This window comes from Alsobacter ponti, assembly GCF_024294805.1.
Taxonomy (GTDB): Bacteria; Pseudomonadota; Alphaproteobacteria; order Rhizobiales; family Beijerinckiaceae; genus Alsobacter; species Alsobacter ponti.
Map to the genome: position 1 here is coordinate 113,677 of NZ_JANCLU010000011.1, position 47,217 is coordinate 160,893.

40 protein-coding genes are annotated in these 47,217 nt (G+C 67.1%); 14 read left to right on the forward strand and 26 right to left on the reverse strand.

The window, feature by feature from the left end:
* Positions 1-300: 300 nt before the first annotated feature.
* The 10 genes from NK718_RS12835 to NK718_RS12880 form a co-directional block, all read right to left on the reverse strand.
* Positions 301-837: a hypothetical protein gene (locus NK718_RS12835; RefSeq protein ID WP_254742801.1), complete on the reverse strand. Its 537-nt coding sequence runs from the start codon at positions 835-837 to the stop codon at positions 301-303.
* Between the two features lie 46 nt (positions 838-883).
* Positions 884-1,825, reverse strand: coding sequence for a glycyl-radical enzyme activating protein (locus NK718_RS12840; protein WP_254742804.1), 942 nt, complete (start codon positions 1,823-1,825; stop codon positions 884-886).
* Positions 1,815-3,005 carry a 6-phosphofructokinase gene (locus NK718_RS12845; protein ID WP_256515600.1) on the reverse strand — a complete coding sequence of 397 codons (1,191 nt, stop codon included), beginning with the start codon at positions 3,003-3,005 and terminating at the stop codon, positions 1,815-1,817. The genes NK718_RS12840 and NK718_RS12845 overlap by 11 nt, the downstream gene beginning before the upstream one ends.
* A gap of 20 nt (positions 3,006-3,025) precedes the next feature.
* On the reverse strand, positions 3,026-3,865 hold the full coding sequence (locus tag NK718_RS12850) for an SDR family NAD(P)-dependent oxidoreductase (RefSeq protein WP_254742810.1): 840 nt from the start codon (positions 3,863-3,865) through the stop codon (positions 3,026-3,028).
* A gap of 20 nt (positions 3,866-3,885) precedes the next feature.
* A complete protein-coding gene (locus tag NK718_RS12855; protein ID WP_254742813.1) occupies positions 3,886-6,381 on the reverse strand; it encodes a glycyl radical protein in 2,496 nt (831 codons plus the stop codon).
* Between the two features lie 20 nt (positions 6,382-6,401).
* Positions 6,402-7,163, reverse strand: coding sequence for a carboxymuconolactone decarboxylase family protein (locus NK718_RS12860; RefSeq protein ID WP_254742816.1), 762 nt, complete (start codon positions 7,161-7,163; stop codon positions 6,402-6,404).
* Positions 7,164-7,261: 98 nt separating this feature from the next.
* Positions 7,262-8,041, reverse strand: a complete 780-nt coding sequence (locus NK718_RS12865; protein ID WP_254742819.1) for a 3-hydroxybutyrate dehydrogenase — start codon at positions 8,039-8,041, stop codon at positions 7,262-7,264.
* Between the two features lie 32 nt (positions 8,042-8,073).
* The gene (locus tag NK718_RS12870) at positions 8,074-8,811 is read right to left on the reverse strand and encodes an acetoacetate decarboxylase (protein WP_254742822.1); all 738 of its coding nucleotides are present in this window, start codon (positions 8,809-8,811) and stop codon (positions 8,074-8,076) included.
* 40 nt (positions 8,812-8,851) lie between these two features.
* Complete coding sequence (locus NK718_RS12875) at positions 8,852-10,012, reverse strand: patatin-like phospholipase family protein (RefSeq protein WP_254742826.1); 1,161 nt, start codon at positions 10,010-10,012, stop codon at positions 8,852-8,854.
* Positions 10,013-10,199: 187 nt separating this feature from the next.
* Entirely contained in the window at positions 10,200-11,231 is a 1,032-nt protein-coding gene (locus NK718_RS12880; RefSeq protein WP_254742830.1) for an AraC family transcriptional regulator, read from the reverse strand.
* Between the two features lie 274 nt (positions 11,232-11,505).
* On the opposite strand from NK718_RS12880, the gene NK718_RS12885 reads away from it, so the two are divergent.
* Together NK718_RS12885 and NK718_RS12890 are read left to right on the forward strand one after the other, a co-directional pair.
* Positions 11,506-11,772, forward strand: a complete 267-nt coding sequence (locus NK718_RS12885; protein WP_254742834.1) for a hypothetical protein — start codon at positions 11,506-11,508, stop codon at positions 11,770-11,772.
* A 49-nt stretch (positions 11,773-11,821) separates the two neighbouring features.
* Positions 11,822-12,202, forward strand: a complete 381-nt coding sequence (locus tag NK718_RS12890; RefSeq protein ID WP_254742837.1) for a GFA family protein — start codon at positions 11,822-11,824, stop codon at positions 12,200-12,202.
* A gap of 25 nt (positions 12,203-12,227) precedes the next feature.
* On the opposite strand, the gene NK718_RS12895 is transcribed toward NK718_RS12890, so the two are convergent.
* On the reverse strand, positions 12,228-12,947 hold the full coding sequence (locus NK718_RS12895) for a BA14K family protein (protein WP_254742840.1): 720 nt from the start codon (positions 12,945-12,947) through the stop codon (positions 12,228-12,230).
* Positions 12,948-13,175: 228 nt separating this feature from the next.
* On the opposite strand from NK718_RS12895, the gene katG reads away from it, so the two are divergent.
* A complete protein-coding gene (gene katG, locus NK718_RS12900) occupies positions 13,176-15,362 on the forward strand; it encodes a catalase/peroxidase HPI (protein WP_254742843.1) in 2,187 nt (728 codons plus the stop codon).
* 52 nt (positions 15,363-15,414) lie between these two features.
* Here the strand turns inward: katG and NK718_RS12905 are convergent, their stop codons facing one another.
* The 7 genes from NK718_RS12905 to NK718_RS12935 form a co-directional block, all read right to left on the reverse strand.
* Positions 15,415-15,738, reverse strand: coding sequence for a hypothetical protein (locus NK718_RS12905; RefSeq protein ID WP_254742846.1), 324 nt, complete (start codon positions 15,736-15,738; stop codon positions 15,415-15,417).
* Positions 15,739-15,909: 171 nt separating this feature from the next.
* Complete coding sequence (locus NK718_RS12910) at positions 15,910-17,421, reverse strand: carboxypeptidase M32 (RefSeq protein ID WP_254742849.1); 1,512 nt, start codon at positions 17,419-17,421, stop codon at positions 15,910-15,912.
* A gap of 14 nt (positions 17,422-17,435) precedes the next feature.
* Positions 17,436-18,443 carry an ABC transporter ATP-binding protein gene (locus tag NK718_RS12915; protein WP_254742852.1) on the reverse strand — a complete coding sequence of 336 codons (1,008 nt, stop codon included), beginning with the start codon at positions 18,441-18,443 and terminating at the stop codon, positions 17,436-17,438.
* Positions 18,440-19,441 carry an ABC transporter ATP-binding protein gene (locus NK718_RS12920; RefSeq protein WP_254742855.1) on the reverse strand — a complete coding sequence of 334 codons (1,002 nt, stop codon included), beginning with the start codon at positions 19,439-19,441 and terminating at the stop codon, positions 18,440-18,442. Before NK718_RS12920 ends, NK718_RS12915 begins: the two co-directional genes overlap by 4 nt.
* Entirely contained in the window at positions 19,438-20,313 is an 876-nt protein-coding gene (locus tag NK718_RS12925; RefSeq protein ID WP_254742858.1) for an ABC transporter permease, read from the reverse strand. Before NK718_RS12925 ends, NK718_RS12920 begins: the two co-directional genes overlap by 4 nt.
* On the reverse strand, positions 20,310-21,248 hold the full coding sequence (locus NK718_RS12930; protein ID WP_254742861.1) for an ABC transporter permease: 939 nt from the start codon (positions 21,246-21,248) through the stop codon (positions 20,310-20,312). The genes NK718_RS12925 and NK718_RS12930 overlap by 4 nt, the downstream gene beginning before the upstream one ends.
* A gap of 106 nt (positions 21,249-21,354) precedes the next feature.
* Complete coding sequence (locus NK718_RS12935) at positions 21,355-22,947, reverse strand: ABC transporter substrate-binding protein (protein WP_254742864.1); 1,593 nt, start codon at positions 22,945-22,947, stop codon at positions 21,355-21,357.
* A gap of 161 nt (positions 22,948-23,108) precedes the next feature.
* Here NK718_RS12935 and NK718_RS12940 point away from each other — a divergent pair, with 161 nt between their 5' ends.
* The 3 genes from NK718_RS12940 to NK718_RS12950 are packed head-to-tail and all read left to right on the forward strand — an operon-like array spanning position 23,109 to position 26,267.
* Positions 23,109-24,077 (forward strand): GntR family transcriptional regulator, encoded by a 969-nt coding sequence (locus NK718_RS12940; protein WP_254742867.1) that lies wholly within the window; start codon positions 23,109-23,111, stop codon positions 24,075-24,077.
* 35 nt (positions 24,078-24,112) lie between these two features.
* The gene (locus tag NK718_RS12945; RefSeq protein WP_254742870.1) at positions 24,113-24,859 is read left to right on the forward strand and encodes an SDR family NAD(P)-dependent oxidoreductase; all 747 of its coding nucleotides are present in this window, start codon (positions 24,113-24,115) and stop codon (positions 24,857-24,859) included.
* 1 nt (position 24,860) lies between these two features.
* Positions 24,861-26,267: a dipeptidase gene (locus tag NK718_RS12950; protein WP_254742873.1), complete on the forward strand. Its 1,407-nt coding sequence runs from the start codon at positions 24,861-24,863 to the stop codon at positions 26,265-26,267.
* Here NK718_RS12950 and NK718_RS12955 read toward each other — a convergent pair.
* The 3 genes from NK718_RS12955 to NK718_RS12965 form a co-directional block, all read right to left on the reverse strand.
* On the reverse strand, positions 26,264-27,325 hold the full coding sequence (locus NK718_RS12955; RefSeq protein ID WP_254742876.1) for a ketopantoate reductase family protein: 1,062 nt from the start codon (positions 27,323-27,325) through the stop codon (positions 26,264-26,266). The genes NK718_RS12950 and NK718_RS12955 overlap by 4 nt on opposite strands.
* Positions 27,310-28,017, reverse strand: coding sequence for a creatininase family protein (locus tag NK718_RS12960; RefSeq protein ID WP_254742879.1), 708 nt, complete (start codon positions 28,015-28,017; stop codon positions 27,310-27,312). The genes NK718_RS12955 and NK718_RS12960 overlap by 16 nt, the downstream gene beginning before the upstream one ends.
* 174 nt (positions 28,018-28,191) lie before the next feature.
* A complete protein-coding gene (locus tag NK718_RS12965; RefSeq protein WP_254742882.1) occupies positions 28,192-28,782 on the reverse strand; it encodes a LuxR C-terminal-related transcriptional regulator in 591 nt (196 codons plus the stop codon).
* 223 nt (positions 28,783-29,005) lie between these two features.
* Between NK718_RS12965 and NK718_RS12970 the strand changes: the two genes are divergently transcribed.
* The gene (locus NK718_RS12970; protein WP_254742885.1) at positions 29,006-29,392 is read left to right on the forward strand and encodes a DUF2177 family protein; all 387 of its coding nucleotides are present in this window, start codon (positions 29,006-29,008) and stop codon (positions 29,390-29,392) included.
* Here the strand turns inward: NK718_RS12970 and NK718_RS12975 are convergent.
* Complete coding sequence (locus tag NK718_RS12975) at positions 29,379-30,209, reverse strand: DUF1295 domain-containing protein (RefSeq protein ID WP_254742888.1); 831 nt, start codon at positions 30,207-30,209, stop codon at positions 29,379-29,381. The two genes, NK718_RS12970 and NK718_RS12975, sit on opposite strands and share 14 nt — an antisense overlap.
* A gap of 113 nt (positions 30,210-30,322) precedes the next feature.
* Here NK718_RS12975 and NK718_RS12980 point away from each other — a divergent pair, with 113 nt between their 5' ends.
* Positions 30,323-31,642, forward strand: a complete 1,320-nt coding sequence (locus NK718_RS12980) for an NAD(P)/FAD-dependent oxidoreductase (RefSeq protein WP_254742891.1) — start codon at positions 30,323-30,325, stop codon at positions 31,640-31,642.
* On the forward strand, positions 31,639-32,433 hold the full coding sequence (locus tag NK718_RS12985) for a DUF1365 domain-containing protein (protein WP_254742895.1): 795 nt from the start codon (positions 31,639-31,641) through the stop codon (positions 32,431-32,433). The genes NK718_RS12980 and NK718_RS12985 overlap by 4 nt, the downstream gene beginning before the upstream one ends.
* 9 nt (positions 32,434-32,442) lie before the next feature.
* Here the strand turns inward: NK718_RS12985 and NK718_RS12990 are convergent, their stop codons facing one another.
* The gene (locus tag NK718_RS12990) at positions 32,443-33,498 is read right to left on the reverse strand and encodes a DmpA family aminopeptidase (protein ID WP_254742899.1); all 1,056 of its coding nucleotides are present in this window, start codon (positions 33,496-33,498) and stop codon (positions 32,443-32,445) included.
* 157 nt (positions 33,499-33,655) lie between these two features.
* On the opposite strand from NK718_RS12990, the gene NK718_RS12995 reads away from it, so the two are divergent.
* The 4 genes from NK718_RS12995 to NK718_RS13010 all read left to right on the forward strand — a co-directional run bounded on the left by NK718_RS12995 (position 33,656) and on the right by NK718_RS13010 (position 38,814).
* On the forward strand, positions 33,656-34,165 hold the full coding sequence (locus tag NK718_RS12995; RefSeq protein ID WP_254742902.1) for a c-type cytochrome: 510 nt from the start codon (positions 33,656-33,658) through the stop codon (positions 34,163-34,165).
* Positions 34,166-34,411: 246 nt separating this feature from the next.
* A complete protein-coding gene (locus NK718_RS13000) occupies positions 34,412-34,606 on the forward strand; it encodes a hypothetical protein (protein ID WP_254742905.1) in 195 nt (64 codons plus the stop codon).
* Positions 34,607-35,343: 737 nt separating this feature from the next.
* A complete protein-coding gene (locus NK718_RS13005) occupies positions 35,344-37,386 on the forward strand; it encodes an ABC transporter ATP-binding protein/permease (protein WP_254742907.1) in 2,043 nt (680 codons plus the stop codon).
* Between the two features lie 162 nt (positions 37,387-37,548).
* Positions 37,549-38,814, forward strand: coding sequence for a DUF2254 domain-containing protein (locus tag NK718_RS13010; protein WP_254742909.1), 1,266 nt, complete (start codon positions 37,549-37,551; stop codon positions 38,812-38,814).
* Between the two features lie 626 nt (positions 38,815-39,440).
* On the opposite strand, the gene NK718_RS13015 is transcribed toward NK718_RS13010, so the two are convergent.
* The 3 genes from NK718_RS13015 to NK718_RS13025 form a co-directional block, all read right to left on the reverse strand.
* The gene (locus NK718_RS13015; RefSeq protein WP_254742911.1) at positions 39,441-39,965 is read right to left on the reverse strand and encodes a Spy/CpxP family protein refolding chaperone; all 525 of its coding nucleotides are present in this window, start codon (positions 39,963-39,965) and stop codon (positions 39,441-39,443) included.
* 173 nt (positions 39,966-40,138) lie between these two features.
* Entirely contained in the window at positions 40,139-41,500 is a 1,362-nt protein-coding gene (locus NK718_RS22100) for an ATP-binding protein (protein WP_254742914.1), read from the reverse strand.
* 5 nt (positions 41,501-41,505) lie between these two features.
* Entirely contained in the window at positions 41,506-42,159 is a 654-nt protein-coding gene (locus tag NK718_RS13025; protein ID WP_254742935.1) for a response regulator transcription factor, read from the reverse strand.
* A 201-nt stretch (positions 42,160-42,360) separates the two neighbouring features.
* On the opposite strand from NK718_RS13025, the gene NK718_RS13030 reads away from it, so the two are divergent.
* A complete protein-coding gene (locus tag NK718_RS13030) occupies positions 42,361-47,067 on the forward strand; it encodes a VCBS domain-containing protein (protein ID WP_254742917.1) in 4,707 nt (1,568 codons plus the stop codon).
* Positions 47,068-47,217 lie beyond the last annotated feature (150 nt).

Below are 47,217 nucleotides of genomic sequence, written 5' to 3' on the forward strand. Positions count from 1 at the left end.
GGGTATCAGGAGTCGCCGTCTAGGGGTGTCCAAGCTTGTCCGCGACACTTACGGACAATCACGATTCATGACGTTGAATCAGCGTGTTAATTGGACGATTTTTGCCCGGGAATGTCCGGCACTGTCGCGGGCCGGCTTGCAACTTTTAATCAGTAGGTCCTGGGTTCGAGTCCCAGCGCGCTCACCACCTCAAGAACATCCCGAGATCTTTCAATATGTTCCGAGGTGGTGGGACACTGCTTGCACGAGCGGCGGAGGAATTCTTGTCCCCACTCAGCCTAGCCTTTGTGCTTCGTGGAACTAAGGCGAGCCGCGCCTTCGAAGCAGGATCGCCGAGAGCTGCCCCCGCCCAAGCGTGGCCCCGACTTCCTCGAACGCGAAAAACGGGATCAGGCTCACGGCCAGGATAATCCCCACGATGACCCGCGCCAGGATGCCGCCGTTTCCGAATTGCGGGATGCTGCTGGCCAACGTCTTGCCGTGGATGGTCCCCACCAGAACTTTCTCGAGCGTGTCGACGACAATGAACAGGATGGCGAAGGCGATCGACTTGAGAACGATCTGCACGACCAGCGGGTGCGATCTCACGGGGGAATCAAAGCGGATGTTTTCGGCGACCACCATGACCTTGGCCAGAACGAGAGCGTTGACCAGGCCAAGTCCCCAACTCTCGAACGGAATGTCGTAGGTCGAGAGAACGACATACTGGTGGAGCTCGAAGAGAAGGAACATCGCCCAGAGATAGAGGAACAGGATCGTGAAGCGGATGGCTTCATGCCGGGCCCTCTCCTTCAGGTTCCGCGCAGGTGAGTGAGCCTCGGTGGGCTGGGACTGCATCAGCCGGGATCTCCGTCCTCGTACCGCTTCATGGGAAGCTCATACACTACAGCGCGGGAGCCCTGCCGAAAGACTCCGCGATGATGGCGCGCAGCCGTTCCAGCGTTTCCTGGGCCGGGGGACTGAAATCCTGCAACTCGTAGACCTTGCCCAGAAAGCCGTATTTCGACGCGCCGAACCGGTGGTAGGGCAGCAACTGGTAGTCCACCACGTTGGCGTGCGGACGAATGAACGCCAGCACCGCGCGAATGTGCTCCTCGTCGTCATTGACCCCGGGGATGAGCGGCGTCCGCGCGATGAACTTCGTGTCCGGAAACGTCTCGTAGGCCTTCTTGAAGTTCGCGAGGATGCGGGAGTTGTCCGCTCCGGTCCACAGCTTGTGGCGGACGGGGTCGGTCAGCTTGTGGTCGTGCAGCATCACGTCGACATGATGCAGCACCTTCTCCATGAACTCCCACGGGACGTTGCCTGCGGTTTCGATCGCGGTGGAAATGCCCCGATTCCGGGCTTCCCGCAGCAGCGCCGCGCTGAAGTCCGGTTGAAGGAGGCATTCTCCGCCGCTCAGCGTGATGCCGCCGCCGGACTCGCGATAGAACGTGCCGTCCTGCTCCACTTCCTGGAGCACTTCGTCGACGGTCATGCTGCGCCCGAAGAGCGAGATCGCGCCCGCCGGGCACAGCGCGGCCAGCTCTCCCCCGGCCTCGTGGGCGAGATCCCAGTTGACCCGGACCGTGTCTTCTCCCTCGACGACGTAGAACGCCCCTTCCGGAGCGGGCGCCTTCAAACAACGCCCGCAGGCCTTCGCGCCGATGCATTTGCGGCTGTCATAGGCGATCTCGGGCTTTGGTCCGATGCTTTCCGGATTGGAGCACCACTTGCAGTGAAGCGAGCAGAACTTCAGGAAGACGTTGGTGCGAATACCCGGCCCGTCATCGGTGCAGAAATGCTGGATATTGAGGACGAGCCCTCTCACGGCTTCAGCGCTCATGTCCCGCTCCCTTGTCATGGCCGAGGCAGAGCCCGATGGCGGCGGCGGTGCGCACGAGGTCGCCGTCGAGCGGCACCCGGCGCACGCGATTGAGCGCTTCCGCAAGCGGCACGCTGCCGAGATGCGGCGGCTGGAACGCCATCACGCTTCCGGGCCGACCCTGTTCGATGGCGTCCACGGCGCCCGCCCCGTAGGCGAGGCCGAGCTGCCGATCCAGAGCGGACGGCGTCCCGGTCCGCACGAGATGGTCGAGGTTCAGCGGCACGGTTTCGATATCGCACGAGCGCTGCAGCTCCAGCGCAAGCGCCTCCGCGACCGCTCCCGATCGGTCGATCACGCGCCCGCCCTCGCCGAAGCGCAGATCGGAGAGCGGCGACAAGCTCTTGCGCAGGCCCGACACCGGCGCGGCGGCCTCTCCCGGCGCCTCCCGCGACGTCGCGCCCTGGGCGACGACCACGAGCGAGGGGGGATGACCCTCGTCCCTTGCACGCCGCAGCATCCGCGCGACGCTCGGGATGTCGTAGGGGATTTCGGGGATCAGCACGGCGTCCGCCCGGGCGGCGAGTCCGGCCTGAAGGGCGAGCCACCCGGCTTCCGCCCCCGGCACCTCGACGACGGCCAGGCGGCGGACATCGCGCGCGGCGGCCCGGATGCGATCGAGCGCATCCGTCGCATAGCCCAAGGCGCTGTCGTAGCCGAATGCCAGGGACGTGACGGCGATATCGTTCTCGACCGACTTCGGGATGCAGACGATCGGCAACCCCTTTCGGTGCAGCCGGAAGGCGACGCTCATGGCATGCGATCCCGTGATGGCGCTGCCACCGACCACGGCGATTACGGCCTTGACGCCGGCCTCGCTCAATCGCGCCAGCAGCTCATCCGAGCGGTCCACTTCCTTGACGGCGTTGTCGGCCGTCACCGCCCGGATCCGGAACGGATCCCGGCGGGCGCCGGTCCCCAGTGCGCTGCCGGCGATCGGAAGGGCCTCGGCGGCCCGGCGGTCCAAGGACATCACCCCGCCATCGGCGTACTCTTCAGGAAAGAGGACGCCGTCGAAGCCGTCGTGAACTCCGACGACCTCCCAGCTGGCGCGCAAGGCGGCAAGCGTCGCTCCGGCGATGACGGCGTTGAGGCCGGGCACGTATCCCCCGCCGCACGTGATGGCAATTCGCTTGGCCATGCTGGTCCCCCGTGCTCAGGCTATGCGCCGCGCGCAGCCTTCTGGGCGGCCTTCGCCTTCTCCTCCTCCATGCGCTGGCGGATGATCGGACGCAGGTCCTCGCCGAAGCCCGTCATCACGCCGCCGTCCACGTCGATGGCCTGGCCCGTGACGAGAGCGGCGGCATCGCTGGCGAGGAAGATGGCGGCCCCCGCGATATCCTCGGGCATGCACCAGCGGCCGAGCGGAATGAGCCGCTTCGTCACCATCTCCCGATACTCCGGGGTGGTGTGCATCTCCGCGAGCGGCGTCAGGACCGCGCCCGGGCAGATCGCGTTGACGGTGATGCGGCTGTCCGCCAGCTCCCACGCGAGGTGCTGCGTCAGCCCGATGCCGCCATGCTTCGACGCCGTGTAGTCGGCGCTCCCGAAGAACGTCATTCGCCGGCCGGCCAGCGAGTTGATGTTGATGATGCGTCCGCCGCCCTGCTTGGCCATCTGCGGGATGACGGCCTGACAGCACAGGAACACTCCCTTCAGGTTCACCGAGATCACGCGGTCCCATTGCTCCTCGGTGATGTCCTTGAGGAGCGACGGCGTCGACTCGATCCCGGCGTTGTTGACGAGAATGTCGAGAGCGCCAAACCGGGCCACGGTCGCCGCCACCATGGCGTCGAGTTCGGCCCTGGCGGTCACGTTGGCCTTGAAAGGCAGGGCGACGCCGCCTTCCGACTCGATCGTGCGCGCCGCGTCGGCGGCGCTGTCGAGGTTCATGTCGCTGATGACGACGTTCGCCTCCGCCTTGGCGAAGGCCCGGGCGATGCCGAAGCCGATGCCCCGCGCCGAGCCCGTGACGATGGCGGTCTTTCCCTTGAGTTCCATGGTGCCCTCCTCGCGGCCTGTCAGGCCGCCTCCTCGGTGCGTGCGATGATCTCGGCCTGCTGCATCGGAGAGAGATCGACGAAGTAGGCCGAATAGCCGGCGATGCGGACGACGAGGTCCCTGTATTTCTGGGGGTCCTTCTGGGCCGCGAGCAGCGTCGAGCGATTGATGATGTTGAACTGGACGTGCCAGTGCTTCAGTTCGGACCAGGTGCGGATGATCTGCATGAGGCGACGCGTGCCGGCCTCGCCCGCCACGTTCGCGGGGCTGAACTTCATGTTGATGAGGTCGCCGCCCTTCTCCCGGAAGCTGCGGTCGCGAGCCGCCGCGATGGAGGCGAGCGCCACCGTCGGGCCCTTCACGTCCATGCCGTGGGACGCGGAGATTCCCTCCGACAGATACTCTCCCGCCAGGCGGCCGTTCGGGGTCGCCCAGGTCACCTTCCCGAATGGCACGTGGAAGGTGATGGGGATTTGCCGCAGCAGGAACGCCTGGTTGTGCGGCTTGGGATGGGCATTGAGATAGCCGAGCAGGACGCGCTCGATCTCGAAGCCGATCGCGTCGACCCACGCGATCCCGTTGCCGTATTTCGGCGCGCCGAGGCACATCTGGCGGGTGGCCTCATGCCCCTCCCAGTTGGCCTCCAGGGCCGTCAGCAGCTCGTCCCAGCTCAGCGCCTTCGTATCGAAGACGAGATGCTTCACCGCGGCGAGGCTGTCGATGGCCGTCGCCTTGCCGATCGCCTCGAAGGTGGAGTGATCGATGCTCCCCTCGAACCATTCGCCATGGGTGTGCAGATCCCGGCACTCGGCCATGGCGAGGTCGTGCAGCATCGATGTCGCGGGCGCCGCGAAATAGGACGGCTTCAGCTTCATCGCCATGTGCTGCTGCGTCAGCACGTGGGGCGCCAGATGGAGCAGCTGGCCGCGGAAGGCCTCCCACACCTGGTCGAAGCTCGTCCATGCGCGGGGGTCTCCCGCGTCGACGCCGAACTGGATGTCGTGCAGGACCTTCAGCCTGCCGCGGCGGAAGGTCATCTCGGTCACGGAGCCGTAGTTGATCCCCCCGCCCGCGGTGACGTTGGTCTCGCGGTTGGGCAGGCGGTTTTCGCAGCAGCCGGAAATATTCCAGTCCAGGGCCTCCTTCAGCGTGGCCCCGTTGGCGAGATAGAACGGAATGACCATCTCGTCGTTGAGGAGCTTGGGGTACCCCTTGCCGTCCTTGATGCACTCGACCACGTGGTGCAGGAAAGCGTCGGGCGTTCCCGCATGGATGCGCACGCAGGTGTCCGGGGCGGTCAGCTGGAGAGGCCGCATCGACTCCAGGATGAGGTAGGACAGCTCGTTCGTGGCGTCGTGACCGTCCGAATTCTGGCCGCCGACACACACATCCGGGAATTGCGAGAAGCCCTCGGTCCCGGCGGCGGCGACCGGGTTGAGCTTGATCTCCGTGACCTGCGACATGTTGAGCCACAGGCACTGGAACAGCTCCATGGCGCGCGCCTTGTCGATCCGGCCGGCGTCGAGGTCGGCCTTGTAATAGGGCCACAGATACTGATCCATGCGCCCCTGCCCCATCGCGCTGCTGGTCTGCTCGATGCGGTTGAAGAGCTGCCCCCACCATTGCGCCTGCACCGCCTCGTGGAAGCTGCGGGCGGGGTTTTCGGGCACCCAGTCGCAGATTGCGGCGATGTCCAGCAACTCCCGGGCCCGGGCAGGGTCTCGGGCGGCGCCGGCGAGCTCGCGCGCCTTGGCGGCATAGCGCCGCGACCAGGTGGTCATCGCCTCGCAGGTGAGGATGACGGCTTCGAGGAAGGGGCGCTTGCCGATCTGGTCTCGCGGCTCGGAGAGAGAGGCCAGCTTCGCTTCCGCCTCCTCCCGGATCTGCCTGACGCCGCGCGTCAGGATCTTGGTGAAGTCCGGCGTCCAGTTCTGCGAATGCCGCATGGGCGACGTCGCCATCACCACGCAGGTCATCATGATGATGTTGTTCGGGTCCGGCCCGTAGAGCTTGAAGCGTGTCTCCTCGGGAAGGCTTTTGACGAAGTTGCTGGCGTAGTCCCGCCCCTTCCAGAACGGCGTGAGAACCTCGTTGATGATCTTCGCGTCTTCGTCCGTGACGATGACTTCGCCGGTCTTCCCCTTGTTCTTGCGGAACATCTCGACGCCGGCGGGCATCACTTCGCCGTCGAGCTCCGGATAGACCATGCCCCAGCGGCCCAGCCAGTCGTGCGGACGTCCCACGATGAGCTCGTCGTCGAGAATGGTCACGGTCGACTTCTCGGCGTAGGCCTTCAGCGCCTTGGCCCACCGAAGCACCAGCGGATCCCGCTCATTGGCCTTGAACGCCTCGGTGAACAGGACCGGGCGCTCGAGGGCGACACGGGGCGGGCCATAGCCGCGGATGCCTTCGTAGAGCCTGAGGACTCGCTCCGTCACCTCGCCGTTGAGGGACTTCGCGCCGCTGGCGATGGCCTGTTCCTGGCTGGAGAGCGCTGGCGCAAGGGCTTCGGACATGGAGAATCCTCCGTGCGTGGTCAGAGGGAAGCAGCGGCCGCCGGCGAAGGCTCTTCCGCCGCGCGGCGGGCGAGTTCCTCGGCGAGCATCGGCAGCCCGAGATTGAGGGCCTGATAGCCCTGCGAGACGCAGAGCTTCAGGACGGCCATGATTTCAGCGGGGGTCGCGCCGGCCTTGAGCGCGTGGGCGATGTGACGCCGCGTGCCGGGGGCGTACATGTGCGTGAACGAGGCGTCGACCGCGATGCTGAGCAGCTCGATCTCGCGCGCGGTCAGGCTGCTGTCGGTGTACACGCCGATGCCCACGGCCATGAAGGCGTCTGTCCAGGCCGGATCGAGGGCCAGGAAGGGATCCCAGGCGACGTTCCATTGCCCGGCGGCCTTCATCCCGTCGCAGGCCGGCGTCGGTGCGTCGGTCGCATGTTCGATCGCGATGCCCGCGGCCTTGGCCTCCTCCAGCAGCAGTGGGCTCCCCAGCGAGCAGGAATGGACGGCCATCACGGCCGCGCATTTCAGAACGAGGAGGATTTCGCCCCGTGTCGCGCCGGCGTCGAGCGCGGCGCGCATGTGACGTTGCAGGCCCTCCCGGTTCAGATTCGTGCAGGCCGCGTTGAGGCCCACGCCGATCAGCTCGACGAGTTTGCGGGACAGAACCCCGCTGCGCCATGGCTCGAGGCTCTGAACCTCGACGCTGCGCGCCCAGGACGGGTCCCACTCTCGAAGGATGTCGAGAGCGGGGCCCCACAGGCCGTTGTCGGTGGCGGAGACCGAAGGCTTTTCCATGCGCCATCGTCCTGCTTTGAGCGAGCGGCGCCGTTCACCTGCGCGCGGGCGCAGGCGTCAGGCTGGCTCGGGGAAAGCCCGGCAAGCGCCGGGCGCGTTTACTGCATGTACCAGCCGTGGCTAACCACGAGGGACTGCCCGGTCAGCGCGTTGCTGGGCGACGCCGCGAAGTAGAGCACGGCGTCGGCCACGTCCGCCGTCGTCGTGAACTCGCCGTCGACCGTATCCTTCAGCATCACGGTCTTGACGACATCCTGTTCGGAGATGCCGAGTTGCTTGGCCTGTTCGGGGATTTGCTTGTCGACAAGCGGCGTGCGCACGAAGCCGGGGCAGACCACGTTCGCCGTGACATTGTACTCCGCGCCTTCCTTGGCCAGGACGCGCGAGAGCCCCAGCAGGCCGTGCTTGGCCGTCACGTAGGCGGCCTTCAGCTTGGACGCCTCGTGGGAATGCACCGAGCCCATGTAGATCACCCGGCCATACTTGGCCGCGTACATGTGCTTGAGACACGCCTTGGTCGTCAGGAACGCTCCGTCGAGATGGATCGCGATGAGCTTCTTCCAGTCGGCATAGGGGTAGTCGACGAACGGATGGACGATCTGAATCCCGGCATTGCTGACCAGAATGTCGACCTTCCCGTAGCGGGCGACCGTGTCCGCCACGCCCTTCTCGACCTGCTCCTCGTTGGCGACATCCATGGCGATGGCGAACGCATCGGCGCCGGATGTCCTCAGTTCGGCCGCTGTCGCCTCGGCCGCGGCGAGGTTCAGGTCCGCGATGACCGGGATGCCCCCGCGCGCGGCCAGTCGGACGGCGATATCCTTGCCGATCCCGCTCGCGGCGCCGGTGATGATGGCCACCCTGTTCTTGAGGTCCATGGTGAACTCCTTGTCTTTCGATGGCAGTGGGCTCAGGCGAGGTAGTCGTGGACGACCTTGCCGAGGGCGAGGGTGATGTCGGCCTTGATGTGGACCGCCGAGACCACCTCGAGGACCGGCAGCTCCGCCAGGGGCGCCAGCGCGTGCGAAAAGAGTTGCAGCTGCGCGGGCCCGGTCCACGCGCCTTTCAGGTCGATGTCGGTGAGGCGGTATTCGACGATCTCGCAAATGCGCGGCGTGCCGTCGACATGCGGGATGATCTTGAGCAGGAAGTTCGGCGCTTCCAGCGATGCCTTCACGGCGGCGAGGTCGGCCGGCTTGTGCTTGTAGCCCATCGTCCCGACGGCGATGCGCATCTTGCCGAAGTGGAGTTCCCCGACGAGCGTGTCGATCTCCACCTCCAGACGCGGTTCCGCCAGCTTCTTGGGAAAGCCCCAGAGCTCCCGGCCACCGGCAATCGGCGGGTGATCGTTCAGGAACATGCAATGCGTGTAGCCGCCCTTGCGTCCCTGGAAGGTGACGGGAATGACCTGGCCGCTTTCCGAGTAGTCGCCGAAGCCCGTTGAATCGGGCATGCGAATAAACTCGTATTTCACGAGCGGCTGATCGATCTGCAGCGGCTCGGGTACCACCTCGCGCAGCTTTTCCGGATCGGTCCGGTAGGTGATGATCATGTATTCCCGGTCGACGAACCTGTACGGTCCCACGGGATAGGCGGGGTTGGTCAGAGGCATGGCGAAGGCGCGGCTGCGCACGTCATCGGCTTTCATGGGACTCTCCTGGACACGGAATGGAGATCGGCGGCGCGCGCTACTTCGAAAAGTCGAAGACCGCGAAGCCTTCCGGGTTCGTGGGTCGTCGGAAGACCTCGCCGTGCGAGAGGGACTTGGTGGCCGCATCGAAGCCGGCCCGCCAATGTTCCTCCATGGTCCGGCGCGAAAACTCGAAGTCCTTCGCCGTGCCCTCGTAGGAACTCGCGTGGTAGATCAAATGGACGAGGTTATAGACGGCGTCGTTCGCCTGGCTGGCGAGGAAGCGTCCTTCCTCACTCTCCCGAAGATGCTTCGGCAGTTGCTCGTGAATCCGGCGGAAGGCGTGGCGGACGCGCTGGGCGTTGAGAAGACGGCTCGTCACCTCGCGCGTGCGGCTGGAGAACTGGATATCCTTGCGCCTGACCTCGGCCTCGACGAAGTCGCGCGGGAGGTCTCCGCGAGCGCTCCAGAGATCGACCTGGAAGGCCAGCGTGTTGCGCAGCGGAGGCGTGCCGAGCACCCATTCCAGCGGCGTATTCGAGACGACGCCCCCATCCCAGTAGTACTCGCCGTCGATCTCCGTGGCGGGGAAGCCCGGGGGCAGCGACCCGCTGGCGATGACGTGACGGACATCGATGGGCTGCTCCGCTGAATCGAAGCAGACGAAGTTGCCCGTCCGGACATTGACCGCCCCGACGCTGAGACGCGTGGGGCCGGTGTTGATGAGCTCGAAATCGATCAATTTCTGGAGGGTCGCGATGAGCGGCGACACGTCGTAATAGCTGAGTTCGTCGAAGCTTCCGGGAGGGAACAGCGCGGGTGAAGGGAACCGGGGCTGAAAGAAGCCCGGCGCGCCCAACGTCGCGATGCCGAAAGCTCGCGTGCGGTTGATCCACTGATGGAGGGCGTGGCTGGGCACTTCGAGGCCCGCATTGTACGCGACCCCGAACGGGCCGAGCGGCGGCTCGCTGACCGTTTCCCAGAACGAGCGCAGTCGCTCGACGCGCTTCTCGACGGGGTTGCCGGCGATCAGGGCCGAGTTGATGGCCCCGATCGAAATACCCGCGACCCAATTGGGGTGAATGCCGGCCTTGGCGAGCGCCTCGTACACTCCAGCCTGATAGGAACCGAGCGCTCCGCCACCTTGGAGCACGAGAGCGACGACCTCGAAGGCTGCCGCTGCACTGCCCTTCCGGGCCTGTTTGACTGGCGCGTCCATCGCGTTTTCCTTCGCGGGCCCAGGCAAACCGACAGCATCGCGGGCGAACGCCTCGGCTCGCCGCGTCCTGTTCGCGCTTGCGAAGGGTCAGGATCTTCGGAAGGAGTTTTGCCTCTCGGCGTTGCGCAATGTCTTGATCGTTTCTGACAGATTGCATTATTCGGTCCTACGTAGCAGCACGGATGAGCTAAGCCACGTGAGCCGAGGCGACCTCACCCGCGCGAGCCGCGTCACGCCACCCCGCGGCGCTCGTTCCCGCCCATCGCCGGAACGCATGGGCGAAGGCCGCGGCTTCGGAATAGCCGAGCCAGAGGGCGAGCTGCGTGATGGTCACGTCCGTACCCGCGAGCAGTTGCCGCGCGAGGCAGAATTTCTCCTCTTCCACGATCTTCCGGAAGGTCGTCCCTTCCTGCTGAAGCCGACGGTGGAGCGTCCGCGGGTGGACCTCGAGCCGGTCAGCCACGCCCTCGAAATCCGCTCGCCCCGTCAGAATGAGCGGGCGCAGGATTCTCCTGAGCATGTCCGTCGTCGTCGGCTCGCGGAGCGCCCAATATGCCTGGACCAGGCCTTCGAGCATCTTCCGCCGAGCGGGATCGGCATCGGGAACGGGAGCGTCGAGCGCAGGAGTCTCGAAGACGAGAGCTGCCTGCTCCTGTCCGAACCTGACAGGCATCTTCAGGATCCGCTCATAAATCGGAACGCCCGCCGGCGCGGGCCGTGGCAGGCACACCTCGAAGCGTGCCGAGGGCGCAAGTTCCCTGACGAAGCGGGTTCCCGCGGCGATCGCGCCCTCGATGAGCTGGTCGATGTTCCTGAAGTCGGGTTGGTAGATGCCGTAGCCGAACATTGTCGTCTCCCCGTCATCGATCAGGTAGACGACCGCGCCCCGCACGTAGCGGTGCTGGTTTTCGGACATGTCGATCAAGGCCTGCCTGGCGGTCGGGGCATGACGCATCAACTCGCCGATCAGACCCAGGTAGGCCAGGGACGAATTTTGGCCGACGAGCAGCCCCAGATGAGAGCATCCGGTGAGGCGGACGGCGGCATCGAAGAGACGGTCGAGGGCATCGAACGAGAGGGACGCCTCGGGATCGGCGATGCACGCCCGGGAGAGCCCCGCCTTCTGGAACACGTCGTTGGGATCGACGCCCAGCTCCCAGAGAACCTGCGGAAGTGTGCTGATCACGCCAATGCGCTGAAAACCGCTTGCGGAGGACATCTAATTTTCCGAACTCGACGCTTAATCTTAAGCTAGGTTTCCCCGCCTTTTTATGACCTCCATCAAGCCGGCGTCTATCCTCTCGCAATCTTGATCGAGTGCGTGAGAACCCATAATCCTGTCGACTTTTCAATGACCTGATGAATTCGGGATGGACCGCGCGGCGCATTCTGCCCCCGGCGCGCCCGGCGACGACGGCCAAAAAAACGTCATTTCAGCGATCGCTCCGCCGCGCCTATTCTGCCTGCGTCAAATTGCGCAACGGAGGTCGGCCATGCGTTCCCTGATTGTGATCGCCCTCGTCATGCTTCCCACCACGACTTTCGCCGATCAGAAGCAAGCCGCGACCTGCGCGGCCGGCCTGCCCAAGGACGCCAGGCTGATCTACGACGCCAGCGCGCCCGAGGTCGCCTCGAAGGATTTGCGCGCGGTGGTCGAGGACAAGACGCGTGCGCTGGCCGTCGCCGGCACGATCGGCAAGCTCAGCGCGCGTTCGAACGCCGAGGCGGCCGGCAAGTGCCTCGTCCTCGCCCGGCCGTGACACCGCCGGCGGCCTATCATCTCCAAGTTTCTCGCCGGGAGACCCGACCATGCGCATCGCAGCCTGTTCCTGCGGCCAGCTGACTGCCGCCTGCGAGGGCGAACCCGTCCGCGTCTCGATTTGCCATTGCTTCGCCTGCCAGCGCCGCACCGGAAGTGTGTTCGGCGTGCAGTCGCGCTGGGCGACGAAGCAGGTCACGATTACGGGCGAGGCGAGCGAGTTCGTGCGCCGGGGCGACAGCGGCCTCGATCTGCGTTTCCGCTTCTGTCCCCGATGCGGGACGACATTGTGGTGGACGCTGGAACGCGACCCGGGCCTCGTGGTCGTGGCGGTGGGAACGTTCGCGGACCCGGACTTCCCGCCGCCCACCGTCGCCGTCTACGAGGACCACGGCCAAGCGTGGACGCCCCGGCTGACGGCCGGGGCGTGATCGGTTGGGCGTAAGGACCGGGCCCTCAGGGATAATAGGGCGACACGCATTCCCGCCGCGGCCCGTGGCGCGGTTTGAAGGTGTTGTCGATCTCCCGATAGGAGCGATAGCGCGCATGGCACCACGCGTAGTGCTCCTCCATCGGGTCCACCGCCGGCTCGGCATACACCGGCTCCGAGGCGATGATCGCGAAGGCCGCGGGCGGGAACCACCAGCCCATGTAGGGGTACCAGCCGCGCACATAGTGCCGCGATCCCCTGTGGTGGTGGTAATACGCCCAGTTGCCGCGCCGCTGGAACTGGCTCGGATCCGGGCGGAAACGCGGAGGAGTCGCGCCGGGACGCTGCCAGTCGCGGCGTTCGACCGTGGCCGGCGGCGGAGGGGCCGCCCGCCTCTGGTAGGTCGCGTCCGGCGGGATGCCGCGAGGCGGGGCGGGCTGGACGAAGCGGCGCTCGGGAGCCGGTCGGCCGGGAGCGACGCGCGGCGACTGTTGCCCCTGCCAGCCGCGATGGGCGGGAGGTCCGCCCGGCGCCATCTGGCGCGGCGCGGGTCGGGTGGCGGAAGGAGCCTGTCCGCGCGGGCCCTGGCCATGCCGCCACATCGGCTGTCCTTGTCCCGGGGCCTGCGCCAGCACCACCGCGGAGTCGATCCCGGCCGGAATGGGCGCTCGCAAGGCGGCGTCCGCATTGGTCGCGAAGCTCAACGCGATGATGGCGGCGAGTCCGACGGTTTTCGGCACATTCATCGACGACAATTCTGCATCCTCCGCGAAAACGCCCCCTTTCGCTGTGAATAGTTGTTTCAGCCAACGCCAGACCGGTCCCCGGGTTCCGTGGCGCTCCCGGCTGGGCATCGGTCCAGCCGGGAATTCGACGCTTTTCGAGGGATAAAATCGGCCCGTGGGGACGGTCCCGCTTCCAACTTAACCGCAATCTTTAGTATACGGACGCACGTCACGACGGGAGGCTCGATCATGAACGCGAGAACGGACGAGAAAAGCACGGCGAAATGCCCGGTCCCCCACTCACGCGGTCGCATGAACCGCGACTGGTGGCCGAACCAGCTGAACATCGGCGTGCTTCACCAGAACACCCAAGACGCCGACCCGATGGGCAAGGGCTTCGACTACGTCAAGGAGTTCGAGAGCCTCGACCTCGACGCCGTGATCGCGGACCTGCGCGCCCTGATGACCGACAGCCAGTCCTGGTGGCCGGCGGACTATGGGCACTATGGGCCCTTCTTCATCCGCATGGCCTGGCACAGCGCCGGCACCTACCGCGTGGGTGACGGGCGCGGCGGCGGCGGCCGCGGGCAGCAGCGCTTCGCGCCGCTCAACTCCTGGCCGGACAACGGCAATTTGGACAAGGCGCGCCGGCTGCTCTGGCCGATCAAGCAGAAATACGGCCGCAAGATCTCCTGGGCCGACCTGATGATCCTGACCGGCAACGTCGCGCTGGAATCGATGGGCTTCAAGACCTACGGCTTCGGCGGCGGCCGCGCGGACAGCTGGGAGCCGGAGATGCACGTCAACTGGGGGTCCGAGGACACCTGGCTGGGCGATGCGCGCTACAGCGGCGACCGCGAGTTGCAGGGCGACCTCGGCGCGGTGCAGATGGGCCTCATCTACGTCAACCCCGAGGGGCCGAACGGCGTGCCGGACCCGCTCGCCGCCGCCCGCGACATCCGCGAGACGTTCCGCCGCATGGCCATGAACGACGAGGAGACTGTCGCTCTCATCGCCGGCGGGCACACGTTCGGCAAGGCGCACGGCGCGGGACCGGCGAGCCACGTTGGGGCCGAGCCGGAAGGCGCGGATATCACGGCGCAAGGGCTCGGCTGGGCCAGCACGTTCGAGAGCGGCATGGCCGGCCACACCATCACCAGCGGGCTGGAAGGCGCGTGGACCCCGACCCCCACGACCTGGGACAACGACTTCTTCGACACGCTGTACGGCTACGAGTGGGAGCTGACCAAGAGCCCCGCCGGCGCCCATCAGTGGAGGCCGAAGGGCGGCGCGGGCGCCGACGCGGTGCCGGACGCGCACGACCCCAAGAAGCGTCATGCGCCGATGATGCTGACCACCGACCTCGCGCTGCGCATGGACCCGGTCTACGACAAGATCTCCCGGCGCTTTCATGCGAACCTTCCGGAGTTCGCCGAGGCGTTCGCCAAGGCGTGGTTCAAGCTCACGCATCGCGACATGGGGCCGCTGCGGCTCTATCGCGGCAAGCTCGTGCCCAAGGCGCCCCTGATCTGGCAGGACCCGATCCCCGAGCTGGACCACAAGGTGATCGACGAGGCCGACGCCGGGGCGTTGAAGGCGCGCATCCTGAAGACCGGGCTCCCCGTCTCCCAGCTCGCGTCGGCGGCCTGGGCGTCGGCGTCGACCTTCCGGGGCTCGGACAAGCGTGGCGGCGCGAACGGCGCGCGGGTTCGGCTGGCGCCGCAGAAAAACTGGGAAGTGAACGATCCGCCCCGGCTGGCCGAGGTGCTGCGCGCGCTGGAAGCCATCCAGCAGGAGTTCAACGCGTCGGCGTCCGGCGGCAAGAAGGTGTCGCTCGCCGACCTCATCGTGCTGGCGGGCTGCGCCGCGGTCGAGCAGGCCGCGAAGGCCGGCGGCGTCGACGTGAAGGTGCCCTTCACCCCCGGCCGCATGGACGCCTCGCAGGAGCAGACGGAAATCGAGTCCTTCTCTTATCTCGAGCCGAAGGCCGACGGCTTCCGCAACTATTTGCGGGCGCCGATCATGACCGAGGAAGAGCATCTGGTGGACCGGGCGCAGCTGCTGACGCTGTCGGGTCCGGAGATGACCGTGCTGGTCGGCGGGTTGCGCGTCCTGCAGGTCGGCCAGCCTCGCCACGGCGTGCTCACCGACCGCCCGGGAGCGCTGACCAACGACTTCTTCGTGAACCTGCTCGACATGCGCACGAAGTGGCAGGCGGTGGACGGCAGCGACGGCGTGTTCGAGGGCCGCGACCGGGCGACCGGTACGACGCGATGGACGGCCACGCGCGCCGACCTGATCTTCGGCGCGCACTCTCAACTGCGCGCGCTGGCCGAGGTCTACGGCAGCGCCGATGCGAAGGAGAAGTTCACGCGCGACTTCGTCGCGGCGTGGACGAAGGTGATGAACCTCGATCGCTTCGACCTCGCGGCCTGAGTGTCACGAAGCGCGCGAGAGGCGGGCGACCCGCCCGCCTCTCGCCTGTGCGTCAGCTGCAGCGGCGAACCGTCCGCACCATGTCGTCGCGGCGCACCGTCACGGTCTTGCAGCGGCTGATCGTGCCGGTGCGAATTTCGCGGTCGCGCTCCCAGCCGCGCGCGTGACGCCAGCCGCGATGGAGACCGTTGTCGTGGCGCACGATCACGCGGCGCTGCGTGTAGGTCGGGGTGCTGTAGACGCGCCTCTCGCGGTGGACATAGCCGGGGCCGTTGTCGTAACCGCCGGTGCGAATGCTGATGGAGGCGTCCTGGGCCATGGCCGACGTCATGCCAAGGCCAACGAACGCCACGGCCGCGATCATGATGCGTTTCATGCGTTGCTGCTCCGTCCAGTTTCGGTGCGGCTCAACGCAAGCACGACCATGGTCGTTCCTGAACCGGAGGCGCTTGCCGCCGGCGGCCCAGTGAGAATGCAGTGGAAAGCCGAAGCGCTTCCCCTCCCCGCGCCGCCCGCGCACGAGCTGGGCGGGTAGCGGGGGCGGTCGCTATGCGCCGTATTTTCCCGCGAGGTAGCGGAGATAGGGGCCGGTCTCGAGCCCCCTCCCCGTCGCCGCCACCAGGATCTGCTCGCGCGACCGGCTGCGTCCATGCCGCCAGACGTTCTCGCGAAGCCACCCCGCCAGCGGGGCGTAATCGCCCTTCTCCAGCCCGGCGGCGATGGCGTCGTCCGAGGCCAGAGCCGCCTCGAAGAGCTGCGCCGCCATGACGTTGCCGATCGTGTAGGTGCAGAACGACCCGATCATGCCGGACGACCAGTGGATGTCCTGGAGGCAGCCCAGGCGGTCGTTGGGCACGTCGAGGCCCAGCCCGTCCTTCATCGCCTTGCGCCAGGCTTCCGGCACGTCGTCGACCTCCATCTCGCCGCCGATCAGGGCCGCCTCGATGTCGACGCGCAGCATGATGTGGAAGTCGTAGGTCAGTTCGTCCGCGTCCGTGCGAATGAGACCCGGCTCCACCGTCGTCACGGCCTCGTAGAACCGCTCCGCCGTCACATCGCCCAGCGCCTCGGGGAAGCGCTCCTTGAGGGCGGGGAATTGCAGCCGCCAGAACGCGAGGCTGCGTCCCACGTGGTTCTCCCACAGCCGCGACTGCGACTCGTGCGCGCCGAAGCTCGTGCCGCCGACCGCGTAGAGCCCCAGCAGGTCGGTCGCGAACACGGTGCGGCTGAACGCCGGGTCGACATTCTGCTCGTAGAGCGCGTGCCCGGTCTCGTGCATCGCGCCGAACAGCGCCGGGCGCAGGAAGGTCTCGTTGTAGCGGGTCGTGATCCGCACGTCCTCGCGCGTGAACGAGATCTCGAACGGGTGGACGGTGCCGTCGAGCCGTCCTCGCGAGAGGTCGTAGCCCAGCGTCCGTGCGAGACCCAGCGCAACGTCCCTTTGCGTCTCGACCGGGAACGTCCGGTGCAGGATCGCGCCCGCGCCGTTCGGCCGCGCCCGCGCGGCGGCCAGGATCGGCTTCAGTCCCGCCCGCAGTTCGGCGAACAGCCGGCGCAAGCGCTCGAGTGTTTCGCCCGGCTCGTAGAGACGCAGCAGCGCGTCGTAGCGGTGACCGGTCCAGCCCAGCGCATCCGCGTATTCGCGCGTGTTGGCCACGGTTTCCTGCAGGTAGGGGCGGAAGGTCGAGAAGTCGTCGCGGGCGCGGGCTTCAATCCAGGCGGCGTTCGCGCGGGCGCGCACCGCGGCGCGCCGCTCGATGACGTCGCCGGGCACGCGCCTGTGCGCCTCGACCGCCTCCCGCACCTGCCGCACGGCCTCGCGGTCCAGCGCGTCCGCGGGCAGTTTCGCCGCCTCGCGCTCCGCGCTCTCGACGAGACGAAGCGTGTCGTCGCTCGCCAGCAGGTCCCGTGCCGTCCTCGTCAGCGTCGCGATCTGGAAGCCTCTGGAGACGGCGCCGCCTGAGGGCATCATCGTGCGGGAGTCCCACACCAGCACGCCGAGCGAGCACAGGATGTCGTTCACGGTGGCGATGCGCTCGCCAAGCGCCTGGATCGTCATGAAACCTCTCCGAATTACGATGCGCCGGAACCGGCGAGATGGCAGGCGACCGGCCAATCGCCCCCGCGCGGTTCGAGCGCCGGAACGCGCTCGCGGCAGATGGGCTGGGCGATCGGGCAGCGCGGGTGAAAGGCGCAGCCCGGCGGCGGCGCGACGGGGCTCGGCAATTCGCCCCGCACGGCCTCGTCGCGCGAACGGCGACGCGGCGTCATCTGCGGCGCGGCCGCGAGGAGCGCCTGCGTGTAAGGATGGCGCGGGGCTGAGAATATGCGCTCGGTCGGCCCGGTCTCCAGAACGCGCCCGAGATACATGACAGCCAGGTCGTGCGACACATGACGCACCAGGCGCAAATCGTGCGTGATGAACACCAGCGCCAGCCCGAGCCGCTCCTGAAGCTCCAGGAAGAGGTTGACGATCTGGGCCTGCACCGACACGTCGAGAGCCGAGACAGGCTCGTCGGCGATGATGAGGGACGGCTCGACGGCGAGCGCGCGGGCGATGCCGATGCGCTGGCGCTGGCCGCCCGAAAACTCGTGGGGATAGCGATCCGCCGCGTCGCGGGGAAGATGCACGAGGTCGAGCAGCTCCTCCACCCGCCGCGCCACCGCAGGCCCGCGCGCCAGATCGTGCACCACGAGGGCTTCGCTCAGGCAGTCCCCGACGGACAGGCGCGGGTTCAACGAGCCGTAGGGATCCTGGAACACCATCTGGACGCGACGGTTGAAGGCGCGCCGCTCCGCGCCTTCGAGCCGCAGCACGTCGACGCCCTCGAAGCGGACCGAACCGTTGTCCGGCTCCAGCAGCCGCACGAGGCAGCGCGCGAGAGTGGACTTGCCGCAGCCGGATTCACCCACGATGCCGAGAGTGCGGCCGCGCTCCACCGCGAAGCTGACGCCGTTCACGGCCCGCAGCACCGGGGCGGCTCGGCCGCGAAGGCCGTCCCACGCCGTCCGGCGCAGGGTGAAGCTCTTGCCCAGGTCGTCGACCTCGAGCAGCGGAGCGGAGGCGGCGACCGCGTTCATGCGACGGTCTCCAGCGCCGCCAGTCGGTCCGCCGCCAGACAGGCGGCCTCCCGTCCCTCGCCGACCAGCATCAGGGGCGGCGTCGCGGCGCGGCAGGCGTCCATCACGAAAGCGCATCTTGGCGCGAAGGCGCAGCCCACGATGGGTCGATCGAGCCGCGGCGGCTGTCCCTGAATCGGGGTCAAGGGCTGGCGCGCCGCTTCTCCGCTCGGCATCGAGCGCAACAGCGCGTGCGTATAGGCATGGCGCGGCGAGGCGAAGACCGCCGAGACGGGTCCGGATTCGACAACCCTCCCGGCGTACATGACGCAGACGCGGTCGCAGGTTTCGGCGACGACGCCGAGATCGTGCGTGACCAGGATCATCGCCATGCCCAGATCGGCGACGAGGCCCAGCAGGAGCTTGAGGATCTGGTCCTGGATCGTCACGTCGAGCGCCGTCGTCGGCTCGTCGGCGAGGAGCAAAGAGGGCTCGGCGGCGAGCGCGATCGCGATCATCGCCCTCTGGCGCATGCCGCCGGAAAACTCGTGAGGATAGTTGTCGAGGCGAACGGACGCCGAGGGGATGCCGACGAGGTCGAGCAGCTCGACGGCGCGGGCGCGGCGGGCCCGTTCGTCCAGGTTGCGGTGAGCCACGAGGCTCTCGTCGATCTGCTGGGCGATGGTGAGGACCGGATTCAGGGCCGTCATCGGCTCCTGGAAAATCATCGCGATCTCCCGGCCGCGCACTTCGCGCAGGCGGCGTTCCGGCGCCGCGAGCAGGTCTTCGCCGCGCCAGATCACGCGGCCGGAGGCGGTCGCGTTACGGCGCAGCAGCCGCATCAGGGCGCGCAGGGTCACGCTCTTGCCGGACCCGGATTCCCCGACGAGTCCAAGGACCTCCCCTGCCCCGACGGTAAGCGACACGCCGCTCACCGCGTTGACCGCGCCGCGCGGCGTGTCGAACCGGACGCCGAGATTGTCGACCCGCAGCACGGGTTCCGTCAGCCTCGCGCTCATCGTTTCACGTCGAGCAGGTCGGCGAGGCCGTCGCCGAGCAGGGAGAAGCCGATGCCGCAAAGGACGATGGCGAAGCCGGGGAATACGGTGATCCACCACGCCTGGGAGAAGAAGTTCTTGCCGTCGGCGATGAGCACGCCCCACTCGGCCGTCGGCGGCTGCGCCCCCAGCCCGAGATAGCCGAGGCTCGACCCGAGCAGGATGGCCAGCGCCATGTCCGTCATCCAGTAGACGAGGACCGGCCGCGCGGCGTTGGGCAGGATGTGCCGGAATAGGATGCGCGCCTGGCTGTAGCCGAGAACCTTGGCCGCGGCCACGTAGTCGTACTGCTGCAGCACCATCACCTCGCCGCGCGTCAGCCGCGCATAGAACACCCAGCCGATCACGCTGACGGCGACATACATGTTGAACAATCCCGGCCCCAGCACCGCGACGATGGCGATGACGATCACGAGGAAGGGAAAGGTCACGACGAGGTCGACCAGGCGCCCGAACAGAATGTCGGCCCACCCGCCGTAATAGCCGATGAACAGACCGACCAGCGTGCCGATCACCAGCGGCGCGATGGTGGCGAAGATCGCGATCTGCAGGTCGATGGTCGACGCTGCGATGGTGCGCGAGAGGATGTCGCGTCCGAACTGGTCCGTGCCGAACGGGTGCGCGAGGCTGGGCGGCGACAGAAGCGCCGTGTAGTCGAAGGCGATCGGGTCGTAGGGCGCGATGGCCTCGGGCGCGATGGCGCACAGCAGGAAGAAGCTGACGACGACCACGCCCGCGAGCAGGGGCGCGGGCACGCGCGTGAGCCGCAATCGCCGGGTCCGCTTGCGGCCGGAGATCTCGCCGGCCGCGTCCTCGGGAAGAGCGGCGCTCATCGCGTCACCCGCGGATCGAGAGTCATCTGGATCAGGTCCGTCACCAGGAAGACGACGGACACGATCACCGCGAGAACGAGGGTCAGCGCCTGGATCACCGGATAGTCGCGCGCGAAGATGCTATCGACCATCAGCCGCCCGACCCCCGGCACCGCGAACACGCTCTCGGTGATCACCGCGCCCCCGAGCAACGCTCCGATGTGCAGCCCCACCAGCGTCACCGTGGTGATCAGCGCGTTCCGCAGCACGTGGCGCATCAGGACGATCTGACGCGGCAGGCCCTTCGCACGGGCGAACTCGACGAACTCGGCCTCCAGGACTTCCATCAGCGAGGCCCGCAGGTTGCGCATGATCACGGCGGCGAAGGAGAGCGCCAGCGTGATCGCCGGCAGGAACAGGTGCCAGAGGTGGTCGAGCATCGTCTCCCCGAAACCGCCGACCGGGAAAATCCGCAGCCACGCCGCAAGCACGGTGAGCAGGACAAGCCCGACATAGAAAATGGGCGAGGACAGCCCCACCTGGAACACCACGCGGATGACGTAGTCCGGCCAGCGATTGGCGTTGAGCGCGGCGACCAGCGCCAGCGGCACGGCCATCAGCAGGGCGAAGATGGTGGCGAGCCCCGTCAGCGTCAGCGTCACCGGCAGCCGCTCGGCGATGAGGCGCGTCACCGGAACCCGGTAGGCGATGGACGAGCCGAAATCCCCTGTGACCGCCCTCTCGAGGAAGAGCAGGAATTGCGTCCAGATCGACCGGTCGAAGCCCATCTGGGCGCGCAGCCTGTTGACCGCTTCGTCCGTCGCGCGGTCGCCCAGCATGGCGCTGACGGGATCGCCCGGCAGCAGCCTCGTCAGCACGAACACGACGAGCCCGATCAGGATGAAAGTCGGGACGATCTGCAGCAGCCGGGCTGCGATGTAGCCAGTTTTGTTCAAGCTTGTGCGGGTCCGCCGTCATGGGGTCGCGAGACGGGCCGAGCCGGCCCGCCTCCGGGGGATCGGGCCGGCGGCGCTTGCGAGCCGCCGGCCGATGAACGCGACGTCACTTCTCGACGTAGGCCGCCTCGAACAGGTTGTTGCCGAGCGGGATCTGCACGAAGCCCTTGGCGTTCTTGCGGAACGCGACCGGATACGGGGTCTCGTAGAGGTACACGATCGGCGCCGCTTCGTTGTAGCGCTGCTGGATCTCCTTGTACTGCTCGGCGCGGGCCTTGGGATCGGTCTCCCGCTGGCTCTTCTCGAACAGTTCGTCGATGCGCGGATCCTTGAAGTCCGAGTGCAGCGAATGGATGTTCGGCCAGTACGCGAAATACGACGTGATCTGGCTCGGGTCCGAGATGTCGTTCGTCCAGGCGGCGGTGCGCATCTGGAAGTTCTCTTCCCGATAGCGCGCCGTGCGGGTCGGGTTGTCGACCGGCTCGATCTTCAGCTTGATGCCGACCTGCGACCACATCTGCTGCACGGCCTGGAGGTCGTTCTGGTCGTCGCTATTGCCGGAGAGCGAGTAGATCGACACCTCGAAACCATTCGCCAAGCCGGCCTCGGCCAGGAGCGCCTTGGCCTTGGCGGGATCGTACTTGTAGAGATCCTGCCCCACGAACAGCGGCGTCGTGGAGGACATGAACGACCGCATGGGCTTGCCGAGGCCCAGCGTCGTGATGGCGATCACGGCGTCCTTATTCACGGCGTAGTTCATGGCCTGGCGAACCTTGACGTTCGCCATCGGGTTCGGCTTGCCGTCCTTGAAGGTCGGGCCGGCGAACATGGTGAGATAGCGGACGCGGGTCGAGGGCCACAGCTCCATGCGGAGGTTGGCGTCGGACTGCAGTTCCTTCACCCGCGCGTAGGGGATGAACTCCGCGCCGTCGATCTCACCCGCCTTGAGCTTCAGCAGGCGCGTGGAATCGTCCGGAATGATCTGGAACTCGAGCTCGTCGAGGTAGGGCAGCGGCTTGCCGTCTTCGCCGGCCTTCCAGTAGTTCGGATTGCGCTTCAGCGTCATGGACACGCCGCGCTTCCACGACGTGAGCATGAACGGCCCGGTGCCCACCGGCTTCTCGGCGAAGGCCTTGGCCTTGTCCTCGGGCGTCGCGCCCGGCGTCGCCTCGAACAGCTTCTGGGGCATGATCGCGCTGTTGAACGTGGCCAGCGCCGCGACCAACGTCGGGTCGGGGTTCTTGAGCTTGAGGACCACCGTCCCAGGCTCCTTCGCCTCGATGGAGTCGATGGACGCCAGCGACGAGTTCCACGCGCCGGCCTTCGGGTCGCGGGCGCGGTCGAGCGACCACTTGACGTCGGCGGCCGTCAACGGCGTGCCGTCGGAGAACTTCACGCCCTCGCGCAGCGTCAGCGTGAAGGTCTTCCCGCCGTCCGAGGTTTCCCATTTCGTCGCCAGGCCGGGCTGCACGCCGACCCCATCCGCCGTGGGGGTCAGAAGCGTGTCGTAGATGTTGTTCATCACCCAGATGTCGACGTTCGCGTCGTTCAGCACCGGGTCGAGGAACAGCGAATCGGCGTAGCGCGCATAGATCATCTTGCCGCCGCGAGTCGCGGCATCCGCCGCCAGACTTGCGCCGACGACACCGCTCGCCACGATCAGCGTCGCGAGGCTCGCCTTCAGGAACGACCTTCTCATCGTACTCCCCTCCTCAAGCGTGGTTCTGTGAACCGTTCTGGCTTCCTAGGATGCTAGGTGGCCAGACCGAAAGGAGTCAACGGAGTGTTGCCTTGCGCCCTTCAATCATTGCAGGGTGAAAGGGCTCCGATACCGCTTTCCGTATCAACTGCCTAGAACACATGCCGAGCGCCCATCTTCTCAGCGACGTCGCCGCCGCTTTGGACCGCAGTCTGCCCATTCCAGTGGCGACGCAGCTGCGCGGGCTGATCGAATACGGCATCGCGTGCGGCGAATTGCCGGCCGGCGCGCGCCTCCCCTCGGTTCGCGAGCTGGCCATGGCGGGCGGCCTCGCGCCGATGACGGTGGTGTCCGTCTACCGCGACCTGCGCGAGCGCGGCCTCGTCGACGCGCGGGCCGGTTCTGGCACCTATGTCGCGTCGCAGCGGCCGGAGGGCCGCACGGTCGTCGCCAATATTTGCGCGCACCTCGACGCCGCCTTGTCGGAGGCCGACAGCGCCGGCATCGCGCCTGCGGAGGTGGCGAGCTTGCTCAACGCCAGGATCGGCCGCGGACGGGCCCGCGAGGGACGTCGCCTGACGATCGTGATGGCCGGCGTGTTTGAGACCGCGACCCGCGCCTACGCGCAGGAGATCGCGCGTCATCTGCGCCCGGGCGACAGGGTCGAGGCCATGACGCTGGAGGCGATGCGTCGCGCTCCGCCCGCCGCCGACCTCGTCGTCACCTTCGCCAACCGCCGCACCGAGGTCGAGGCGCTTCTGGGCGGGCGCGCCCCGGTCGCCACCGTCAACTTCATCCCCTCCGAGCGCACGCGCACGCTGCTCGCCGCCATCGATCCGCTCGCACGGGTGGGGATCGTGTCGCTCTTCCCGGAATTCCTGCCGCTGATGAAGCCCGGCGTGCAGCGCTTCGCGCCGCACGTGGCCTCGGTGGAGGCGACGGTGCTGTCCGATCCGAAGCTCGCCGAGCTGCTGGAGCGGGTCGACGTCGTCGTCTACGCGACGGGGGCGGAGGACGTCCGGAACCGGGTTTCGTCCCACGTCGCCACCATCGAGTACCGGCACGCGCCCGACCCCCTCTCGGTGCAGACCGTGCTGCTCCCGCAAATCGAACGCATCCGCAACGGCTGAGCGCCGCGAAGGCGCGCCCCAACAGGAGACAGGCGATGGATATCCGCTTCACGGGCCGCAGGGCCCTCGTCACCGGCGCCGCCCACGGCATCGGCCGTGGCATCGCCGAGGCGCTGGCGCGCGACGGCGCAGAGGTCGTCGGCGTCGATATCCTGGCCGGCGAGTTGGCCGCGCTCGAAGGAGCGCAGTCAGGCCGCATCCGCGGCGTTCCGGCCGACCTCACGAGCAAGGACCAGGTGTCGCGGCTCGTCGCCGAGCACGGGCCGTTCGACATCCTCGTCCACAGCGCGGGCGGGGTCTGCGGCCAGGTCGGCCGGCCGCTGGAAGAGATTCCCGAACAGGACTGGCACGCCATCCTGGCGATCAACATGACCGCCGCGTTCCTCCTGGCCCAGGCGGTCACGCCGGGCATGAAGGCGAAGGGCTACGGACGGATGGTGATGATTTCGTCCGGAGCGGGACTGGGCGTCAGCCTCACGGGCATCCAGGCCTATGCGGCGGCAAAGGCCGGCGAGATCGGCCTGACCCGCCAGCTCGCGCACGAACTGGGCCAGTACGGCATCACCGTCAACAGCGTCGCGCCGGGCTTCGTGCGCTCGAACCCGACGACGGAACGCCAGTGGGAGAGCTACGGCGAGGACGGACAGCGCCAGCTCCTGTCGCGCATCGCGACGCGCCGCCTCGGCAAGGTCGACGACATCGCGAACGCCGTCGCCTTCCTCGTCAGCGAACAGGCGGGCTGGATCACCGGCCAGACCCTGCCCGTCGACGGGGGCAAGTGAGATGGACGAGGCCACCGTCCCCTCCGCCGACCTCGCCCGGGCCGTCGAAGCCCGACTCGCCGCCTCGCATGACGACATCGTCGAGCGGCTGAAGAGTTTCGTCGCCATCCCGAGCGTGTCCACCGACCCGGCCTATCGGGACGACGTCGCCAGGGCGGCGGGCTTCGTCGCGGAGCGGCTGCGCTCCATCGGCCTCGCGGACGCCGCCGTGCGGCCGACCGAAGGCCACCCGGTCGTCACCGCGTCCTGGCGCGGCGCGCCGGGCAAGCCGACCGTGCTGGTCTATGGCCACTACGACGTGCAGCCGCCGGACCCGCTCGACAAGTGGATATCGAGCCCGTTCGAAGCGTCGATCCGCGACGGGCGGCTCTACGCGCGCGGCGCCTCCGACGACAAGGGGCCCATGCTCATCCCCATCGAGGTCGCGGCGGCGTTCCTGGCCGAGACCGGACGGCTGCCGGTCAACCTCGTCTTCCTGTTCGAGGGCGAGGAGGAGGTCAGCAGCGCCCATCTCGAGCCGTTCGTGGCCGCCAACCGCGAGGCCCTGAAAGCGGATTTCGCGCTCTCGGCCGATGGCGCGCAATGGCGCGCCGACCTCCCGAGCGTCACCGTCGGCAGCCGGGGGATCTGCGCGCTGGAGGTGACGGTGACCGGGGCGGCGAAGGACCTGCACTCCGGCCGCCATGGCGGGGCCGTCGCCAACCCGATCCAGGTGCTGGCCCGTCTGCTCGCCGGCCTCCACGACGATCGGGGGGCGGTGGCGGTGCCCGGCTTCTACGACGACGCCGAGCCGGTGACGGAGGCGGAGTTGGCGGCGATCGCGGCCATCCCGTTCGACGAGCGCGCCTATCTCGACTCCATCGGCGCGCCGGAGGGCGCGGGCGAGAGCGGATACACGCTTCTGCAGCGCAACTGGGTGAGGCCGACGCTGGAATTCAACGGCATCGTCGGTGGCTACACGGGCGCGGGCAAGAAGACCGTCATTCCCTCCCAGGCGAGCGCCAAGATCACGTGCCGGCTCGTGCCGGGGCAGGACCCGAGGCGCATTCCACAACTCGTGGCGGAAGACCTGCGCCGGCGCGCGCCGCGCGGCGTGACCGTCGACGTTCGGGTGGAGCACGGGGGCGCGGCGTCCTACGCCATCCCGGCTGACCACCCCGGACTGGTGCTCTCCGAGGACGTTCTGGAATCGGTGCTCGGCCGCCGTCCGGTCCGCGTCCGGATGGGGGCGACGATCCCCATCGGCGAGGTGTTCCGGCGCGTGCTCGGCATCGACACGGTGTTCTTCTCGTTCGCCACCGTGGACGAGGACTATCACGCGCCCAACGAGTTCTTCCGGCTCTCGAGCCTCGAGTCCGGGCTGAAAGCCTGGACCCGCTATTTGGCGCGGCTCGGCGAGCGGCCCTAGGCCAGCGCCGCCGAGGACGCCGGGAGCATCTCGTCCAGGGTTGCCCAGTCGAGCGGCCGCCGGCCCTCCTCGATGTCGTGGATGAGCGTGACGAGCCGGTCCAGCGCCGGCGTCGCCACGCCGACCTCGCGGCCGATCCTGCCGATGATGCCGATCTGGTCGTCGATTTCCGTCCGGCGCTTGCGCACGGCGAGGTCGCGCCAGATGCCGGAGTGGCTCTTCGCCGAGCCCCGGTTGAACGTCACCATCTCGTCGAGCGCGCGGTCGAGCAGCTCGGGCGGCGCGCCGGGCGCGAAGGCAGCGGGCTCGAACCCGTTGAAGCCGGTCGGCTTGACGCCCTTGGCCGCCGCGACGGCCATGACCTCGCGGCCGAGCGTCAGCCACACCGGCCTATGACGGGGCGACGCCAGCGCGTCGGCGATCGACTCGTTCGTCAGCGCAGTGCCGAACAGCAGCGCCCCGTAGCCGAGCTTGCCCCAGAGATACGACCAGATGTCCGTGGTGAGCACGGCGTCGGGCTCGAATTCCAGCAACAGCCGATGCGCCGCCCGCACGCGCGGCGTCACGCGCCCGTCCACTTCGCCGACGACGACCGCGCCCCGGTTGCCGCGGATGATACGGCCCGGCCCGAGATAATCCGCGCCGTAGTTGACGAAGCAACCCATCGTGCGGGCCTCGCCGACGATTTTGGCGATGGTGATCTCGTTGAGGCCATTCTGGGCCGACAGCACGAACCCATCCGCCGCGAGGTGGGGCGCCAGCGCGCGCGCCGCGGCTTCGGTGTGATGGGCCTTCACCGCCAGCACGATGCAGGTCCACACGCCTTTCACGTTCTCCGGCGTCACCGCCCGGACGGGAATGGTGTACTGCTCCACCGGACCTTCGATCGTGAGCCCGTCGCGGTTCAGCGCGGCGACGTGGTCGGGATCGGCGTCGACGAACAGCACGTCCCGCCCTGCCCGCACCCATGCGCCGCCGAGCGTCGCGCCGATCGCCCCCGCGCCCCAGACCAGAATCTGTCCAAGTTCGGGCAGATCCCCGCTCACAGCTTCGGCCATGGTCCCTCCAGCTGTTCGCGCGTTTCGGCCACTCCGGCGTCCCACAGCGCCTCCATGTCTTCATCCGGTTTCTGGTACGCGCCGCCGAAGGAGCCGTCGCCGAGGATCTCGCGCGCCTGCCTGGGCGGCGCGGCCTTGAGCATCTCCCGGTCGAACGCCGGCTTATCCTGCTGCGGAATCGCGACGTTCCCCAGGCGCGTCCAGGGGAAGTTCTCCATCCAGTTGGCGTGCGACCCGGTCGAGTCGATTTGCAGGCCCCGCGCCCAGGTCTTGGGGGCGTTCCACCAGTTGTGGAACTTGATCGACATGTCGGGGTACTCGATCATCATGTCGCCCGCCTTGGCGGCGACGGGCTGGTTGCCGCCGTGGCCGTTGACGATGAGGACCCGGCGGAAGCCGGCCCGCCGCACCGAGCGCAGCACATCCTCCACCACGGCGAGCAGGGTTTCCGCGCGCAGCGTCACCGAGCCGGGAAACGCCGCGAAATAGGGCGCGACCCCGTAGGGAATCACCGGAAACACCGGCACGCCGAGCGGCTCGGCGGCCTCGACCGCCACCCTCTCGGCGAGAATCAGGTCGACGCCGAGCGACAGGTAGCCGTGCTGCTCGGTCGAGCCGATGGGCAGCACGCAGCGGTCGTCGGACCGCAGATAGCTTTCCACCTGCATCCAGTTCATGTCGATGATGCGCATGCGGCCGTCACCACTCCCGTCGCGAACCGGCTGACGATGATGGGCCGGCTTCTTCCGAAACGGTAGCGAGGTTTAGGCGCGGGTCCAAGCGTTCCGTGACGCAAGCGGCGCCTGCTGGCGCAAGCCGGCAATGCGTCCGGCGGCGAACGGTGGAATCGACCGGGTCGCTGTCGGTCAATACCCCGCCTCGACGGCGATTCTGATCGCGTCGGCGGACGAGTTCACGCCGAGGGCCTCCATCACCGCGGCCCTGTGCATCTTCACGGTCCGCTCGCTGATTCCCACGCTGTAGGCGATCTGCTTGTTCAGTTTTCCGGCCGCCATTTCCAGGAGCACCTGCCGCTGGCGATGCGACAGCGCGTCGACGCGATCCCTGGCCCTGGCGCGGCGCGCCATCGCGGTCTCCCCGTCGGCGGGGGCGACCTCCATTTGCGAGCCCAGGAAATAGTCGAGCTTGCCGGTCTCGCCGAAGATCGGCGCGACGAGAACCGCGTTGCGGAACGGCGTGCCGTCCTTCTTGTAGTTGAGAATTTCGACGAGCACCGGACGCCTCTCGCGAACGGCCGCGACGATTTGCGCGGTCAGGCCCGGCTCCGTCCTTGGCCCCGCCAGGAAACGGCAATTGCGCCCGATGATTTCGTCTCGCCGATAGCCTGTCAGCGCTTCGAACGCGTGATTGCAGGCCACGATCGGGTTGTCCGGGAGTCGAGGGTTGGTGATCACCGCCGCCATCGGACTCTTGTCGATCATGATCGAGAGCGACACTCCCGAATCCCGCCCGTTTCCCTCAATGGCCGTCATGCTGCGACAGATGGTGATTCACTTCAGATGTGTCCACGGGCGTCCTGAAATCTCGCTCTCCACGGGCCGGGCGACCGAACCCGACATGCCCCGAATGTCAGATTGACGGGAATCCGAGGCCAGTCCCCAAGTCACTTTCGCACAAACGGGGAAAGTTCGACATATGGGACAGTGGATCGTTGGATTCGTGAGCAGCGGGCTCGTGTTCCTGGGCTGCGACGCTGTTTGGCTCAGCCTTGCGGCCGGGCGGCTCTATCGGCCCCGCCTCGGAGCCTTGCTGCGCGACGACTTCGCGGTCGGCCCGGCGGCGCTGTTCTATGTTATCTATATCGTCGGAATTCTGGTGTTCGCCGTCTTCCCCGCGCTCGAGACGGGGCGTTGGACCACCGCGCTCGGACGCGGCGCCCTACTGGGCTTCGTCGCCTACGCCACCTACGACCTGACCAACCAGGCGACGTTGCGCGGCTGGTCGGCCGTCGTCTCCGCCGTCGACATGGGATGGGGCGCGATTCTGACGGGAGCGGCGTCGCTGGCCGGCTTCGCGGCCATCCGCTGGCTGCTCATCCGGGCCTGACGCCCGGGCGGGCGCGTCCGTTCAAGGACGGCGGGCCCGGGATCGGCCAGAACGGCCGGATCCGCCGCTGGACGTCGCGATACTCGTCCCCGCGCGAGCGCAGCATGTGCGCCTCGAGCGGGGGAATGCCCGAGACGTGGACCAGCAGCCAGTACATCATGGCCGGCGCGGCCAGGGCGAGCCAGTTCCAGCCGAAAGGGCCGATGGCGAACATCGCCAAGGCCAGCCAGAACAGCCATTCGAAGAAATAGTTGGGGTGGCGCGACACGGACCACAGTCCCACGTCGCAAACCCCTCCGCGATTCATCGGATCGCGCCGAAAGGCGCGCAATTGGGCGTCGGCGACGCTCTCTCCGATCAGCGCCAGCACAGCCAGAACGAGCCCGGCCGCGTCGCCCCAGGATGGAAAGGGCGCGGGGTTGCGCGCCGCCACCATCGCCGACATCGCCAGCACCCACCCGGCGAGCGCCTGGATCTGCAGGAACCGGAACAGCCGCCGATCGAAGTCCGATGCCCATTCGCGACGAAGCTCGGCGTAGCGCGGGTCGTCGCCGGCATGAAGCAGCGTCCTCGAGGCGATGTGCCCGCCGAGCCTGCCGCCCCAGTAGCCGATCAGCGCTGCGACCAGCCATTGCCGCCCGGTTGACGCGCCCTCGGCGGGCCAGAGCACGACGGCGACGCCAGCCGCGCCCGTGGCGAAGCTCCAGATCGCATCCGTCCAGCCCGACCCGCCCTCTCGTCGCGCCACCATCCACGCGGCGGCCATGGCGAGCGACAGGAAGACGGCGGCGCAAAGCGCGGGGACGAACCAAGTCATCGGGCCTTCTAACCGGCCGCCGCGAGGACGGGACCATGGCCTTTGTGCCGTAGTTCGGTCGCGCTCGCGCTGTGCGAGTGTCCTGGCGCAAAAGAGCGCGAGGGGACGATTAGATGCGGTTTGGCGGTGGGTTGGACGTTGCGGTCATCGGCAGCGGCATATCGGGGCTGTCGGCGGCGTGGCTGCTGTCCAAGCGGCATCGCGTCACCGTATTCGAGGCGGACGACCGCATCGGCGGACACAGCCACACCGTGGAGGCGCTCGGCCTTCCCGTGGACATGGGGTTCATCGTCTACAACGAGGCGACCTATCCCAACCTGACCGCGCTGTTCCGGCACCTGGACGTCCCGACCCGGCCGACCGACATGGGCTTCGCCGTCTCGCTTCGCGGCGGTCGCCTCGAATATTCGGGCAGCGGCCTCAACGGCCTGTTCGCGCAGCGCCGCAACCTGCTTTCCCCGCGCTTCTGGTCGATGCTGCGCGACCTCGAGCGCTTCTATCGCCAGGCACCGCGCGACCTGCCGAACATGGGCGACATCGGCCTCGGCGACTATCTCGACATGCTGGGCTGCGGCGTCCCCTTCCGGGAAGACCATCTCTACCCCATGGCCGCCGCGATCTGGTCGACGCCCGCGGAGGACATCCCCCGGCATTCCGCCGCCGCGTTCGTCCGGTTCTGCGAGAACCACGGCCTGCTGAAATGGGTCGGGCGGCCGGTGTGGCGCACCGTCGAGGGCGGCAGCCGGGAGTATGTCAGCCGCCTCACCCGCCCCTTCGCGGACCGGATCGTCACGGGCCAGCCCGCCTTGCGCGTGCGCCGGCCGCCCGACGGCGTCGAGATCGTCACGTCCGCGGGACCGCGACGCTTCGACCAGGTGGTGATCGCCACCCACGCCGACCAGGCTCTTGCCCTGCTGTCGGATGCCGACAGCGAGGAACGCCGGCTGCTGGGCGCGTTCGAATACCGCCCCAACGAAGCCGTGCTGCATTCCGACCCGAGCGTCATGCCGAGGCGGCGGCGCGCCTGGGCGAGCTGGAACTATCGCGACGGAGATTCGGCCAGCGCGCCGACCCTCTCCGTCACCTACTGGATGAACCGCCTGCAAAGCCTTCGCTCGCCCAAGCCGCTGTTCGTCACGCTCAACCCGGTCAACGCCATCGATCCCGCCCTGGTCCATTGCCGCAGCACCTTTCAGCATCCGGTGTTCGACGCGGCGTCGGTCGCGGCGCAGGAGGAGCTCTGGTCGCTGCAAGGCGAGCGGCGGACCTGGTTCTGCGGCGCCTATTTCGGCAACGGCTTCCACGAGGACGGCTTGCAGGCCGGCCTCGCGGTCGCCGAGCAACTGGGCGGGGTGCGCCGGCCGTGGCGGGTGGCGGACGAGTCCGGCCGCATCCGCATCACCGCGCCGGCGGAGCGGCGGGAAGCGGCATGATCGAGGCCAGCGCGCTCTATGTCGGCCATGTGATGCACCGGCGGACTCGGCCCCGCGCGCATCGCCTGAACTATCGTCTGGTCTCGCTGCTGCTCGACCTGGACGAGATCGACGAACTCGGCGCGACATCGTGGCTGTTCTCGCGCAACGCCTTCAACGTGTTCTCCTTCCGCGACAGGGATTACGGAGCCGGCACGGCGGAACCCCTGCGGGCCCAAATGGAACGGCTCTGCGCGTCCGCCGGGGTGAACCTCGACGGCGGAGCGATCCGGCTTCTCACCATTCCGCGCATCCTCGGCTTCGCCTTCAACCCGCTGAGCGTCTTCTACTGCCACGATAGCGGCGGCGCGCTCCGCGCGATCGTCTACGAGGTCAACAACACGTTCGGCGAGCGGCACAGCTACGTGATCCCTGTCGAAGGCGGCGGCCATGGCGAGATCAGGCAGAGCTGCGCCAAGGACTTCCACGTCTCCCCGTTCATGCCGATGGACATGCGTTACGCGTTCCGCGTCGCGCCCCCTGGCGAGCGGCTGACGCTGGCCATCACGGTTTCCGACAAGGCCGGCCCCGTCCTGGCCGCGGTTCACACGGCGCGTCGCCGGCGGTTGAGCGACGCGGCGCTGGCGCGTCTCTTCTTCAGCAACCCCGTGTCGTCGGTGAAGGTCGTCGCCGGCATTCTCTACGAGGCGCTGAGGCTCTGGCTCAAGCGCGTGCCCGTGTACCCGCACCCCGCGCCGCCCGCCGAGCCCGTGACCATCGCCGGGATGGCGGGCGAGACGGCGCGCCCCTGAGGCTTTCTCTCAGCCGTTTTGGGCCGACGCGTCCCGGAGCGCGTCCGCCAGCGACGGGCGAAAATGGCCGTCGCGGCCGATCATCGCCGGGCTCGACAGCATGGCGTCCAGCACCGCTTCCTGCGTCGCGTCGGCGACGGCCTCGAACACGAGGTCCATCCGCTGTTCGCACAGCATGGCGCCGGGGATGACATCGCGGGTCTCGTCGTGCCGGAGCCGCCAAGCCGTCGAGAAGCCCAGGGCGATGTCGCCGCTGCCGTGCCCCCAGAACGCGCCGAGCCGCGCGAGCCCGACGCCGGCGCGGCGAATGGCGCGGGTCAGCTGCCGGTGGTCGAGCGGCAGGTCCGTCGCGACCACCACGATGACGGAACCGTTCTCGGCGGCCGGACGCGACAAAGGCAGCGGCGCGCTCCGTCCGTCCGGCAGGACGAGATCGCCGGCGCGCCCGAAATTCGCCTGCGCAAGGACCCCGAGCATGAAGGGACCGGGTTGCAGGTCGAGCCGGCGCGAGGCCGTGCCGATCCCGCCCTTGAACCCGAAAGCGCTCATGCCCGTGCCGCCGCCGACCGACCCGCGCGCGAAGTCCGCGCCGGCGTCGGCGATGGCCGCCAGAGCGTCGTCGACCGTCACGGCCTGGGCCTGGAGATCGCTGAGGTAGCCGTCGTTGCACTCGCAGACCACGGGGTTGACCGTCGGGTCGCGGCGGCCGATCTCGGGGTTGCGGCGGACGGCGTCCCGGATGAGCGCGTCGACGCACGCGCCGACCGAGAACGTGTTGGTCAGCAGGATGGGCGTCTCGAGCGTGCCGAGCTCCGCGACCTGCATCAGCCCGGCGCTCTTGCCGAACCCGTTGATGACGTGGACCGCGGCGAGCGCCTTCTCGCGGTAGAGGTCGCCGTCATGCGGCAGGATCGCCGTGACGCCGGTGCGCAACGCTCCCTCGACGAGCGTGCGATGCCCCACGCGGACACCCGCCACGTCGCAGAGGCTGTTGCGCGGGCCCGTCGGCAGTGGGCCGAAGCGCCAGCCGAGGGCGCGGGCTGGCGATTGCGGTGCGGCGCTCATCGGCATGATCCGGTCGTCCTGGGTTGCTCCGCAGATCACGCCAGCGCCCTCGCCCCGTCAAGCGGGTCAGCCCCGGTCGCGGCGACGACGAAGGCGTGATTGGCCACGAGCTGGCCCGTCCGCTATTCTCCGCACGTGACCCGCAAGGAGGTCTGGCATGCGAGCCCTCGCGATTGTCGGATTGCTGGCGATCCTGGCCGCCGTGGGCGTGGCCGTGTTCACCTTCGGCGGATACATGCCGGTCGGCGCGCAGGGCGAAGATCCCGCGCTCGTCAAATGGGCGCTCGTCAAGGTTCGCTCCAGCGCCATCCGCCGCGAGGCGGTCGACAGGCCCCCTGCCGATTTCCAAACCCCCGCGCGAGTACAGGCTGGAGCGCGCGCCTTCGCCGCGCGTGGCTGCGTGAACTGCCACGGCGGCCCCGGCGTCGAGTGGGCGAAGTTCTCGGAGGGCCTGAATCCCTCTCCGCCGGATCTCAAGGAGGTCGCCGACGACCTGTCTCCCGCCGAGGTGTTCTGGGTCGTCAAGAACGGCATCCGCATGACCGGCATGCCGAGCTTCGCCGCCGCCGGCGTCGCCGACGACGAGATCTGGTCCCTCGCCGCCTTCGTGAAGGCCCTGCCGAAGACGTCGGACGCCGACTACAAGACCTGGACGGCCGCGCCCTAGCCGTCGTCGGGCGGTTCCTCCGTTTGAAGTCGATTCCCGTGTCGATCCCGGACTTTGCTCGTCAAATTGCGGGCGAAGAGCCTGACATCGCGCCGATTTTCGGCGGTTCAGCCCCTGCTGGCGGCAAGCGTCCGCGCCCTGTCCTTACGAGATTTTAATCCGCGACCCCCCTCATTTGAGGATGGCGGGTCCGAAAACGCGGTCCCATCGTGCGGGCTAGCGCGCCCCGCATTCAGGGAGGTCGTCATGCCTGTGCTGAAGATCAACGGCAACTTGACCACTGACGAAGCGACAGCGGTTCAGAACAGCTCGACCGATATCGACACTGGCGTGACGGCAGGCGTCGACAACGAAGTGGCGTGGTTGTCCCTGCTCACCACAATGAGCGCCTCGCTTCAAACGGCGCTCGGCTCGACGCTCAGACCGCCCGCCGATCCGTGATCGATTCCATTCACAACCACACTCATGATCGCCTTGGCCACGAGTCCTGAGCGCAGCTCGAGATCTCTTCGAAACCACTGGTCGATGAGCGTCGTCGCAAGTGGTACAAACACCACGTAGGCAATTGCACCTAAGAAGGTTGCAATAGATCCAAGAAGTACGAGACGCTTCAAAATTTGAGAACTCCCTATTGTGCTAGGAACCGGGTGCGCCCAACGAACCGAAACAGCGGCCCGCTTTCCTTTTGTCTCTCAAACACCGCGACTCCAACCCCAGATTACAAATTTGCGATGTTGGTAATAAAGCGGCGTTTTCCGGCTGGAGATTCACCCGGCTCGAGCGCCTTGGCCGGCCGGCTAAGTGTGGGGGCCTGCAATGCGCTAAACCGAGCCGACAGGACCCTCGCCCCGCGTGGGTGAGTTCCGGTTGCATTAATATCCGCTCGGCAGGGATGAGCCGCAGCCTCGCGCCACGGCATCTGCCCCGATCTCACGAAACGAACCAGGGGTCCCATGCTCCCGGACGCCTGATGTCATGGTGGCGCAGATAGGGCCAACTGGATTTCTGATCGAAAAGGCTGCCGCCGTGAACATGCGAAAGCTCGGTGGCAGGATAAGCGCGTTCGCCCTCTCGACCTGAAGCGAGCGAGGTTAGGCTGAATTCTGGGGCAGAGTCCCGGGCAGGATCACTTCGTATGCCTTACGGAACCAAGCCCACGGCCTAAACCTTAGTCATTCATGAAGCGCGGGCAAATTCCAGAATCGGGGACAACAAATGTTCTTCCCGCCTCGACGGGCGTGGAGCAGGAACCGGGAATCGCCAGGGGGAAAGACGCAGCCGAACTGTCAGATGCCGCGGAGGCGTCGGCCCTTCGGATCGAGAGAGCCGTCGACCGGCATTCGAGCCTGTGGTCTGATCTCGGAATACTCTTCTCAAAAATGTTGGGGACGAGCGAAGGATGGCCAACGATCAGGCTCGCCCTGACCATCGTGCTCGTCCTGATTGGAAACATGTTCGGGCAGATCCAGCTGAATGAATGGAACGGGACGTTTTTCGATGCGGTGGCCAAGAGAAACACCCACGCATTCCTGACCCAACTTCAGACCTTTGCCGTCATCGTCGTATTTCTACTCTGCCTAGTGGTCGCGCAGACCTGGCTCCAGGAGCGGCTGAAAATCCGACTGAGGGAGCGGATCGCACGCGTCCTTTTCGACATGTGGCTGGAGCCGAAGCGCGCCTATCAATTGTCCTTTGTTGGTCAGGCGGGGGCCCAGCCCGACCAGCGAATGCAGGAAGACTGCCGGATCTTTTCAGAACTTACCGCGGAACTCGGAGTGGGGGCGCTTCAGTCACTCTTGCTGCTGGTGAGCTTCATCGGAGTGCTCTGGACACTGTCGTCCTACGCGTCCTTTGAATATGAGGGCCGGGAAGTCGTGCTGCATGGCTATATGGTCTGGGTAGCTGTCGGTTATGCGGCAGCAGGCTCCGGGCTGACGTGGCTTATTGGACGCCCCCTCATCCGGCTGAACACCGAGCGGTATCGCCGTGAGGCCGAGCTGCGATTTGCTATCGTGCGAGTCCAAGAGAGCGCCGAAAGCGTCTCGCTCTATGCTGGCGAGCGAGATGAGCACCGAAGCCTCAATGCTTTCCTGGGAGCTGTGCTGACAGCGAGTCGACGCCTTTCCGGAGCGCTGGCGCGCCTCACGTGGATCACATCAGGCTACGGCTGGTTGGCCATCATCGTTCCGATCCTGGCCGCCGCTCCAGGCTACTTCGGCGACAGGCTGTCCTTTGGCGAAATGATGATGGTGGTCGGCGCCTTCAACCAGGTCCAGCAGGCGCTCCGGTTTTTCGTCGACCACTTCCCGAAATTCGCTGATTGGCGGTCGGCCGTCGGCAGAGTGGCGACGTTCGCGCAGTCGGGCACGGAGTTGAGCCGCACGATGGCGAGTGCCGCGCGCATCGAGGTGCGGGAGCACGCGAATGCGCGCCTTGCATTCGAGGGTCTTTCAATCGCGCTGAGCGATGGAAGCATCATTATCGACGATGCGACGGCGGAAGTCGGCGCCGGCGAACGCGTGTTGATCAAGGGAGCTTCCGGATCGGGCAAGAGCACCTTGTTTCGCGCCATAGCAGGTCTGTGGCCATGGGGCACCGGAACCATCGTCACTCCGCCAAGAACCGCGATGATGTTTCTGTCCCAGAGGCCCTACCTGCCGCTCGGCACCCTTCGAGCGGCTGTCTGCTACCCGATCGCCCCCGATTTGCTGGATCCAAAGTCGGTCGAAGCCGCGCTGGATCGATGCGGGCTCGGCAAATATCGCGATGCTCTGGACCGGGAAGAGCGATGGGACAGAACACTGTCCCTGGGGCAACAGCAGAGAATCGCTTTCGCTCGCGTTCTCATCCACCGGCCTAGTTGGGTCTTCATGGACGAGGCGACGTCGGCGCTTGACGAAGAGAGCCAGCAGGACCTGTTGGCTCTGTTCAATCGTGAACTGAATGGAACCACAGTGCTGTCGATTGCGCACCGTCCTGGGTTGGAGCGCTTTCACACTCGGGTGCTCCAGATTCGCAAGACGAGAGGCGGAGCCGTTCTGGTGCCCCTGCCTGGTGAAGCGGAGCGAACGGCAGATGAGAAAGCCGCTGAAGCCGCGGAGCCATGGTTGAAACTTGCCGATTCCAACAATCTCAAGACGCCCCACCTAAGCGGAGCGCAAAGGAGGTCTGGGTTCGTATGGCCCAGACTCAATGACTTTTTTCGCCGACTAAGAAGCTGAGCGGTCGATCCGGTGGTCTCCACTCGCCGGAGCGTCGGACAATCTGACCTGGTGCAAACAGTCAATGGTCGCGTTGCCCAAGCCTGAACTTCGTCCGTTCCGCTTCGAGATGGTCGCCGTCTCCAGTCTTGCGGGATCCACTTCACCGCTTGGATCAGCTTCATGAAAATCATGAACAATCGCTGGCATTGGATCGTAGCACAATTGAGTGGGCGGCTCTGGTTCTGGGCCGCTCTTTATGCTGTCGGCGGGATCGCGACAGCACTCGTTGCCGCCTGGATTACGCCGCTCATTCCGGATTCGTTTTCGGCAAAAATCGGGGCCGATGCCGTAGACGATGTCCTCACGATCCTTGCATCGAGCATGCTGGCCGTGGCGACATTTTCGCTGTCGACCATGGTGTCGGCGTTTATGGCCAGCATCAATTCGACCACGCCCCGGGCAGCGCAACTCCTGGTCGAGGACAAGAAATCACAGAACGCTATAGCCTCTTTCATCGGCGCATTCCTTTACAGTCTGGTGGGGATCATCGCGCTGAGAACCGGAATCTACGGAGCCTCAGGCCGCATTGTTCTCTTCGCTATGACGATCATCGTTGTGCTCACTGTTGTGGCGCTGCTTCTGCGTTGGCTTGATTATCTGTCGCGTCTCGGCCGAGTGGACGAGATTCTCGACAGGGTCGAGAAAATCGCGGTGGAAGCCCTAACCGCGGAATTCACATCGCCGCTGTCCGATCCGCACTTCTCCCTCGCGAAGGGATATTCGATCAATGCCGGGGACATCGGATATATTCAGTTTACTGACGTCAGCCGGCTGTCTGAGATAGCCAGGAACGCATCCGGATCCGTTACCGTACTCCGCCGCTCCGGGGCGTTTGTCGATGTGCGCGACGTGATCGCCGCAATTTCGTGGTCGCCAGACGCGCATGAGGTTGCCGAACTGAAGGCCTGCTTCGTCATCGGCCCAAACCGCTCGATCACACAAGATCCGCGATATGGCGTGATCCTGCTGGCGGAGATCGCATCCAGAGCACTTTCGCCTGGCATCAACGATCCGGGAACGGCCATCGAAGTGATTGCCCGGATCGTGCGGGTGTTGGGACACTCCGAGGCGGCGAACTCGCAGCGAGAAGAGGGCCAGTTGCCGCAGTGTGTCCAGCTTCCCGCTCTGTCGCTGAACGACCTGTTCGACGATGCATTCACGCCGATTTCCCGGGATGGCGCCGCAAGCCTGGAAGTTTCGATCAAATTGCAGAAGGCGCTGACGATTCTTGCGCGGCGAGAGATTTATCGTCCCATGGCGAGGAGACACGCCGAACTTGCCTTGACACGGTCAAAGGCGAAGCTGAGCCAACCCGAAGACATTGCGACCCTGGAGAAATCGGCCGTTTTGCTGATGCCTGCGGGTCAGGATCAACCCGATGGCTAGCCTGGAGCCGATGGCCACTTTCGAGCGTTGCGACAACATCCAAGCTGCGCGGGGCCGAGATCGGCCGCGATCGATCCGCCCTGGTTGAGCATGCAGCTTCCCGCTTCGATCCCAGCCTTTGCGGGCCACCCGATTTACCCGATGCTGACGGTGTCGGCGCGATAGCGGCGGACACGATTGCTGCTCGGGGCGAGCTCGAAGCGAGATGGCCCTAGGAGATCGAAGAGATGACGACAGATGGAACGGACGATGTTCTTACTAGCAGCTTCTTAACAGTGGTTTCCCAAAAGAATGTACCGTCGATGATCCGGGTCGGTCTGGGTTGGTTCAGCATATACGAAGTCTGCAACCAGCTTGCCGAGTCAAATGTCCCTCTTTCTGCCGAATTGAGAGAGGCATGGTCGCTACCGTCGGGGGCCAGTGTCGGAGATCTTGCGTCCATAATCATCAGCCGGGAGATCTAATTCATTTCGCTCACGCCGTCTGACGGGTTAATGATGGCCCCGCCCTGGCCGCGACCACCATCACCTGCGGACGATCAGAATTGACGTTGGGAGAGACATGCACGCTGAGTCGCGCGCCGGCTCAAGGCGAAGCGGCGCCCGCGAGCAGCGGGAACGGTCGGCTCACCAGTTGTGCATCCAGCGCAAAAAGCGCCCTGAACCGCGCCGCCCCTCGAGCCGCGCCTTCTGATCGTCGGTCAGCGTACCGTAGAAGCCATCCAAAGCCGGCTGCACCGTCTTGATCGCCTGCAGCATGGCCTCCATGCGCGTCGCCATCGCGGCCATGCGCGCCGGCATCGTTGCTGGAACGTCTTGCGCGCAGGCCGCGCGCATCTGTTCCGCGGCCTTGATGGAAGCGGTCTTCAGATCCTCGAACTTGGCGCGCTGGGCATCTGAGAGCTTGATCTCCTTGTCGAGGCGATCGAGGCGCCATTGACCGAAGCCCGCGGCCGCCGGGCCGCAGCTGCGGTCCCAATCACCTCGCCCCATCATCGCGGGGCCCATCATCGTGCCGTGTCCCATCCACCAGCCCGGGCCGTCGCCGCCGCGCCCGGCGCCGGGGCCTTGCGCATAGGCCGCACTCGACACCGCGATTCCGGCGGCAGTAATGGCGGCGAGGGTCCAGGCATTTCGACGACGGATTTGCATGGCGCCAACTCCCGGTTGTGGACCGCACCAGAATACACCTCCTTGGCAAGCATCCCTTGCGCCAGCTCAAATTGTTTGACGTTGCCGACCGCGAGAACCTCTCTGTCCTGGCGCGCGGTAGGCGCGGACGCCCCGGCCCGAGTCACCCGGCGTGACGTCTCGACCGCGGCTCGTCAGCTCGCAAACGGCTGGACCGGCAGTTCCACGTTCGCAGCGACGCCACCCCATGCTGACGTGCTGATCCAGACCTTGCCGCCGTAAAGGCTCACGACATCGCGTACGATGGCGAGGCCCAGCCCGGTTCCAGGCGTGCTTTCGTCGATCCGGGTCCCCGCCTCGAACGCCCGCTCGCGAGCCTCGGGCGGCATCCCCGGGCCATCATCCTCGACGCACAGTCGGATCGTTTTGTCACGCAAGGCGGATACGGTGATGCAGACGCGCGACCTAGCCCACTTGGCGGCATTGTCCACGAGATTGCCCATCACCTCGTCGAGGTCCTCGGTCGCGCAGGCGACCACGACGTCGTCGGGGAGGTCGGCCAGCTCGAAGGCGATTCCACGACCCCGATACAGGCGCTCGATGCCCGAGATCAGCGCATCGAGGGCGGGAGCGAGGCGGGTCGCCGCCACTCCGCTGCTGCGGGAGGCGACCGCACGGGCGTGGGCCAGCTGGTAGTCGATCTGGCGTCGAATGCGGTCACACTGTTCGACCACGGTTCGTCCGTCCTGCCCGGCGGCGGACAGGCGCTCGCCCTCGAACTGGAGAATCGCGAGAGGCGTCTTGAGCGCATGGGCGAGATTGCCGGCCTCGAGCCGGGCGCGCCGGATCATCTCCTCGTTCGACTGCAGCAAGGCGTTGACGCTCGCCGCGAGCGGAGCCACCTCTTCGGGAAGGTCCTCGGAAAGGCGCGCCGCGTCTCCCCGTCGGACCGCCGCCAGTTCGCGTCGCATTCGTCCCAGCGGCAGCAGGCCGTACCAGATCATGACCGCGGCGGTCGCCACGAGGCCGAGGCCGATGAAGGCCAGGGAGACTGCGAGGGTGTGCTTGAACGTCGCCAGAAAAGCGTCGCGCAGGGTCACGTCGCTGCCGACCGCCAGGCGTAGCGGGACGCCGCTCGGACCGCCGACGACAGTGCGTTCCAGGACCATCACTGGGCCAGTGGGACCCTCGAGGGTGACCGTGCGCTCCTGGGCCGTCCCATCGAGCGGCAGGTTGAGAGCAAGAGCGCTGTTTCCCATAGACGGGGAGCGAAGCGAGCCCCCGCCAGGGCGCTCAACCTGCCAGTAATAGCCTGAAGATGGCTGCTGAAAGCGATGGTCGCTCAGCGGCACGCTCAGGCGCAGCGCGCCGTCCGCATCCAGGACGACCAGGTTGGCAAGTTCAGTGGCGTGATGATCGAGTTCGTCCACGAACTCGGCCACGGCATGCCCTTCGAACAGACGCGACAGCACGAGCCAGCTGGCGATCAGGCCGATAGCGATCCAGACCGCGCCGGCGAGCGCCAGGCGGGTGCGAAAACTGGCGCGCTGTCGCACGGGCGTCATCCCATCCGGTAACCCATGCCGCGCAGCGTACGGATCGCATCCTTGCCGAGCTTGCGGCGCAGCCGGGCGACGAAGACCTCGATCGTGTTCGAGTCGCGGGGTTCTTCCGCGGCGTAGACATGCTCGATCAGATCAGCCTGCGAAACGACGCGTCCGGGGCGGTGCATGAGGTAGCTCAGCACCTTCAATTCCTGCGCGGTCAATTCAATGGGTTGTCCGCGTACCGTCACCGAGCCCGCGCTGGCGTCGAGTACGAGATCGCCATGGCGAAGCACGGCGGCCGAGTGCCCCGAGGCCCGCCGCACCAGAGCGCGCAGACGCGCCACTACTTCCTCGGTCTGAAACGGCTTGGACATGTAGTCATCGGCCCCGGCATTGAGTCCGGCGACCCGTTCGCTCCAGGTGCCTCTCGCGGAGAGAACCAGCACCGGCACCGCCCGGCCAGCCGAGCGCCAGCGCTTCAGGACCTCGAGTCCCGGGAGGCGCGGAAGGCCTAGATCCAGCACGACGGCATCAAAATCGACGGTATCACCCAGATACCACCCTGCGTCGCCGTCGGTCTCATGATCCACGACAAAGCCTGCCGACGACAGCGCCTCTCGCAGCCGGTTGGCCAGTTCGAGATCGTCTTCGAGCAGCAGAACGCGAATAGCGGCACCTTATCGCTGCGCGGGACCTAAAGCCTCGCCCCGACTGGATCCCTTTCAACTATGTGGTGTGTCGGGGGAGCGGTGCAAGCCACGGTTCAGCTTGCGTTCAGCCTGGCGACAGGTCCAGTTCAGGCCCGAAAGCTATGCCTTGCACGAGGCCAGGCGCCGGTCGGCGCAGCCATGACCCGCAAGGAGCGCGCCTTGGGCAAACCGACGTCGTCCGACAAGATCACCTGGTCGTCCACGCAGACCACCGTCGAGGGCAACACCCTGCTCCTCGCGCCGATCACGGGGGTCTGGACCAAGCTCCAGTTGAGCGGAATCCCGGTCGGGGCGACGCTGTCCGACGGCCTCGGCCACACGTTCACGGCGACACTCGGCCAGACCTCAGTCGACATCACCGCGTGGTCGCTGTCGACGCTCTCGCTCGCCATCGTGTCCGACACGAATTTCAAGCTCGTCGCGAGCACGGGAAGCGGCGTGTCGGCCACCGACAGCATCGTCGTCAACCCCTTTGCACCCGAGCTGCAATGGGGGCCTACGTCGCAAGGGCTGGAAGGCCAGCCGATCGCGATCGGCGATCTGTCCGTGTTCGCCAGGGCGCTGCCAGGCGACGCCAACACGATCAAGTCGGTCGTGATCAGCGGGATTCCCCTGGGCGTGACGCTGAGCGACGGCGCGGGGCACAGCTTCACCGCCACCAACAAGGTCAAGTCGATTGACGTGACCGCCTGGTCGCTTTCGGGGCTCACGGCGAAGACCCAGAGCGACGTGAACTTCAGCCTCACCGTGACCGCCACCGAGCGCGACGCCGAGGGCAATACTGCGAGCAGCACGGCCACCAAGGCCGTCATCGTCGCCCCGCTCGCGGCCTCGGTGAACTGGGACGCCGCGCCGAGCGCCGGCGTCGAAGGCTCGCCCATCGCCCTCGGCGCGCTGTCCGTGACGCTCAACAAGCTGGCCGCCGACACCGCCCACACCCTCAAGGCCCTGGTGATCGACTCGATCCCCGTGGGAGCGGTGCTGGCCGATGGCGCGGGCCACAGCTTCACCGCCGCCGTCGGGCTCACGGCGGCGAACGTAGCCGGGTGGTCGCTGTCGACCCTGACCATCACTCCGCCAGGTCCGGCGGACTTCACGCTCCGTGTGACGGCCATCGAGGCCGACGCCCAGGGCGACACCACCAGCACGACGGCGACCGAGGCGGTGGACGTCAGGCCGCTGGCTCCTGTTCTCAGCACGGTGGACGCCGCCGGAGAGGCCGGCGTCGCCATCACGCTCGACATCTCGAGCGCCCTTTCGGGGCTCGGCGCCCAGCAGGCTTCCGTTTCGTCGCTCGTCCTGGCCGGGCTGCCGCAAGGGGCCACGCTGAGCGACGGCACGCATTCCGTGACCGTGGACGGGACGCATCCAGCCGTCGACATCGCCGGTTGGGCGCTGGGCCAACTGACGGTCATCGCTCCCGCGGCAGGCCACTGGGCGCTCACCCTCTCGGGCGCCGTCACCGACATCGACGGGGACCAGGCAAGCGCGGTCGCTCCGCTCACGCTCACGGCGACCCCCCCAGCCGATCACGCGCCCACCCTCGTCGCCAGCGTCCCGGACGCGGTGCTGGTCGAAGCCGGCGTCGCCGCGGACGGCGGGACCGTCGCCGGCGTGACGCAGTCCATCGCACACCTGATCAAGGCGGATGCGGACACGGCCGCGATTTACGACACGCAGGGCTGGACGCAAAACGCCGATGGCTCGTGGAGCAAGGCGGGCCTTTACGGCGTCGCGACGTTAGACGTCGCCAACGACACGCTCACCTACCACCTCGACGATAGGGCCGCCGCGACCGACCGTCTCGCGGCCGGCCAGAGCGTGACCGAAGCCTTCACCGTCAACGTGAGCGAGACAGGCGGTCCCTTGACGACCTCGGCCGACGTCGTCTTCACGGTGACCGGCAGCAACGATGCCCCCGCCTTCACCTCCGCCGTCGTTGATGCGGCAGTGTTCGACACCGCGGGGGCCGATGTCCCGGCGGATCTGACCGGCGTCTGCGCGACCTCCGATCCGGAGCAGGACGCCGTGAGCCTGGCGCTGGCGGCCGGACAGTCCGGTCTGGGCCAGCTCGGCACGTTCACCGTCGATGCCACCGGACGCTGGAGCTTCGTTTGGAAGGCCGGCGCGGTCGACGCCCTTGCCGCCGGCGCCACCGCCACCGACAATTTTGTCGTCGAGGCGTCCGATGGCCACGGGGGCACGGCCACTCAGACGTTCACCTTCCGCGCCACCGGCGCCAACGACACGCCCCTCCTGTCCTCCGCGCCCGTCGACCTGCAACTCACGGACACGGCCGCCAACGACTGGTTCGCCCAGGTCGTCGGCAGCTTCGCCGCGGTCGACGCCGACGGACAGGTTCTCAGCTTCGCCCTGGCGGCGGGTCAGAGCGGAGTTGGCGCGTTCGGCAGCCTGGCGGTCGATCCCTCCGGCGCCTGGCTCTACACGCCCACGCCGGGAGCAGTGGACGCGCTCGCCGCCGGCGTCGTGGCGACCGACAATTTCCTGATCAAAGTCGACGATGGCCAGGGCGGCGTCGCCACGCAGGCGTTCACCGTGACCGTCACCGGCGCCGACGACGCCCCTGTCTTCCTCGGGAGCGGCCTCAGCGTGGTGCCGGAGAAGGGGCTGTTCGCCGCCCACCTCGACGCCTACGATCCGGAAGGAGCGCCGATCAGCTACACGCTGGGCGGCCCCGACGCCGGGCTGTTCAGCATCGACGGCAACATGCTGGTCTTCAAGACGGCGCCGGACCTCGCCGTCGATCCGACCAGCTACGCCGTGGAGGTCACGGCCTCCGACGGCGCGACCGCGACGACGTTGCCGCTCAGCATCAACCTGACGCCGGCGACGGGTGGCGTGTTCACGGTCGTCGACCCCGCCAACTCGGCGGCGGCGGCCGCCGCCGTCATTGCTGCGGTGCTCGGCAGCCAGCCGGGCGTCGTCGCCGATCCGGCCTCGTTCCAGATGGTCGCCGGCGCCTCTTCGGTGATGACCTATGACGGCTCGCTGACCCAATTGGGAATTGGCCCGGGACTGCTCATCACCTCGGGCACGACGCCGGGCACGTCCAACAGCCAGGGCTATTTCGGCGTCGACAACGGCATGGTCGGCGACCCTGCCCTCGACGCCGTCGTCAACACGGTGTTCCAGACGACCTCGTTCGACGCCACGACGCTGACCTTCTCGTTCAACGTCACCGACCCGTCCGTCACCGGGCTGAGCCTCAACGTGGTGTTTGGCTCCGACGAATATCCCGAGTGGGTCGACGCCTTCGTGGATATCGCCGTGGTTCTCGTGAACGGCGTCAACGTCGCCTATTTCGGCGGCGATCCGACGGCGCCGCTGAGCGTCATCGGCTCCAACCTGTCGGCGCAATATTTCCTCGACAACACCGGCAACCTGACGACGCCGAGCTTTGGCGGCGAGGCCATCCCGGGTCAGCCCAGCACGCTTCCCATCGAGTATGACGGCGTCAGCCGGCCGCTGACGATCTACGCTCCCGTCCATTACGGGATGAACACGATCGAGATCGGCATCGCCGACACGGGGGACCACGTCTATGACAGCGGCCTGTTCGTTTCCGGCCTGAAGACGACGACGACGTCGGTGTCGGGTGTCGTCCTGGACGTGCCCTGCACCGATGGCGCGGATGACGTCGTCGGCACGGCGGCCAGCGAATCGTTCGACGCCCGCGGCGGCGACGACGTCGTCATGGCCGGCGGCGGCAACGACGTCGTGCTCGGCGGCGCCGGCGACGACGACCTCTCGGGGGGCGACGGCAACGACTTTGTCGATGGCGGCCAGGGCGGCAATACGCTGCGCGGCGATGCAGGCGACGACATCATCCAGCACGCAAACGGAGCGCTGGACTGGATCGACGGCGGCGACGGCTTCGACATGCTGCGCCTCGACGAGACCGGCGCGACCGCGGCGGCCCGGATCGCCGTGACCGCCCAAACCTTCACGCTGGCCGACGGTACGGTGGTCGCCGGGGTCGAAGCCCTGGCGTTCAAGGGGGGAGCGGGGAACGACACGGTGACCGGCGGCGCGGGCGCGGACAGTCTCGACGGCGGCCAGGGCGATGACGTGCTCACGGGCGGCGGAGGCGACGACCAGATCACCGGGGGTCTCGGCACGGACACCGCCGTCTACGAGGGTATCGCCTCCAACTACAGCGTCACCGTCATTGGCGAGGCGCTCTATCGGGTCACCGACTTGCGCGCGGGCGCAACCGACGGCTCGGACGTTCTCAGCGGCATCGAGAACCTGTCGTTCGCCGACGGCCTCGTCGCACTGGCCGGCCAGGTCGCCGCCGGCGTGACGGTGACCGGCACCGCGAACGACGACTGGATCAGCGCGCTCCAGGCGCCGGCTGGCCAGCCGCTGCTGACCGACAACGGCGATAGCGTCTCGGGGATGGACGGCGACGACCACATCCAGGGCGGCGCCGGCGCGGATCGGCTCGAGGGAGGTGACGGCAACGACTTCGTCAAGGGAGGCGCCGGCGACGATTGGATCTCTGGCGGCGCCGGGCACGACGAACTCACCGGCGGCGGCGGCGCGGATCGCTTCGTGTTCACCAGTCTCGGCGATTCCACGCCGACCAGCCATGACGACGTGCTGGACTTCAGCCAGGCCGAGGGTGACCGCATCGATCTGAGCGGCCTCGATGCGATCGCCGGCTCGCCGGGCAGCGCGTTCACGTTCGTGGCCACGCTCAGCGGGGTGGCCGGCGAGCTCGCCGCCATGGTGTCGGGCGATGGCTATCTCGTCCAGGGCGACATCGACGGCGATGGAAAGGCCGACTTCGTGCTGCAGGTCGACACGCACGCGGCCCTGACGGCGGCCGATTTCGTCTTGTGACGATCGCCCTGGGGCAGCGTCCCAAACCCGCAGTTCGAGTCGGCTCGGGCGCGCCTCGACACTGGTTTGATGCCTAGGTGTCGTTTCCAAAGAGGTTGTTCAGCCTCTGCCATGGGCTGAGGCCTCCGATTCCGGCGTGGGGTCTGGTTG

What these genes read in the sequence shown, in the direction of transcription:
- NK718_RS12865 (WP_254742819.1), bottom strand. Translation starts at nt 8,041, where the DNA reads ATGGACCTCAAGAACAGGGTGGCCATCATCACCGGCGCCGCGAGCGGG.
- NK718_RS12975 (WP_254742888.1), bottom strand. Translation starts at nt 30,209, where the DNA reads ATGACTTGGTTCGTCCCCGCGCTTTGCGCCGCCGTCTTCCTGTCGCTC.
- NK718_RS12860 (WP_254742816.1), bottom strand. Translation starts at nt 7,163, where the DNA reads ATGGAAAAGCCTTCGGTCTCCGCCACCGACAACGGCCTGTGGGGCCCC.
- NK718_RS12840 (WP_254742804.1), bottom strand. Translation starts at nt 1,825, where the DNA reads ATGAGCGCTGAAGCCGTGAGAGGGCTCGTCCTCAATATCCAGCATTTC.
- NK718_RS12935 (WP_254742864.1), bottom strand. Translation starts at nt 22,947, where the DNA reads ATGAGAAGGTCGTTCCTGAAGGCGAGCCTCGCGACGCTGATCGTGGCG.
- NK718_RS13010 (WP_254742909.1), top strand. Translation starts at nt 37,549, where the DNA reads ATGAAAATCATGAACAATCGCTGGCATTGGATCGTAGCACAATTGAGT.
- NK718_RS12990 (WP_254742899.1), bottom strand. Translation starts at nt 33,498, where the DNA reads ATGAGCGCCGCACCGCAATCGCCAGCCCGCGCCCTCGGCTGGCGCTTC.
- NK718_RS12890 (WP_254742837.1), top strand. Translation starts at nt 11,822, where the DNA reads ATGCGCATCGCAGCCTGTTCCTGCGGCCAGCTGACTGCCGCCTGCGAG.
- NK718_RS12960 (WP_254742879.1), bottom strand. Translation starts at nt 28,017, where the DNA reads ATGCGCATCATCGACATGAACTGGATGCAGGTGGAAAGCTATCTGCGG.
- NK718_RS12895 (WP_254742840.1), bottom strand. Translation starts at nt 12,947, where the DNA reads ATGAATGTGCCGAAAACCGTCGGACTCGCCGCCATCATCGCGTTGAGC.
- NK718_RS12925 (WP_254742858.1), bottom strand. Translation starts at nt 20,313, where the DNA reads ATGAGCGCCGCTCTTCCCGAGGACGCGGCCGGCGAGATCTCCGGCCGC.
- NK718_RS12835 (WP_254742801.1), bottom strand. Translation starts at nt 837, where the DNA reads ATGCAGTCCCAGCCCACCGAGGCTCACTCACCTGCGCGGAACCTGAAG.
- NK718_RS12880 (WP_254742830.1), bottom strand. Translation starts at nt 11,231, where the DNA reads ATGTCCTCCGCAAGCGGTTTTCAGCGCATTGGCGTGATCAGCACACTT.
- NK718_RS12850 (WP_254742810.1), bottom strand. Translation starts at nt 3,865, where the DNA reads ATGGAACTCAAGGGAAAGACCGCCATCGTCACGGGCTCGGCGCGGGGC.
- NK718_RS12855 (WP_254742813.1), bottom strand. Translation starts at nt 6,381, where the DNA reads ATGTCCGAAGCCCTTGCGCCAGCGCTCTCCAGCCAGGAACAGGCCATC.
- NK718_RS12875 (WP_254742826.1), bottom strand. Translation starts at nt 10,012, where the DNA reads ATGGACGCGCCAGTCAAACAGGCCCGGAAGGGCAGTGCAGCGGCAGCC.
- NK718_RS13005 (WP_254742907.1), top strand. Translation starts at nt 35,344, where the DNA reads ATGAAGCGCGGGCAAATTCCAGAATCGGGGACAACAAATGTTCTTCCC.
- NK718_RS13000 (WP_254742905.1), top strand. Translation starts at nt 34,412, where the DNA reads ATGCCTGTGCTGAAGATCAACGGCAACTTGACCACTGACGAAGCGACA.
- NK718_RS12940 (WP_254742867.1), top strand. Translation starts at nt 23,109, where the DNA reads ATGCCGAGCGCCCATCTTCTCAGCGACGTCGCCGCCGCTTTGGACCGC.
- NK718_RS12985 (WP_254742895.1), top strand. Translation starts at nt 31,639, where the DNA reads ATGATCGAGGCCAGCGCGCTCTATGTCGGCCATGTGATGCACCGGCGG.
- NK718_RS13015 (WP_254742911.1), bottom strand. Translation starts at nt 39,965, where the DNA reads ATGCAAATCCGTCGTCGAAATGCCTGGACCCTCGCCGCCATTACTGCC.
- NK718_RS12910 (WP_254742849.1), bottom strand. Translation starts at nt 17,421, where the DNA reads ATGACGATCCAGGCGCTTGGCGAGCGCATCGCCACCGTGAACGACATC.
- NK718_RS12905 (WP_254742846.1), bottom strand. Translation starts at nt 15,738, where the DNA reads ATGAAACGCATCATGATCGCGGCCGTGGCGTTCGTTGGCCTTGGCATG.
- NK718_RS12950 (WP_254742873.1), top strand. Translation starts at nt 24,861, where the DNA reads ATGGACGAGGCCACCGTCCCCTCCGCCGACCTCGCCCGGGCCGTCGAA.
- NK718_RS12845 (WP_256515600.1), bottom strand. Translation starts at nt 3,005, where the DNA reads ATGGCCAAGCGAATTGCCATCACGTGCGGCGGGGGATACGTGCCCGGC.
- NK718_RS12995 (WP_254742902.1), top strand. Translation starts at nt 33,656, where the DNA reads ATGCGAGCCCTCGCGATTGTCGGATTGCTGGCGATCCTGGCCGCCGTG.
- NK718_RS12915 (WP_254742852.1), bottom strand. Translation starts at nt 18,443, where the DNA reads ATGAACGCGGTCGCCGCCTCCGCTCCGCTGCTCGAGGTCGACGACCTG.
- NK718_RS12885 (WP_254742834.1), top strand. Translation starts at nt 11,506, where the DNA reads ATGCGTTCCCTGATTGTGATCGCCCTCGTCATGCTTCCCACCACGACT.
- NK718_RS12920 (WP_254742855.1), bottom strand. Translation starts at nt 19,441, where the DNA reads ATGAGCGCGAGGCTGACGGAACCCGTGCTGCGGGTCGACAATCTCGGC.
- NK718_RS12945 (WP_254742870.1), top strand. Translation starts at nt 24,113, where the DNA reads ATGGATATCCGCTTCACGGGCCGCAGGGCCCTCGTCACCGGCGCCGCC.
- katG (WP_254742843.1), top strand. Translation starts at nt 13,176, where the DNA reads ATGAACGCGAGAACGGACGAGAAAAGCACGGCGAAATGCCCGGTCCCC.
- NK718_RS12955 (WP_254742876.1), bottom strand. Translation starts at nt 27,325, where the DNA reads ATGGCCGAAGCTGTGAGCGGGGATCTGCCCGAACTTGGACAGATTCTG.
- NK718_RS12980 (WP_254742891.1), top strand. Translation starts at nt 30,323, where the DNA reads ATGCGGTTTGGCGGTGGGTTGGACGTTGCGGTCATCGGCAGCGGCATA.
- NK718_RS12870 (WP_254742822.1), bottom strand. Translation starts at nt 8,811, where the DNA reads ATGAAAGCCGATGACGTGCGCAGCCGCGCCTTCGCCATGCCTCTGACC.